Genomic DNA, 54,903 nt, shown 5'->3' with positions numbered 1-54,903 from the left:
GCAAAGCCCGCGCTCGCCCTCGCCGGTGACAAGCACGGCAGCGACCGCCGGATCGTTCTCGAATTCGGTCAGGGCCGCCGCGATTAACCGGATCATCGGCACGTTGAGGCTGTTCAGCGCGCGCGTGCGGTTCAACCGGATCCGGCCGACCACGCCCTGGCGCTCGACGATCACTTCCGGTGCTGGCGTCTGCATTTCCATGAGCGGTCTTTCCCGTTTCTGGCCTATTTCCGGCCGATAAGCGAACGCGCCACGATGAGGCGCATGATCTCGTTGGTGCCTTCCAGGATCTGGTGCACCCGAAGGTCCCTGACAATCTTCTCGACGCCATAATCGGCGAGATAACCATAGCCGCCATGAAGCTGCAGCGCGTCGTTGGCGACGGCGAAGCAGCGGTCGGTGACGAAGCGCTTGGCCATGGCGCAGAGCTTCGTCGCTTCCGGGTCGCCCGCATCGAGCGCCGAAGCGGCACGCCAAAGGAAAGTGCGGGCGATTTCGACATCGGTCGCCATGTCGGCGAGACGGAACTGTAGCGCCTGGAATTCGCCGATCGCCTTGCCAAAGGCGCGCCGCTCCTGAACGTAGGCCAGCGCCCTTTCGAAGGCCGATTGAGCACCGCCGAGCGACGCGGCGGCGATGTTCAAGCGACCGCCATCGAGCCCGCCCATGGCGATCTTGAAGCCGTCGCCTTCGCCGCCGAGGCGATTTTCAGCGGGTACGCGCACGCCATCGAGCATGACGGCGCGGGTCGGCTGCACGTGCCAGCCCATCTTCTTCTCGTTGGCGCCGAAGGTCAGGCCCGGCGCATCCTTCTCGACGATGAAGGTCGAGATCCCCTTGGGGCCGTCTTCGCCGGTGCGCGCCATGATCACATAGAGGCCGGATTCACCGGCGCCGGAGATGAACTGTTTCTGGCCGGTCAGCACATAGCTGTCGCCTTCCTTGACCGCCTTTGTCTTCAGTGCCGCCGCATCCGAACCGGAACCGGGCTCGGTCAGGCAGTAGCTCGCGAGCACGTCCATGGTCAAAAGCTTGGGCAGCAGCCGCTGGCGCTGCTCGTCGGTGCCATAACGGTCGATCATGCCGGCGCACATATTGTGGATCGACATGAAGGAGGCGACGGCGGGGCAGCCGGTCGCCAACGCCTCGATGATGATCGCAGCGTCTAGCCGGGTCAGGCCCGTGCCGCCGACATCGTCACGGACGTAGATGCCGGCCATGCCGAGTGCGGCGGCGCCGCGCAACGTGTCGACCGGAAAATGCTTCTGCTGATCCCAGTCGATCGCGTGAGGGGCAATCTCGTCGCGGGCGAAATCGAGCGCCATCTGACGAATGGCCTCCTGTTCCTCCGACAGGCGAAAATCCATATGCATGTCCTCCCTGACCGCATAGTCGAGCAATTAGGGCCTAGTTACACCAAACCTCCGGCAGGCCCATATGCAACTTCTCACAGGGTCTGTTCAAAAATGAACAGACAAGCCCAATCAGTTCTCACTTAGACGATACGGCAGAGCGCCGCGTAAGTCATGATCCACAATCAGGCGACGCTTCAATGGCGGTACGGCGCGGCTGGCGCATTTCGTGCGCTCGCAGATGCGACAGGAAATGCCGATCGGATCGAAGGCGGCGCGGTTGCCGAGATCCATGTCGTCGGCATAGACGAAAGCATCGGCGTAGGAGATCTCGCAGCCGAGTGCCAGCGCATAACGCGGCTGCGCGGCGCGAAAACCGCCGCCACCCTTGGTGATCTGGGTGGCGAGACAGAGGTAGCGCACGCCGTCAGGCGTTTCGGCGAGTTGCCGGATGATTCTGCCCGGAGTCTCGAAGGCCTGGTGCACGTTCCAAAGCGGACAGGCGGCACCGAAGCGGGCGAATTGCAGCTTCGCGGCGCTATGGCGCTTGGTGATGTTGCCGGCGCGATCGATGCGGGCAAAGAAGATCGGAATGCCCTTCTGCCCCGGCCGCTGCAGGGTCGAAAGGCGGTGACAGACCTGCTCCAATGACGCGCCGAAACGGGCGGCGAGCAGCTCGATATCGTGCCGCAAGTCGCGGGCGGCCTTTGAGAACGCCTGATAGGGCAAGATGAGCGCACCGGCGAAATAGTTCTGCAGGCCGATGCGACAGATCTCATAGGCCTCTTCCGTGCGGAAACCGGCGCTGCCGGCCACCCGGTCGATCTCCTCGCGGGCATGAAGCTGGGCGATCTGCAGGGCGATCTGAAAGTCGCGCGTCGCTGGCGGCGCGTAAGGATTGAGCGTCAGGATACGGGCACGCGGATCGAAGCGACGGATCGCCTCGTCGCCGGCAGCACCGCGCACAACACGGACGCCATGGCGCTGCTCCAGATAGCTTGCAAGCGCTGCATGATTGTCGCCTTCGCCGAGCCCGAGTTCGCTCGCCAGGCGCTCCGCGAGTATATCAATCTCGTGGATGTAGTTGTCGACGAAATGGAAGAAGTCGCGCACTTCCTCATAGGGCGTCGTTTCGACGAAGGGGCCGCCGCGGCCGATGGTGTCGTCGATGCTCGCAAGCTGTTCGCTGTTGCGGCGGTAGGCCTGGTGGCAGGTGATCAGCGCATGCGCCAGGCCTGGCGCGTTCTGGGCAACGAGCTTCAGCTCCTGCAGGCTCGCCGAATAGGTCTCGAACAGGGGGTCGCTGAGCGCTTCCGAGAGCGCCGAAAGCAGGCGATCGCCCTCCCCGGTCGAAAGCTCGGAGATGTCGATCTGGAATTTTTCGGCGAGCGCCAAAAGCACCGCCGCCGAAACCGGCCGCTGGTTGTTTTCGATCTGGTTGAGATAGCTGGTGGAAATACCGATGCGTTCAGCGAACTGACCTTGCGTCGCCTTGTTCGCTTCCCGCAGTTCCCTGACCTTGCGGCCGATGTAGAGCTTGCCGATCGCCATGTTTGCAACTTTGCAATTTATGTTTCACAAAATACTCTATTTCACATTTGCACATGAAGAGACGTTTTTCCATGCCGTCTTCGACGCTATTGCGAAGCTCGAAGCGCCTCTGCACAATCGTTGAAAAAGCCGGGCATCAAAAAATCGGGAGGGCACCATGCGCGCCATATTAGAACAGGTCGAAGCCCGCAGGGCGGAAGCAAGAGCCGGCGGCGGCCAGCGGCGGATCGACGCCCAGCACGGCAAAGGCAAGCTGACGGCGCGCGAACGCATCGAGGTGCTGCTCGATGAAGGCTCCTTCGAAGAATACGACATGTACGTCACGCACCGCTGCGTCGACTTCGGCATGGAAGGCCAGAAGGTCGCGGGCGACGGCGTCGTCACCGGCTGGGGCACAATCAATGGCCGCCAGGTCTATGTCTTCTCCCAGGACTTTACGGTGCTCGGCGGTTCGCTGTCGGAAACGCATGCGCAGAAGATCTGCAAGATCATGGATATGGCTGTTCGCAACGGCGCGCCGGTCATCGGCCTCAACGACTCGGGCGGCGCCCGCATCCAGGAAGGCGTGGCTTCCCTTGCCGGCTATGCCGAGGTCTTCCGCCGCAATGCCGAAGCCTCGGGCGTCATCCCGCAGATTTCGGTCATCATGGGGCCCTGCGCCGGCGGCGCCGTCTATTCGCCGGCCATGACCGACTTCATCTTCATGGTGCGTGACTCGTCCTACATGTTCGTGACCGGGCCCGACGTCGTAAAGACCGTGACCAACGAGATCGTCACGGCCGAAGAACTCGGCGGTGCGGGCACGCACACGAAAAAGTCCTCCGTCGCCGACGCAGCCTACGAGAACGACATCGAAACGCTTGAGCACGTGCGCCTGCTCTTCGATTTCCTGCCGCTCAACAACCGAGAGAAACCGCCGGTCCGTCCCTTCCACGACGACCCGGCGCGGCTCGAAATGCGTTTGGACAGCCTGATCCCCGATAGCGCCACCAGGCCCTACGACATGAAGGAACTGATCCTTGCGCTCGCCGACGAAGGTGATTTCTTCGAGCTGCAGCAGAGCTTTGCCCGCAACATCATCACCGGCTTCATCCGCATGGAGGGCCAGACAGTCGGCGTCGTCGCCAACCAGCCGATGGTGCTTGCCGGCTGCCTCGATATCGACAGCTCGCGCAAGGCCGCGCGTTTCGTACGCTTCTGCGACGCCTTCTCGATCCCGCTCCTGACGTTGGTCGACGTGCCCGGCTTCCTGCCTGGCACGGCGCAGGAGTATGGCGGCGTCATCAAGCACGGCGCCAAGCTGCTCTTCGCCTATAGCCAAGCGACCGTGCCAATGGTGACGCTGATCACCCGCAAGGCCTATGGGGGCGCCTACGACGTCATGGCCTCCAAGCACATCGGCGCCGACGTCAACTATGCCTGGCCGACCGCCGAGATCGCCGTGATGGGCGCCAAGGGCGCAACAGAGATCCTCTACCGCTCGGAACTCGGCGATGCCGAGAAGATTGCGGCGCGCACCAAAGAATACGAGGAGCGCTTCGCCAATCCGTTCGTGGCTGCCGAGCGTGGCTTCATCGACGAAGTGATCATGCCGCATTCGTCGCGTCGCCGCATCGCTCGTGCCTTCGCATCCTTGCGCAACAAGCAGGTCGATGTCCGCTGGCGCAAGCACGACACGATCCCGCTCTGATGGAGGCGACGATGGAACGGGAGCCGGAACGCGTAATGACACCGGAAGAGGCCCGACGCGACCACTGGCAGATGCTGCGCTACATGACCGTCAACGCGCTGATCGGCGTTGCGATCGGGGCCATAACGGCCGGCGTGCTGATCTGGCTCAATATCGGCGCGGTCGGCACGCACATCATACGCTCGACGAACCCGGTACTCGCAACCCTCATGGTCGTGGTGCCTTTCGCGTTGCTCTTTGGAGGTGCTGCCGCAGCATCCTCGATCGCGCTTCTGCCCTATCGCCGCAAGTTCAAACGCTGACGCGCAGTCCGGATTTGAAAGAGAAACAAGATGTTCAAGAAAATCCTCATCGCCAACCGTGGTGAAATCGCCTGCCGCGTCATAAAGACTGCGAAGAAGCTCGGCATCGCAACGGTCGCGGTCTATTCCGACGCCGATCGCGACGCGATGCATGTGCGCATGGCGGATGAGGCGGTGCATATCGGCGCCTCGCCCTCGGCGCAGTCCTATATCGTCATCGACAAAATTATCGATGCGATCCGCAAGACCGGCGCCGATGCCGTTCATCCGGGCTATGGCTTCCTTTCGGAAAATGCCGCCTTTGCGCAAGCCCTGGAAAAGGAAGGCGTTGCCTTCATCGGCCCGCCGGTTGGAGCCATCCAGGCGATGGGCGACAAGATCACCTCGAAGAAGCTCGCGGCCGAAGCGGGTGTCTCCACGGTTCCGGGCCATATGGGTCTGATCGAGGATGCCGACGAGGCGGTTCGGATCGCCGGTTCGATCGGTTATCCCGTCATGATCAAGGCTTCGGCCGGTGGCGGCGGCAAGGGCATGCGCATCGCCTGGAACGACCAGGAGGCACGCGAAGGCTTCCAGTCGTCGAAGAACGAAGCGAAGAACGCCTTTGGCGATGACCGCATCTTCATTGAGAAATTCGTGACCGAGCCACGCCATATCGAGATTCAGGTGCTCGGCGACAAACACGGCAATACGCTTTACCTGGGCGAACGCGAATGCTCGATCCAGCGACGCAACCAGAAGGTCATCGAAGAAGCCCCCTCGCCCTTCCTTGATGCCGAGACCCGCAAGGCCATGGGCGAACAGGCGGTCGCGCTCGCCAAGGCCGTCGGCTATCATTCGGCCGGTACCGTCGAGTTCATCGTCGACGGCAAGCGCAATTTCTACTTCCTCGAAATGAACACCCGCCTACAGGTGGAGCATCCGGTGACCGAGCTCATCACCGGGCTCGATCTCGTCGAGCAGATGATCCGTGTTGCGAGCGGCGAAAAACTAGCCTTCGGCCAGGACGACGTAAAGCTCAATGGCTGGGCTATCGAAAGCCGGCTCTATGCGGAAGACCCCTACCGCAATTTCCTGCCGTCGATCGGTCGGCTGACGCGCTATCGTCCCCCGGTCGAGGGCAGACGCGAAGATGGCACGGTGACACGCAACGATACCGGCGTCTTCGAGGGCGGCGAGATCTCGATGTATTACGACCCGATGATCGCCAAGCTCTGCACCTGGGGGCCGGATCGCAAGACGGCAGTCGATGCCATGGCCGATGCGCTCGATCAGTTCGAGGTGGAAGGCATCGGTCACAACCTGCCGTTCCTTGCAGCCGTCATGCAACAGCAGCGGTTCCGAGAGGGCCGGCTGACCACGGCCTATATCGCCGAGGAATTCGCCGACGGCTTCCACGGCGTTGCGGCCGACGAGCAGTCGCTTCGCAAGATCGCAGCCGTCGCCGTATCGATCAATCAGGTGCTGCAGGAGCGCGCCAGCCAGATCTCCGGCACGATCGGCAATCACCGTCGCATCGTCGGTCACGACTGGGTGGTCAGCCTCGGCGATCACAACTTCGCAGTCACCGCTGGCGCGTCTGCCGATGGTGCCTATGTCCGATTTGCCGACGGCGCCTCGGTTACGATCGCCGGTGACTGGGCTCCCGGCCGCACCCTTGCCACCTTCAACATCGACAATGAGCCCTTGAGCGTCAAAGTCGATCGGGTTGGAACCGCCATCCGGCTCCGCTGGCGCGGCATCGACACCATTGCCCACGTCAGAAGCCCGCGGGTTGCGGAGCTGGCGCGGCTGATGCCGAAAAAGGCGCCACCGGACACGTCGCGCATGCTGCTCTGCCCGATGCCGGGTGTCATCACCTCGGTCACGGTCAAGGCCGGCGACACCGTCGAGGCCGGGCAGGCTCTTGCCGTGGTCGAAGCGATGAAGATGGAAAACATTCTGCGCGCCGAAAAGAAGGCCGTGGTCAAGCGCGTGGCGGTCGCCGCCGGCGCCAGCCTCGCGGTCGACGAACTGATCATGGAATTCGAATGATGGCGACGGCTGTCGACGCCATCATCCAGGAGAACATCCGATGACCGAAAAGACCACCAAGGACTGGGAAACGCTCGCCGAGCGTGAACTGAAGGCAGCGCCGGAAAGCCTCACCTGGCAGACGCCCGAGGGCATTGCGGTGAAGCCGCTTTATACGGCCGGCGACCTCGACGGCATCGATCATTTGGATTCGCTGCCGGGCTTCGAGCCTTTCGTGCGTGGTCCGCGCGCGACCATGTATGCCGGGCGTCCCTGGACGATCCGCCAATATGCCGGATTCTCCACGGCCGAAGCTTCGAACGCCTTCTATCGGAAGAATCTCGCGGCCGGACAAAAGGGTCTTTCCGTCGCCTTCGACCTTGCGACCCATCGCGGCTACGACAGCGATCATCCGCGCGTCGAAGGCGATGTCGGCAAGGCAGGGGTTGCGATCGACTCGGTCGAGGACATGAAGATCCTGTTCGACGGCATTCCGCTCGACGAGATGTCGGTCTCGATGACCATGAACGGCGCGGTCATTCCGATCCTCGCCTCCTTCATCGTCGCCGGCGAGGAACAGGGCGTTTCGCGCGACAAGCTCTCGGGGACCATCCAGAACGATATCCTCAAGGAGTTCATGGTCCGCAACACCTACATCTACCCGCCGGAACCCTCGATGCGCATCGTCGCGGATATCATCGAGTATACGGCGAAGGAGATGCCGAAGTTCAATTCGATCTCGATCTCCGGCTACCACATGCAGGAAGCCGGCGCGACGCTGGTGCAGGAGCTTGCCTTCACGCTCGCCGACGGGCGCGAATATGTGCGGGCTGCCCTTGCCAAAGGGCTGAACGTCGACGAGTTCGCCGGGAGGCTTTCGTTCTTCTTCGCCATTGGCATGAATTTCTTTATGGAAGCGGCGAAGCTTCGGGCGGCGCGGCTGCTCTGGACCCGGATCATGAAGGAGTTCGAGCCGAAGAAGCCGTCTTCGCTGATGCTGCGCACCCATTGCCAGACCTCGGGCGTCTCGCTGCAGGAGCAGGATCCCTATAACAACATAATCCGCACCGCTTTCGAGGCGATGTCGGCCGCCCTTGGCGGCACGCAATCGCTGCACACCAACTCCTTCGACGAGGCGATCGCGCTGCCGACGGAGTTTTCAGCGCGCATCGCTCGCAACACGCAACTGATCCTGCAGCACGAGACCGGTGTCACCAAGGTCGTCGATCCGCTTGCCGGTTCCTACTATGTCGAGAGCCTGACCAATGAACTTGCAGAAAAGGCCTGGGCGCTGATCGAAGAGGTCGAGGCGATGGGCGGCATGACCCGTGCGGTCAACGCCGGCCTGCCGAAGCGACTGATCGAAGAGGCCGCGACGCGCCGCCAGGCCTCGGTCGACAAGGGCGAGGAAATCATCGTCGGCGTCAACAAGTACCGGCTCGACAACGAGGAGCCGATCGACATCCTGGAAATCGACAACAGCGCCGTGCGCGCCGCGCAGATCCGTCGCATCGAGGAAACGAAGCGGCGGCGCGACAGCGCAAAGGTGAAAGAGACCCTGGCCGCGGTTTCAAAGGTCGCCTCGACCGGCGAAGGCAACCTCTTGGCGGCCGCCGTCGAAGCGGCGCGGGCGCGTGCGACCGTCGGCGAAATCTCCGATGCGATGCGCGGCGCCTTTGGTGACCATGCCGCAACGCCCAAGGTCGTCAGCAAGATCTATGGCAAGGCCTATGAGGGCGAGCCTGAACTCGAGGTGCTCTCCGGCCGCCTCGACGAGGTTTCGGCAAAACTCGGCCGCAAGCCGAAAATCATGGTCGCCAAGCTCGGCCAGGACGGCCACGACCGCGGCGCCAAGGTGATCGCGTCGGCCTTTGGCGACATCGGCTTCGACGTGCTTGCCGGCCCGTTGTTCCAGACACCGGAGGAGGCGGCCGACATGGCGCTTGCGAGCAAGGTCAATGTCATTGGCGTCTCTTCGCTCGCAGCCGGCCACAAGACGCTGATGCCGCAATTGGCCGAAGCGCTGAAAAAGCGTGGCGGCGAGGATGTCATCGTCATCTGTGGGGGTGTCATCCCTCGCCAGGACTATGACTACCTGATGGAGAACGGCGTGTCGGCGGTCTTCGGCCCTGGCACCAACGTGCTCGATGCGGCACGCGCGGTGCTCGACCTGATCGAGGGCAAGCGCCGCAACATCTGACGCCGGGCGACGCGGAGGACATCCTCTCTCCGTTCGCCCCGAGCGGTTGTCGTAACCGGCCGACGCAACTATGGTGTCGGCATGACGTCGATCGCCGAAGTGTTCGGACCCTTTGCCCTGATGGCGCGCCTTCTCGCCCGCTTCTGGCCGCAGCTCCTGCTGCTCGGTGCCTGCGGCGCCATCGTGCACGATCTCCTGATGCGGGCAGCCGTCTGGATCGGGATGCAGCATCCGCTCGGCGGCATGGTCACGCTCTCCCTCGTCGTGCTGGCGAAGCTCGTCGTCATCGTGCTGATGTTCATGGTCCTTCGCCCGGGCTTGCCGGCGCTCGAAGCGCTCCGGCAGCAGCCGGCAGCGGCGCCTGTCGAGACCAAGGTGCCGAAGGCCGACCGCAGGCTGCTCGCCGTCACCGCCGCCGCCCTCCTGCCGTTCTTTGCCTACTACGCCGCCTGGGGGCTTCTCGGCGATACCGTGCGCGAATATTCGCGGTCAGCACTTGCTGCCGTCGCTTTCGGCGAAAAAGCCAACTTCTTCGATATTCTGGGGTCGCGCGGCGTTCTCGTGTCGATCGCGCTCTGCTGGCTTGTACGCTGGGGCGCAAAACGCATGAGCAAGCTGAGCGAAGCGCCCGTCTGGCGTCTTCTGATTGTAGCCGCAGATGCAAGCTGGATCTTCATCGGTCTCTACGGCCTGTCGGTCTGGAAGGACCAGGTGATCACCTGGCTTGGCGCCGGCAAGCTTCTGAGCATGAACGGCTTCGCCTTCGCCGGCATTGCGCATGCCGCCGAGACCTTCGTGCCGGTGGAATTGAGAAAACCTGACTGGGATAGCCAGGCCACAGGCCTGTTCTTCTATGCGCTCCTTCCGGTCGTCTGGCTGGTCATGGCGGCCATCATCAACGGCTACGAGCTTTCGAGCGCAACACCGCGCACCCGGCCGGCATCGCCAAAGCCGCGCCGCGCCCGCACGCTGCGCAAATGGGTCGCCGATTTTCTCGACCACTTCATCGGCGATTATCGCTCCCGCTATGCGCCGATCTGGACCTGCCTGAAGCTGACGCTCGGCTCGGGGCTGGCGGCACTTTTCGCCTTTATCATCGCCTACAATGCCATTGCCTGGCTCGGCGCCTGGACGTGGTACGCGGCAACACGGACGCTGGACGTGGGAGATCTTGCGAGCTGGCGGCTCGTTTTCGATGCCGTGAGCCTTTTCATCGGCAGCCCCAGCGATCTCAACGGCGGCATCGTGCTCGATGCACTGCGCATCACCCTGCTGGCGGCGATGCTCGAACACGCCGTTTCCCGTCAGGCCGATAAGGCCGAGATCAACTACGCGTCCACTTGAACACCAGCGTCTCGTCACTGGCGCCGGGAAATTCGATCCGCAGCGAAAGGTCCCGCGCCTCCGCCGGAACGATGAAGCTCTCGGCCATGCGGACGGGGCTGCCGGCCTTGGCATCCGTAAAGGCCAGGACACTGCAGCGCTGACGCTCGGCCACCTCCGGATACATCTCTCGCACGATCGGCTCGGTCAGGGTGACCGGTTCGAAGCGGCGCCCTTTGTCGTCGATCAGTCGAACGCGGCAGGCGCCCTTCGACAAAGCGGCGAGATCGGTCGGCGATGCCTCGAATTCGGTAAGAATGACGCGTGCGTCGTCGGTGCGCGGCAGGCGTCGCATATCCATAAGCTTCCATTGCCCGCCGGCGAAGGCCTGCGCCGCTCCATCCGCAACGACGACTTCCGGGCTACCGCCGGCGAGCCATTGGCTCTCACCAAGGCTTTCCCATGCGCGGGCGACGAAGGCGAGCGGCAGCGCGACGATCAACGCGAGCAGGCAGGTCCAGAAGGTGCGTTTCTCGCTCATGACTACCTCCCTCAGTGCGCGGCCAGTGTCCAGGGCGCGCCGCTGCCGCTGCGCGCAATGGTGACGGACGGCTTGATCTCGGCCGGCTTCTTGTCGCCGAGCGCAATCGACAGTTCCTCGGCGAGCGGCGACACACGACTGCGTGCGACGAGCAGCGTGCCCTGGTCAACGGCCGCCTCGGGAAGCTCGAAGGCAAGAAGCACCGGCCTTGGCAGGCCGGGTTCGAGCCGCTCCGTCGGCAGATAGCCCGGCACGGTCGAGAACCGCTGGCTCAACGCGTAGCGCAAACCATTGCTCGCCAGCCATTCCGCAGACATCAACGTCATCGTTTCCGTCTTGGCGACGGCCGCGCCCTCGATGACCAGCCAGATGCCGGATGTGGAGAAGTCCTTGACCCGTCCAAAACTTTCGACCTTGAGCTGTCGTGCCAGATGCACATTGGCTGCGCCGAAAGCGAAGTCGCGCGTCTCCACCCGCTCGCCGACAGCGCCGCGAATGGCGATCGGCGCGGTGATGTCGCCGTAGCCGGGGGTGCTGTTTCGCATCCCATAGAGCGCCGCGATTGCAAGGCCGCAAAGCAGCAGCGTACGGAAAGCCGACATCATTGCTCCCTCGTCTCCACAGCTTGCGTCACCGGCAACTCGACGACCGCGGCCTCGCCGTCATCGAACCAATTCGGCGCGCCGTAGAGATTGTCACGTGGCTTATAGATCTGTTTGCCGATCGCCAGCGAAAGCGTTTGCGGTTCCGGGCGGTCCGCCGGCCACTCCCAGGCCGCGACCAGGTCTTCCGGCATGTTCGGATTGATCGCGCTGGCGATCCACTTGTCCCTCGGCAGGTAATAGGTGGGCTTGGGCTGCAGCGGAGCGGCGTCATCCTTGATCGTGATCAGGTTCATGAAGACGTTGCTGCTGGCCACGGACCGGTTGTCGAGTTCGAGATTCACCAGCAGGAACCGCTTCGGCTCGAACGGTTTGGTGCCGGTCGGCGGCAGAGACGACATATGGGCGCCGTTTATGGTCACCCGCCACCGGCCCGTGTCGACGACCTGGTCTTTACCTATGACCGGAACAGGAACCGGATTGGCTGCATCATAAACCGCCGATGCAAAGGAAATCGCAGCCGCCGCCATGCCGCCGATACCGGTGACAAGCATGATCAGCAGGCGCTGCCTGATCTTCGACCGCCGCATGACCGGCATCTGTCCTCCATCCACCCTGCGGATACTGCAACCGGAAGATAGGAAAGTTTGCCGGGGAAATCAAAACACGCGTGTCGGAAACGGTTTCTTCGGCAGACACAGCCTCAGAACGAAGGTCGGGTGGGCTAAAAGCTGTGCATTGCCCAGCCACAACACGTTTGCCGCCCGCCAACCCACCCGTGATTGGCGCTTGCCTTCTGCCCGCGACGGGCGACAATTGCATGCGGTGGAAAGCGGTGCCAGGAGCCATTCGGCCCACATTCTCCGCCGAACCCGGGAGGCCGGCTATGCGCAAACTGCAATCGCAAGGCGTTCACCACATCACGCTTGTCGGGGCGGACCGTCAGACGTCGATCGATTTCTGGGAGGGGCTGCTCGGCATGCCCTTCATTTTCGAGCAACCGAACCTCGACCGGGCGAGCGAAAGCCACCTCTATTTCGATCCGGGCGACGGCCGCCTGATTACCGTCTTCACCGACGAGAACCGCACGCCGGATCCCGAGCGCACCCCGACCGACATGGGCTGTGTGCATCACATCGCCTTTGCTGTTTCGCGCGCGACATTCAACCAGGCGGTGGAGCGGCTCGAGGAGCGAAAGATCCGCCACAGTGGCGTCAAGGATCGCGGCTTCATGGATTCGATCTACTTCGAAGATCCGCTTGGGCTGCTGGTTGAACTTGCCTCCTATCGCTTCGAGCCGCCGGCCGGTCACAGCCATGCCGAAGTCCTGATGGAAGCGCATAGGATCAGGACTGAACGCGGCGACTATAACATCGCCGAGGTCCATCTCGCCGATGCGATCGAAGCCCTGAACGAACGCTCTCGGCCGACGCTGTCGCTCGATCGCCAACCGAAGAACCCATACGGACCGCGATAGGGTGGCGCTTGGCGAGATCTGCAGCCAAGTGGCGGTGTCTGCGGCGGGCGAGCCGGCACCAGTTCAACGACGATCAACCGGGAGGAATGCCATGTCCGCAATCCAGCTCAACGTGATCAAGCCCAGCGTCAACAACATGACCGCGCGCGTGTTCCTGCGCGCGGCCAAGCTCGATTTCAGTGAAAACGATGTCTACGGCCAGACGCGCTCGCCCGAATATCTGGCACGAGCGCCGTCGCATCTGACACCGATGATCGAGACCGCGGACCTGCCCAGGGGCGCGCTTTGGGAAAGCTGCGCGATCATGCAGTACCTTTGCAACAAACATGGGCTTGATGACTTCTACCCGAGGGAACCCGAAGCACGCGCGATGATCGACAGCGCCATGTTCTACCTGATCGGCACCTTCTATCCCTACCTTGCCCGCGCAACCTATCCGGCGCTGAACTTTCCGCTCTACGCGGGCGAAGTCGGCTGCAGCGATGCCGATGCCGCGACGAAGGAGATCGCCCGGAAGGCAGCGGTTGCAGCCCTTGCCGAACCGCTCGACGTATTCCGCGCTTTCTACATTGGCGACAAGCCGTTCATCGGTGGCGCCAAGCCCTCGATCGCCGATATCCGGCTCGCAGCAACGCTCGAGTTCCTGGCCGCGATCGACAATGACCTGCCGGACTGGGCAAAGACCTACATGGCAAGCATCGAAAGAACGCTCGGGGCCGCCTATGCCGAGCCCGCCGCCGATGTCCGCGGCTATATCGCTTATGTAAAATCGCAGCGGCAATAGCCTGGCGGCTGCGATGCAGATCATTGAATGAGGAGTGCGACGCCGGTTGCTCCGAGGGCGAGCGTCCAGAGGCGATCGAAATTGATCCAGGCGGAACGCAGGACCGCAAGGTCGAACCAGGTGAAGACGGCGAGCGCCAGCACCGCGGTCACCGTCAGCATTGCGATGCTATGCACTGCAACGGCGGCGAGCGAGACCGGCAGCGAACTTGCCATCGCCAGTTCGCCGGCGTGACCTGCAAGACAGAGACTGAGCACCGCCGGCACCAGCATCAGGCCGGCCCCATGGCTCGTCGCCATCAGGAATGACCAGACCGCAAGTCCCGCCATGCCGGTCCGCATTCCGATCCGGACGCGGTGGCGATGGCCATGAATGGCGGTGTAGCCGGCGGCCCCCAGAATGAGCACGGCGGCCGCGATCCTGAATGTGTTCGGATCCAGCACCGAGCCGAATGCTGCGACCACCGCCAGCACGGTCGCGACCGAGATCGCGTGACCAACCGCAATGGGTGCGAGGGACAGCCAGACGACCCGGCTGCTCTGGCGATGAAGTCCGAGCGCAACCGCAAACAACCAGCCCATTGCCGGGTTGAGGCCGTGAAAGGCACCGAGGCCGGCGAGCGAGAGCCATGGCCAGACCGTCGTCATTCGCCGTGACCCGGCTGCACCGCGGCTCCCTCCTCACGGATAACAATAGGAATCGGACGAGCAGTCGCCGCCTTCGAGACGAACCTGATGCGGTCGATGACCCTTTGGCCAGTCGACGAAGAAGTTTTCGTCGAAGGCGATCCCGCCACCATCGGCGACATCGAGCTTGACCATCCAACCGTCGATGCCTTCGGGATAGAACTGCGGGTCGATGGCGCCATAGAGCGAGTTGGTGAAATAGACCCGCTTGCCGTCGCGGCTGATTTCCACCATCTGCGGCCCACCGTTGAGCGCACCGTTCTTCGCCTTCGGATGGCTCGCACGCGAAACGATGCCGCCGATCCTGACCCGCCCCGTTTCCTTCGGTGCGAAGGGGTCGGACACGTCGTACTGGATCATGTCGCCGGTGCCCCAGCAGGAAACGTAAAGGAAGCGATCGTCCATCGACAGGTCGATGTCGGTGACGAGCGGCGCGACCGCACTGAAGCCTTTCAGCACCGGTGGCAACAGATCCGGATCGGCCGGTTCTGCCGGGATCTCGATCACCTTCTTCACGGCCCATCGGTCGCCGTCGCGATACCAGGTCCAGATCGACGCCGAGAGGTCCTTGAGGCTGATGACGCAGCCGACGAAACCGTAGGCCTTGGTCGGATCGTGCGCCGGGCGCAGTTCGAAAACGAGCTGGTGTTCCTCGCCGAAGTCGATCTCCTGCACGTGCTTGCGCTTGTGCAGGTCCCAGAAATGCAGGCGACGGCCGTATTTCGAGCCAAGCAGCACCTCCGGCACCAGCCCGTTCTCGAAAGTATCGGGCGTGCCCCATTCGCTGGTGATCATCGTGTCGTGGCCGAGGTGCCACCAGAAATCATAGGCGAGCTTCTGCGGCCCACGGTCCATTTCCCACTGTCCGAGCACATCGAAGCTCTGATGGTCGAGCAGGAAAATGCCGCCGGGCGCCTTGCCGTCTCGATCCGCAAGCGCGTTGACGTAAATGCCTTCAGGTCCGCAATGGGTTGTGTGCAACCGCGAATAATTCGCCTTCTCGGCGATTTCCGCGGGCTCGATCACCCGCACGATCTTCGGATTGCGGGGGTCCGGCTTGGTGTCGATGATATGGAGACGGGAGGAGCGCAGGCCCGGCACCACCAGGTAGCGACGCTCGACATGTGGATGCGGTGCGTTGGGACACAGGCACGAGGAGCACGCGTTCCAGCCGAAATGGTGCAACTCGTCCCCGACATTCGGCATCTCGACCTGCCCGACGATCTGCGAATAGCTTTGCGACGCCGGATCCACATCGACGACGGCGATCGCGTCCGGCCTTCTTCGGTCCGGATCGAAAGCCGCCACGTAGGCGAGCGTCTCCTTTGGAGCCTTGGCCGCCATGCGCGGTGATGGATAGAAGGAAGGATCGGGTCGCCACGTCGCCATTGCCATTCTCCCCCTTAGAGAATTCCCGAATGCGCGGTCCTGATGCAGGCTCCGGTCATGCGGCAAAAACGCGTCGGAAATACGGCCTTTGCCTTATTTCCTGACAGGGATCGGAACGCTTCTGGTTGAGCGAGACGTCATCGCGACCGGCAGAGGCGGCCTGACGGCCTCAAGTCTCGATCCGCAGCTTCATCCGGTCAGCGGCAAAGCGGCTACGGGAATATTCGATCGGCTTGCCGTCGAGATCGGCGTTGATCGACTGGGCTTCGAGCACGATTGCGCCCGGCGAGAGCTTCAGCATCGCAAGCTCGTCGGCGTCAGCGTGCCGGGCGACGATCTCCGTTGAGGCGCGTACATAATCATCCAGACCGTGGGCTGCGAAGGCCTTGGTGACGGAGTGCAGCTGTTCGAATTCTTCGGCCATGCGCGGGAAGCGATGCGCCGGATAGTAGCTCGAGGAAACCGAGAGCGGTCGACCATCGCCGCTGCTGACGGTTCTGAGTTCGATCACCGGATCACCGGGCCTGATGGCAAGCGCGCTCGCCACTTCGCCCCTTGCCGGCAATTCCGTGTGGCCGAGCAGCCGCGAGCCAATTTCCTTCACCTGGTGGCCAAGACCTTGCGAGAAGCGCGTGCGCTTTGAAATCGGATAACTCACCCGCTCCTTGCGCTCGATCATTGTGCCGCGCCCTTGGACGGGACGCACCAGCCCTTCTTCGGCCAGCGCCGCCAGCGCGCTTCTGACCGTGTGCCGGTTGACGCCGAACTCGCCCGCAAGCACCGTTTCCGGTGGCACCATGCCGGTCGCGTCATAGTCGCCATTGCTGATTGCCAGGCGGATCCGGTCGGCAATCTGCCGCCAGAGAGCGACGCCGGTCTGGCGCTCCACCACTTTTCGCGCTGCCGTGTCTTTTCGCATTGGCATGTCACAAGCCTGTCATTTGCCGACGTTATGAAAAAGTATAAGATGTATAGTTGTCTAGATCAATAGACATTTGAGGTGAAAATGATGGACGCGAAAGTGAAGCAGGAAAGCCCGCCGGACCCGGCGCGCAAGGAGGCCATGCGGTTGCTCGCCCAGGCAACGCTCGCCGAACTCAAGGACGCCTGGAAAGCGCTCGCAGATCAGCCCGAGGTTCACCCGGTCCGAGGCCCCGAGACCGGCCTCGTCATGGTGCGCGGCCGCATCGGCGGCGGCGGCGATCCCTTCAATCTCGGCGAGGCTACGGTGTCGCGCGCCACCGTCCGCCTTTCGACCGGCGAAATCGGCCACGGGCAGTTGCTCGGAACCGACAAGGAACGCGCCCGGCTTGCCGCCATCTTCGACGCCCTTGCCCAGCGTGACGGCGACAGGGCTAAGGTCGAGGCCCTGCTTGGCCGCGTGGCCGACCGGCTTGCCCAGGAAGAACGCCGCAAGGCGGAAGAAACCGCGGCCACCCGCGTGGACTTTTTCACCATGGTTCGGGGAGACGACTGATGGCCAGCCAATCGCAGATTTACGCCGGCGCCTTTGCCGATCCAGTCTTTGCCGCTCAGTCCGTCTTCCGCGACCTGATGGACGGCTTTGCCCGCCCGGGTACGATCAAGCGCCTCGAAGCGACGAGCACGCCTCCGGCTCCGCTCGCTACGGCCGCAGGAGCCGTAGCGCTGACTTTGTGCGACCATGACACGCCCGTCTGGCTGACGCCGGCACTTTCCAAATCGGCCGTTCCGCAGTGGATCGCCTTCCACACCGGTGCTCCGCTCACCACCAGCAAGACTGACGCGCGCTTCGCCTTCATCGAAAAGGGCGCGGCCTTCCCCGGCTTCGACCAGTTCTCGCTTGGCACGCAGGAATATCCGGATCGCTCGACGACACTCGTCATCGAAGTCGAAGCGCTGAGCGGCGGCCCTGCGCTGACCGCCAAAGGCCCCGGCATCAAGGACGTGACGGAGATTGCGGTGAAGGGGCTGCCGGACGTCTTCCTCGAATTCTGGACCGCCAATCGCGCGATCTTTCCGCGCGGCGTCGATCTCGTGCTGACGGCCGGCGACAAGCTCATCTGCCTGCCGCGCACCACCCGTCTTTCGCTCAAGGAGGCGTGAGCCATGTATGTAGCCGTCAAGGGCGGGGAAGCCGCCATTGCCAATGCCCACCGCCTTCTCGCCGATCGCCGCCGTGGCGACCGTAGCCTTCCCTCCATCACCATCGACCAGGTGGTCGAGCAGCTCGGCCTTGCGGTCGATAGAGTGATGGCGGAAGCCTCGCTCTATGACCGTGCGCTCGCAGCCCTTGCCGTCCGCCAGGCGCGCGGCGACATGATCGAGGCGATCTTCATCCTGCGCGCCTATCGCACGACGTTGCCGCGCTTCGGCTACTCCGAGCCGGTCGATACCGCCGACATGAAGGTCGAGCGCCGCGTGTCGGCGACCTACAAGGATCTGCCCGGCGGACAGCTTCTGGGCCCGACCTTCGATTACACCCACCGCCTGCTCGACCCATCACTGATCGCCGACGAAGCGGTCGAAGAACCGGCAGTCAAGGAGCCCGGTGAGCATGTGATGCGCGCCTCCGACATTCTCGACGGCGAAGGCCTGATCGAGGGAGATGGCCAGATGCCCGAGGGCCATGTCATGGGCGACCTTACCCGCGAGCCGATGGAGTTTCCGATGGCCCGGGACCTGCGACTGCAGGCGCTTGCCCGCGGCGACGAAGGCTTCCTCTTGGCGCTCGCCTACTCCACCCAGCGCGGCTACGGCCGCACCCACCCATTCGTCGGCGAAGTCCGCATCGGAGAAGTGGAAGTCGAACTCGATCTGCCGGAACTCGGCTTTGCCGTCTCACTCGGCGCGATCCGCGTCACTGAATGCCAGATGGTCAACCAGTTCATGGGCTCGGCCAAGCAGCCGCCGCAATTCACCCGCGGCTACGGCCTCGTCTTTGGCCAGAGTGAACGCAAAGCGATGTCGATGTCGCTGGTCGACCGGGCACTGCGCACTGACGAGTTCAGCGAGGACATCGTCGCACCCGCCCAGGATCAGGAATTTGTCATCTCGCATGCAGACAACGTTCAGGCTACCGGCTTCGTCGAGCACCTGAAGCTGCCGCACTATGTCGACTTCCAGGCCGAACTCGATCTCGTGCGCCGCATGCGCCGCGATTACGAGGCCGCGAATTCAGGTGAAACACCGAAGGAACAACGGGAGGCGGCCGAATGATTGGGCATACCGCCAGCCCTAGCGGTTCAATCGCCGCCGCCATCCCCGCCACCACAATCGCCGCCGTCACCGGCATAGACACCACTGGCGTCGCCACCTCCGTCGTTCTTACGCGCCCTGCTCTCCGGCCCGCGCTGCGGCCGGCGGGCAATGCCGAACAGGCCGGCAACCGCCGAACACAGCACGAAGATCCCAATCACCCAGACGAAAATCTCGCTCAAATCCTGGCCTCATCAGCGGTCGACACACTCAAGGGTAATCAGCGATGAACGACCTTGCTACCTATAATTTCGCCTATCTGGACGAACAAACCAAGCGCATGATCCGCCGCGCGATCCTGAAGGCGATCGCCATTCCCGGCTACCAGGTTCCATTTGCGTCGCGCGAAATGCCGATGCCCTACGGCTGGGGTACCGGCGGCGTGCAGGTCACCGCCTCGATCCTCGGTCCGCAGGACGTCTTGAAGGTCATCGACCAGGGCGCCGACGACACAACCAACGCGGTTTCCATCCGCGCCTTTTTCCAGAAGGTCGCCGACGTTGCCGTCACCACCCGGACGAAAGACGCGACGATCATCCAGACGCGCCACCGCATTCCGGAGGAAAAACTCTCGGAGGGACAGACGCTCGTCTACCAGGTGCCGATCCCGGAACCCTTGCGCTTCCTCGAGCCGCGCGAGACCGAGACGCGGAAGATGCATGCGCTCGAGGAATACGGGCTGATGCATGTGAAGCTCTATGAGGACATCGCCCGCAACGGCCATATCGCCACGACCTACGCCTATCCGGTCAAGGTCGAGGGACGTTACGTGATGGACCCGTCGCCGACGCCTAAGTTCGACAATCCGAAGATGCATATGTCGGAAGCGCTGCAGCTCTTCGGCGCCGGTCGCGAAAAGCGGATCTACGCTGTCCCGCCCTATACCGAAGTCGTCAGCCTCGATTTCGACGACCATCCCTTCGAGATCCAGAGCTTCGACAAGCCCTGCGCGCTCTGCGGCGCCGAGGACGTCTATCTCGACGAGGTGATCCTCGACGACAAGGGCGGACGCATGTTCGTCTGCTCCGATACCGATCATTGCGAAGACCGCCGCGCCTGCGGCCATGCAGGTCACATGCTTGCCCGAAAGGAAGCCGCAGAATGAGTACGCTCCCGCTTCTGAAAGTGAACGACGTCTCGAAGTTCTACGGAAGCCGCATCGGCTGCCGCAACGTTTCCTTCGAGCTCTATGCGGGCGAAGTGCTCGCCATCGTCGGCGAATCCGGCTCGGGCAAGACGACACTTCTGTCGTGCCTCTCGACCCGTCTGATGCCGACCTCCGGTATCGTCGAGTACCACATGCGCGACGGTCAGTACCGTGACCTCGCCCGCATGGGCGAAGCCGAGCGCCGCTTCCTGATGCGTACCGACTGGGGCTTCGTGCACCAGAACCCGGCCGACGGCCTGCGCATGACCGTGTCTGCCGGCGCCAATGTCGGCGAGCGGTTGATGGCCGTCGGCGATCGCCACTACGGCAACATCCGCGCCACCGCCAGCGACTGGCTGGAGCGGGTGGAAATCGGCATCGACCGCATCGACGACCAGCCGCGCGCCTTTTCGGGCGGCATGCGTCAGCGCCTCCAGATCGCCCGCAACCTCGTCACCTCCCCGCGCCTCGTCTTCATGGACGAGCCGACCGGCGGCCTCGACGTCTCGGTTCAGGCGCGCCTGCTCGATCTCGTGCGCGGCCTCGTGCATGACCTCGGGCTTGCCGCCATCATCGTCACCCACGATCTCGCCGTCGCCCGCCTTCTTTCACACCGCATGATGGTGATGAAGGATGGAGCGGTCATCGAACAGGGGCTGACCGACCGCGTGCTCGACGATCCGCGCGAGCCCTATACCCAGCTCCTCGTCTCCTCGATCCTGCAGGTGTAAACCATGGCCACGCCCCTTGTTGTTTCCGAAGTCGCAAAAAGCTTCACCATGCATCTGCGTGACGGTATCCGCCGGCCGGTCGTCGCCAACGTCTCCTTCTCGGTGAAGGCCGGCGAATGCGTCGTTCTCGGCGGCCCCTCCGGCGTCGGCAAGAGCTCGATCCTGAAAATGCTCTACGGCAATTACGGCGTCGACGAAGGCCAGATCCTGATGGATCACGACGGCAAGCTGGTCAATCTGGCAACGGCCGAGCCGCGCACGGTGCTCGAAGTCCGGCGCACGACGCTCGGCTATGTCAGCCAGTTCCTGCGGGTGGTGCCGCGCGTCTCCTCCCTCGACATCGTCGCCGAGCCGCTACAGGCCCGCGGCATGCCGCTCGAAGAGGCCCGCACCCATGCGGCCGAACTGTTGAACAAGCTGAACCTGCCGCGCGAACTCTGGAGCCTGCCACCGGCGACCTTCTCCGGCGGCGAACAGCAACGCGTCAACATCGCCCGCGGCTTCATCACCGACCACAAGATCCTGTTGCTCGACGAGCCGACCGCGTCGCTCGACGCGAAGAACCGGGCGGTTGTCGTCGAACTGATCGCCGAGAAAAAGGCCAAGGGCACCGCGCTGATCGGCATTTTCCACGACGAGGAAGTGCGCGACGCCGTTGCCGATCGCATTCTCGACGTCTCGGCCTTCTCGCCGCGAAAGGCTGCCGCATGAGCCAGAAGCTCGGGCTCGAGCCCTTTATCCACCCAACGGCGAGCGTCAACAATTCGACGCTCGGCCGCTACACCGAAGTGCAGGAGCGCTCAAGGCTCGACGAGGTCGAGTTCGGCGACTACTCCTACATCATGCAGGACGGCTCGATCTGGTGCGCAACGATCGGCAAGTTCGTCAACATCGCAGCCGCCGTGCGCATCAACGCCACCAACCACCCGACCTGGCGGGCGACGCTGCATCACTTCACCTATCGCGCGCCGAACTATTGGGACGATACCCAACTCGACCACGACCTTTTCGCCTGGCGGCGCTCGAACAGGGTGACGATCGGCCATGATGTGTGGATCGGCCACGGCGCCACCATCCTGCCGGGCGTCACTGTCGGCAACGGTGCTGTTATCGGCGCCGGCGCAGTCGTCTCGAAGGACGTCGAGCCCTACACCATCGTCGGCGGCGTGCCCGCCAAGCTCATCCGCGCCCGTTTCAACGAGGGCGTCGGCGAGCGGATGGACGCGCTCTCGTGGTGGGACTGGGACCACCAGCGCCTGCGCCGCGCGCTCGACGATTTCCGCGAGCTGACGGCCGAAGAGTTTTTGGTGCGTTATGCGTGAGTGATACGGCGCCGGGCAGAGGTTCGGCGCCTTTCCGAGCTGAGAACGAGGCGGTTACGGCCCGTTGACCAACTTCAGAATCAACTGGTGAATATTGCCGCCATCGGTCAACTCGACCTGGTCGAAGTCGCGGCTGCGCTGGCGCTGCGTCTGCGAGAGCGCGCCGAGGCGCTCGGTCATGACGGTCCTGATCTTGCGGCACTTCGGATCGTCGGGAACAGTGAGGCCCAGCGTCGCCTGCTCGATCGCGCGGACCATCTCCTTGATGAAATCGCCGTGCACGAGTTCGTGCTTGCGCACGCCGTCGATGAAGATGTCCCAGTTTTCGCGCGTGCCTGAAGGCAGCGGCCTTGCCGGTTTCGGCAGGGTGTAGGTGATGATCAGTTTCGGCTTTGCCACCGCCAGCACGCAGGCACCGCCTTGCTCTTCATATTTTCGCGTCCAGGTCAGCTTGAAGTTGGTGTGTGCGATCGCCCTGCCGATTCCGGCTTTCGGACCCCGTTCGCCGATCGAGGCGTAGAGCTCGGCACCCGTCTGCCCGGTGATTGTGTAGAGCGCTTCCTTTTCGACCGGCTGCCATTCGGCAGAGGCGAACCGCGGCTCAGACGCAAGGCAAAGGGCAACGACGCCCAGGCAAAGGCTTTTGTTCAATCCAACCCCTCGAAGTTCGCCCTGTCGGCGCACGATTCCTGGCCGCATTCCTTAAACGCGAATCGGCCAATGGCAACAGGCCAAAAAACAAAGGCACCGCGCGCCGTCTCCAGCGTGCGGTGCCTTTGCGTCTTACCCGGTCTTTCGACGCCCCGTTGTGGGAGGTGCAACGGGCCGCCCAAACGACGTTAGTTGACGGCCGTCAGCGTCATCGACGTGCCGGTGGCCGCGAGGTTCAGGCCGATCTGGCCGGTCACGCTGATCGTCTGCAGGTGGATCGAACCGGAGGTGCCGCCGACGAGGATGTTGGCACCGATACCGGCGCCGACGGTCGCTTCCGCCGTTGCACCCTGGTAGAGACCGCCGAGCGAACCGCGGTGGTAGCCGGCGGTCGGCGCGAACACGGCCCAAATCAGGCGGCTCTGCGTCGTGAAGCCGACATCGACGCCCATCTTGCGGATGGCGCCGGAATAGTGGTCGGAGGCTTCAGCACCCATGGTCGAGCGGAAGACGCAGTCGACTTCCTTGGCCGAGCCGAGCACATAGCCGACACCGCCAGCGATGTTGCAATCGAGGTAACCAATCTTGACGCCGTTGCTTGTGTCGGGCTCGGGCTGCGGTTGAACTGTCGCGAGATCGGCTGCGTTTGCGGCGATCGCGCCAGCGAGAACCAGAGACGCTGCGGACACCTTTACGGCAAAACTCTTTTTCATTCTTGTCTCCTTCTCGGAACGTCAGAAATGATTGTCATTTGACCGGCGGCACACGAACTTAAGCACATAGCGCACGCTGCAGGAAACCAAAGCCATAGCCCGCGATCGGGCAATTCCGTGGCAAGCTTTTAGCAGACGATAAAATTGGTCGGGTTTCCCCAACAATGACTGCAGATTGTGTTGAAAAAGCCACGGAAGGCCGTGCCTGGGCAGTCGGGGACGCTCATTGCGCGGCAGCGTGTGGCGGCGCCGATTGGCGCAGGGCAATTCAGCGGTTACACGGGGGGAGGTTCCGATCGGGCGACGGCGCCGCCCGATCGGAGGAGATAACGTTTCTTAGGCCTTTGCGGCCTGCGCCAGGACACCGGCGGCAACGCGTGCCGTCAGCGCCAGAGAAACGGCGCCGGCGTCCGGATGACCGATGCTTTTTTCCGCAAGCGGCCGTGCCCGGCCGAGCTTCGGCGTCAGGCTCGAAGTAGCTTCGGCCGCTTCGGTCGCAGCCTTTGCCGCCGCCTGCCATGCCTCGATCAACGGCTTTCCGGCGGCAAACTCGCGCTCCAGGGTCTCGACGAAAGGCACCAATGCATCGACAAGGGTCTTGTCGCCGACACGGGCGCGGCCGAGGCGGGTCACGCCATCGAGCGCACGGCGGGCACCGTCGACAATCGCGGCATCGGTCGGGGCTGCATCATCGTTGAAGGCATTGCTCCAGGCGCGCAACAGCAGGCCCCAAATCGCGCCCGACGTGCCGCCGGCCCGGTCCGCCCAGGCATCGCCCGCCACCGCCAGAACGCTGGCGGCGCCTGCACCCGCTGCAACCGCCGCCTTCGCGGCATCGTTGGCCGCGGCCGAACCGCGGCGCATGCCCTGTCCGTGGTCGCCGTCGCCGGCAAAGGCGTCGATGCGACCGAGTTCGTCTTCCGCCTGCTTCAGCGCCTCGGCCATTTCGCCGATCAGCCGCGCAATGCACGCGCCGCTCTGACGGGAGGTCTCGGAAGCCGCTGCGAAGGAAATGGCGTCCTCGTCATCCTTGAGCGTGTCCGTCGCGGGCTCGGTGGCGATGATCGCCCCCTTGCGCAGGGCCGGCGCATCGCAAGCCGCGCGCCAGTAGGTCTCGAGCTCGTCGTTCAGCCACATCAGCGTCAGCGAGCAGCCCTGCATGTCGAGGCTGGTGACGAATTCGCCGCATTCCGGATCGACGATCTCCAGGCCAGCCGCCTTCAGTTCCTTTTCGATCGCAACCCAAAGCACGAAGAGTTCTTCATACTTGGTCGAGCCGAGGCCGTTCAGAAGCGGTGCGACCTTGCGCACATCCGCCGGCCGCTCGGCGAGCAGTTTGCCGACGAGCAGCTTCGCGAACTCAGTTGCCGAAACCATCTTTTCTTCGCGGATACCCGGCTCGCCGTGGATGCCGAGACCAAGGGCCATCTCGCCCTTTGGAACGGTGAAGAGCGGACCCTTGGCGCCCGGAAGCGTGCAGCCGCCGAAAGCCACACCGAAGGAGACGGTGCGGTCGTTTGCAAGACGGGTGACGCGCTCAACTTCGTCGAGATTGAGGCCCGCTTCCGCTGCGGCTCCAGCAACCTTGAAGACCACGAGGTCGCCGGCGATGCCGCGGCGCTTGGCCGGGGTTTCGGCAGAGGCGCTCGCCACGTCGTCCGTCACCGGCACGATCCGCACGTCGATGCCTTCGGCGCGCAGCCGCTCGGCGGCAACGCCGAAGTTCAAGACGTCGCCGGCATAGTTGCCGAAGCCAAGCAGCACGCCGCCGCCCTGGTCAGCCACCCGGCAGACGCGGGCAACTGCCGCGGTCGAAGGTGAGGCGAAGACGTCACCGGCCACGGCCGCATCCGCCATGCCCGGGCCAACATAGCCGGCAAAGGCCGGGTAGTGGCCGGAGCCGCCGCCGACGACGACGGCGACCTTGCCCTTCGGCACTTTGGTCGAGCGCACGACGCCGCCCTTCACGAGACGGACGTTGCGCGCGTAAATCGAGCTGAATCCGGCAAGCGCGGTCGTCGCAAATTCTTCCGGTGCGTCAAAGATTGTGGTCATCGCGTCTCTTCCCTTAGTCGCGAGGCAGAATGCGCCTCAGATAGTCCCGGTTGGCGGCGCTGACGGAGAGCCCGTCGCCACCGTAATGCTCGCAGAGAAACGGGCTGTCGAAGCCATGCGCCAAGGCCATACGGATCGCCGCCCGATAGTTGATAACGCCGAATTCCAGCGGCGCCGGATGGGTGACCACCAGCCCCGAGGTCTCATCCTCGGTGCGGTAGTAATTCTTGACGTGCCAGTATTTGGCGAAGGGTGCAACCTTGGCCATCATCGGCTGCCAGTGCTCGACCGGGCGGTGAAGGCGCACGAGATTGCCGAGATCGGCATTGATGCCGACGTTCGGCAGGCCGACATCGGTAACGAAGCGCACGGCGCTGTCGGCCGAGCCGATATAGGTGTCCTCGTACATCTCGAGCGCCAGCTCGATGCCGAGTTCCTCGGCATGGCGACCAAGTTCGCGGATGCGCTGAACCGCTTGTCTCCAGACCGCGGGGTCTTCCGGGTTCTTGACGCCGTCGACGGTCCAGAACCAGAGCGCTTTCTTCTGCGCGTCGGTCAAAGGCCCGAAGAAGCCGAAGGAAACGGAGCCGGCGCCGATGGCCGCAGCCGTGTCGATGACCCGATGTCCGTAGGCGAGATATTCGTCGCCATGCTCCGGATCAATGACGCTACGCCGCGAAGTCGAGATCGCCGGCATGGAAAGGCCAAGGTCACGCGTCAGCTTGACGAAGTCATCGCGCCGCGCGGCCGGGAGGTCGGCGAGCCGGATCCAGCTGTCGGTCGGGTCGAGCTCGGTGAAGCCGGCGTCGACGACATCGGCGAGTGTCTCGGCCCATTGCTCGACCGACTGATCCTGCACGGAGCTGCCGTCTGCTAGCACGTTCGGATACTGGATCATCGCGGCCGCGATCGGCCAGGTTTCACGGGTCCATTTGCGCGATGGGTTCGCCATGGTTTTCCTCACTTATTTTGCGACGCAGTCTATAAGCAGACCGCGCCGCGCTTTTCCGATGCGCTTGTTTTGAGGTGCGGCGGCTCCGTCAAGCCGCCGCGCTGCCGTCGCCATGCGGCGTGGCCGCATCTTGCTTGCGCTTGCGGACCAGGCCGACCAGCCCGAAGACAAGCGGCGACAGCAGAAGGGCAAGAGCAAGCGCCATCAGAGAGGAAACCAGCGGGTTTGACCAGAAGATGTTCAGGGTACCGCCGGAAAGAAGCATCGACTGGCGGAAGGCGTCCTCAGCCTTGTCGCCGAGCACCATGGCCAGAACCAGCGGCGCAAGCGGGTAGTCGAGCTTCTTGAAGACGTAGCCGAGTACGCCAAAGCCGATGACCATGAAGATGTCGGAGACCGAGTTTGCCACCTGATAGGCGCCGGAGAAGATGACGGCGACGATGATCGGACCGATGATCGCAAAAGGCACGCGCAGGATCGAGGCGTAGAGCGGCACGGTGGCGATCACCAGGAAGACGGCGACGACGTTGCCGAGATACATGGACGCGATCAGGCCCCAGACGAAGTCCGGCCGCTCGGTAAAAAGCATCGGGCCGGGGGTCAGGCCCCAGATCATCAGGCCGCCCATCATGACGGCCGCCGTTGCCGAGCCGGGAACGCCGAGCGCCAGCATCGGCAGCAGCGCCGAGGTACCGGCCGAGTGGTCGGCGGTCTCGGGTGCGACGACGCCGCGCGGGTCGCCCTTGCCGAACTTCGACTTGTCACGGGCCGAGCGACGGGCAACGCCGTAGCTCATGAAGGAAGCCGCGGTCGGGCCGGCGGGCGTGATGCCCATCCAGATGCCGATGATCGTCGAGCGCAGGATCGTGAACCAGTAGCGCGGGATCTCGACCAGCGTGCGGCCGATCTCGACGAGCTTGACGCGCGCCTTAATGCCTTCGAAGCGCAGGCCCTCTTCCGTCGTCAGCAGCAGTTCGCCGATGCCGAAGAGACCCATGACCGCGATCAGGAAGCTGACGCCCTTGATCAGCGTCGGGATATCGAAGGTCAGGCGCAGGTCGCCGGAGATCGTGTCCATGCCGACGGAAGCAAGCGCGAAGCCGAGCATCATCGAGACGAGCGTCTTGAAGGGCGATTGCGCGCCCATCGAGATGAAACTTGCAAACGCAAGGAAGTAGACCGCGAAGTATTCCGGCGACGAGAAACGCAGTGCGAAGTTCGCGACCCAGCCGGAAAGCAGTGTGATCATCACGACGCCGGCCAGCGCGCCGATGCCGGCGGATACGAAGGCGAGCGTCAGCGCTCGGCTCGCCTGCCCGGCTTTCGCCATCGGATAGCCGTCGAACGTGGTCGCCACCGACGAGGGTTCGCCGGGAATGTTGAACAGGATCGATGTGGTCGATCCGCCGAAGAGCGCCCCCCAGTACATGCAGGAGAGCAGGATGATGGCGGAGATCGGGTCCATCGAGAAAGTCAGCGGCAAGAGCAGCGAAACGCCGTTCGGCGCGCCAAGGCCGGGCAGCACCCCGACCAGAATGCCGAGCGTGACGCCGATCATCATCAGCAGGATATGGTTCCAGCTGAGGATGTGGCCGAAGCCATCGATCAGAAGACCGATATTTTCCATGTCATTCCTCCCGGGGCTTAAAGCACGTCACGATCCTTGAGGCTCGCTCCCCGCGCTTTAAGTCTTTGACTTTTTTTTGCTTGTCGTTAGCGCAAGACCGCTGTGCGCGCTTACGCGACATGCCCTTGAGCGGTCGGAATCAATAGATCCCGAACCAGGCCTCGATCGGTCCCTTGAGCAGGGGAACCTTGAAACCGAACTCGAATACGATGAAGAAAAACAGCGAAACGGCGATGCCCGACGGCAGCGCGATCCACCATTTGTAGCGCCCCTGGAAGAGCATGGTTCCGGCGATATAGAGCGCCGTCCCGACATAAAGGCCGAGCCAGGCGGATACGCCGGCAAAGACAACCAGCGGCAGCAGGAACGATGCCACCACCTTGGCGCGGTGACCGTCGATGAAGATTTCACCGGACCCGCGATGTTTCACGAAGGCGTGGATCGCATTGGCGACGCTTCCGAGAAGGATCAGAAGCCCGACATAGAAGGGAAAATAGCCGGCTTCGGGACCGAATTCCGTCCAGCCCGCGCCGATATCGAGAGATCCGTAGCAGACCGCAGCACCGAAGGCGCCGGTCAGTGCGGCAACACCAAGCTCAACCGCGAAGCGGGAGACCCCATTCGCACCGTTCTCGCTCATGATCGTGACCTTTCAAAGCGAATGACGGGCGCCGGATGGCACCCGTCCCGATCGTCGCCTGTTAGTTGGCGAGCCAACCTTCGCGCTTCAGCACCTCGCCGACAGCAGCGCCATCCATTTCGATGGCGGCCTTGAAGTCGTCGCCAGCGATGTAGGCGGGCGACTGCGACGTGTCGGCCAGGTACTTCGCCCATTCCGGCGTTTCCGAAACCTTGCGCATCAGGTCCGCATAGAACTTGACCACATCCTGGTCAACGCCAGCCGGCAGCCAGACGGTGCGCGGCATGGAGTAGTTGTCGATGGCGATGCCCGATTCCTTGCAAGTGGGGATGTCGCTCCAGGCCTTGTCGCCGGCAACCTTGGTTTCGTTCGAAAGCTTGACGCTCTTGAAGACGCAAAGCGGCTTGACCATGCCGGCCTGCCACTGGCCAAGGTTTTCGCTCGGGTTGTTGACGTTGGCATCGAGGTGCTCGCCGGCGAGCTGAACGGCCGCTTCGCCGCCGCTCTTGAACGGGATGTAGTTGATCGTCGAGCCGGTCGTCTCGTTGATCATCGAGGTCAGGATCTGGTCGACGTCCTTCGACTGGCTGCCGCCGATCTTGAGGCCGCCTTCCTTCGCCTTGGCGGCAAAGTCGGCAGCGGTGTTGTAGGAGGCCTTGCCGTTGACCCAGAGAACGAACTCGTCGGAAGCAAGCGCCGCAACCGGCGTCAGGTCTTCAGCCTTGTAGGGAACCTTGGCGCGGACCGGCAGCAGGTAGGCGTTGTTGGTGCCGAATGCCAGCTTGTAGGCGTCGCCCTTGTTGGTCGCCGTGTAGACGAAGCCTTCGGCGCCGCCGGCGCTGCCCTTGTTGGTCACGACGACCGGAGCCTTCATCAGCTCGTACTTGCCGATGATCGCCTGGATCGTGCGGGCGAAGATGTCGGTGCCGCCGCCGGGGCCGGCGGTGACGACGAATTCAACTGGACGATCGGGCTCGAAAGCGGCGGCCGGAGCAGCAACGCCGAAAACGGCTGCCATGATGCATGCGATGGAGACGGTATTCTTCATGCGGGTCCTCCCGTTTTTGTGGTTCTGCGGCGCAAGACCTCCTCCTGCGCCGTTATTGCTTGAAAGCGTGCGAAATCAGGCAGCAGCCTTGAGAGCCGCCTTTTTCTTCGCCATGCGCACTGCCAGAAGCAGCGCTTCGCGGCTGGCGCCGACGTCGGCAATACCCTTGCCGGCGATGTCGTAGGCCGTGCCGTGGGCCGGCGTGCAGAGCGGGAACGGCAGGCCGCCCATCATCGTCACGCCCTTGTCGAAGCCGATCAGCTTCATCGCGATCTGTCCCTGGTCGTGGTACATGGTCATGACGGCGTTGTAGCCTTCCTTCAGGGCGCGGCCGAAGACTGTGTCAGCCGGGAACGGGCCGTCGACGTTGAAGCCGCGCGCCTTGGCCTTCTCGACGGCCGGCTCGATGATGTCGATCTCTTCCATGCCGAAGCTGCCGCCGTCGCCGGCGTGCGGGTTGAGACCGGCAACAGCAATCTTCGCCTCGCTGTAACCGGCTTCCTTGAGGCAGCTCTGGGTCAGCTCGAGCTCGGCAAGGATCGCCTCGACCGACAGGTTGTCGGCCACTTCCTTGATCGGAATGTGCGAGGTGACGCGGGCGTTCCAGACCTTCTCGAGAACGTTGAATTCCCGGACCTTGCCCGTGAAGTTGAGAACGTCGGAGACGAAACGGATCTCGTCGTCGTAGCCCGGATAGGCAAAGCGCATCGCCTTCTTGTTGAAGGGCGTGAAGCAGACTGCTTCTGCCTTGCCGGCATGCGCCAACTCGAGCGCTACGCGAAAGTTGCGGGTCGCAAAGGTGCCGCCCGCAAGCGTCGCCTCGCCGCGGACGACGTCGGCCGGATCGAGATGGCCAAGGTCGACGAACACGTGGCGCTCGGTCCCGACGGCGTCGAGGCCCTCCAGGGTCGAGGATGCAAGGTCGAGCGTGACGCCGGCAATGCGGGCGCCTTCATCGAGGATGCGACGATCGCCGATCGTGATGATGTGGGCAGCCTCACGAATATCGGAAAGCGCCAGCAGCTTTGCCGTGAGCTCCGGGCTGATGCCGGCCGGATCGCCCATAGCGAGCGCGATGACAGGACGCGCGCCGTTAGCGGCTACACCGTTGGTCGTCATGAGAGATGTCCTCCACTTCATTCTTTCAAGAGCCGTCATACGTTATTCAAAATTCTGCATCAAGTCTTTTGTATTCTGTATGCAGCATTTTCTGTTGACGATATTGGGGCCCGTCTCCATGCTTTAATGAGACAGCGCTGATTCAATTGGCGCGAACGGGAACAGACGGCCGACACTTCAGTCGCCAGATGCAGAAGCGAAACGATGAACGAAATTACCTCTCTGGAGAAACGCCCCGAGGGCGGCCCCGGCCCGATCCGACGCACTGCGCTGCACGACACGCTGGTCACGCATCTGCGCGACATGATCATCGAGGGTGATCTCTCGCCCGGCACGCGTCTGCATGAAGGTCAACTCGGCGAGCAGCTCGGCGTCTCGCGCACGCCGCTGCGCGAAGCCATCAAGTATCTGGCGAGCGAAGGACTGGTGGAGCTCGTTCCGAGCCGCGGCGCCGTCGTCAAGCGTTTCAGCGCCAAGGACGTGCGTGACATGCTGACGGTGTTGCAGACGCTGGAAGAGCTTGCCGGCAAGCTCGCCTGTGAAGCCGCCAGCGACGCCGGCATCGCCGAAGTGCGCGCGCTCCACGACGAAATGGTCTCGCGCTACAAGGCCGGTGACCGGCTGCAGTATTACAAGCTCAACCAGCAGATCCATTCGGCCATCGCCCAACTGGCGGCAAACGCCGCCTTGGCGGATATGCATGCGATCTTGCAGACGCGGCTGAAGCGCATTCGCTTCATCGGCCACGAGGGGCCTGAAAAATGGGCAGCGGCCGTTGCCGAGCATGAGGAAATGATCGTCGCGCTCGAAGCCCGCGACAAGGCAAGGCTTTCCGAAGTTCTCGGTCGGCACCTCATGAATGCCTGGGAACGGGTGCGCGCCGCGGTGTAGGCGACGCTCAAGCTTCGGCGCAAGTGAGCCCCGGCAGGCGCGCACCTTCTGTCAGAACTTCGAACAGGCGTTCGCAACGGCCTCGGCATCTCCCGCGGCCACCTGCTTTTTCCCCGCGCGAATTGCGTCGCGCGGCACCGGGGTTTGCGGTCAGCGCCTTTCCCGAGACATCCAGGCTCGAGAGCTTGGAGAGCAAGCCCTGCGTCCCCAGCAGACGCGCCAGCCACCGAGGGAAGCCGACGGCAGTTCGACGGCAGGTTCAGGGACGACACACTCGCGTGCAACAGTGAAGAATCCGTCCGCCACCAAGCAACGGCAGGCGATGGCAGCGTCGCTGTCCGCCTGGTGTTACAGATTTGCCTCCCGAACAATCTGCATTGCTTGGAAAGCAATTAAGGATATTCGAATTCAATTGACTTTAACCTGATCGAAATTCACTGAATCTACGTGGGGCGGAGACAGGAACGAAGATGGGGCGGCAACGGCTTCGGGGACTGCTTGCGACAGTGGCAATCCTCTGTCCAGGCGCAAGCATGGCAGAGCCGGTTCAAAGAACACCGCCCGTCGCCGGATCGGTGATTGCCCGCAAATCCGGTGAGGAAGTGCGCTTCGTCGACGTTTCGAGCTGGCGTTTCGTCGATCTCGCACAGGACCTTTTGTCCGGCGATATCCTGCGCACTAATGCGACCGGGGCGCTGGCGGTGCTTTTCTCCGACCACACCCAGATCCGGCTCGGCCGCAACACGGCGTTGCGCGTCAAACGCATGGGCACAGGCAGCGATACCAATCTCGAACTGCAGTCAGGCACGATCTGGGCACGGGCGGAGCGTGGCGGCCAGGGCCTGACGATCGACACGCCGGCGGCAACGGCTGCCATTCGTGGCACCGACTGGACACTGACGGTCGCCGGCGACACGACCTCGCTGACCGTGCTTGAAGGCGTGGTCGAACTCAGCAACGAACTTGGCAGCGTCACCGTGAAACAGGGCGAAGGCGCCGTTGCCGCCATCGGGAAAGCGCCGACCAAGATCGTGATCGTGACGCCGAAGGACCGCGAACAGATGCTCTTCCATCTGTCTTTACGCGACGCCTTCGCGCTCATGCCGTCAACCCCGCTTAAGGTGCGCGACATGCGCAATGAGCGCGAACGGATCGAAGCCCAGCCGGAAGCGTCGCGCTCGGCCGAAGACTGGCTGACACTCGCCGAAATCCAGCTGCGGTTCGACGGGCGAGCCCAGGCCACAGCCGCCCTTCAACAGGCCCGACGCCTCGGCCTCAATCGATCTCAAGCCGCGCGCGCCTATCTCGTCGAAGCGCTGATTGCCGGTTCTGAAAACCGCTACGGCGATGCGGCACAGCTGTTCGAAAAGGCAACCCCCGGGCTCGACGCCGACCGCCGCTCCGTCGCGGCCTTTGGCGGCTATTTCGCACGCGCTCTCGCCGACCCGGACCGGATCGAGCAGCCGCCGTCTCAGGCAACAGGTGCCTATGGCGCCTTCGCTGCGGCCTGGACCGCGGGCTTTCGCACCGATATCCGCGCAGCGATCGAAACGATCAAGAAGGCGGAAAGGCGATATCCGGACGATCCGTTCCTCCCAGCGGCCCGCGCGCAATTTGCAATGCTGCTCGACGATCGAGACGAAACGCGCGCCGGTATCGAAAAGGCGCTTGCGAACGATCCCAACGACCCGACCGCACTGGAATCGCGCGCCAAGTACCGCTTGCTCATTGAAAACGATCGAATAGGCGCGCTGGCGGATCTCGAGCGCGCTTTGGAAATCACGCCGGGCGACCCGTCGCTGTGGAACTGGGTGGGCCTGGCAAAAAGCGAGCGGGGCGACAATCGCGGCGCCGAGAGAGCATTCCAGAAGGCCGTGGAACTCGATCCGGCCGATCCGCTTTACCACGCCAACCTGGCCTATCAGTACCTCGATGAAATGCGGCTTGCGGAAGCAAAGCGCGAGATCGATACGGCACTCGCGATCGATCCTTCCTTCGACCTCGTGCTCGTCGCCCGCGGTCGGTACCATTTGCAGAACGGCAACCTGGACAAGGCGATCGACGACCTCTTGGCCGGTTCGACGGCCAACCCCGCCTATTCCAACGCGCAATTGCTGCTCTCGGCGGCGCATTATGAAAAGGGAGACCGCCTTCCGGCGGCACAGGCCCTCGACAATGCCGACCGGCTCGACCCGAACGACCCCGTCGTCGCGACCGTGCGGACCGCGATTGCGATCGACGAATACGATTCCGATGCGGCGATCCGCTATGCGCAGGAGCTTATGCGGCGGACGCGGGCGCGCGGCGGCGAAAGTGCTCCGCTCGGCGCCAACCAGGATGCCGGATCGACGCTCAACGACGCCTTCCGCCTGCAAGGCCTGAACGCCTGGGGGCAATATTACGGCGATGTGGTCTTTGATCCGTTCACGGGATCGAGCTATGTCGACCAGGCGATCCGCGGCAGCGTCAATCCGCTGTTCAACACCTATGATTTCGATGGCAGCCCCGTCGTCAACACCGCCAATCCGCAGAGCTTCTCCGCCTTCTTCCAGGGGCTGCTGATCGAGCCGCACATGCTGGCAAGCCGCGAGCGCACGGCCAATCTCGTCCAACGGCCGTTCTTCGAGGCCGCGGTCGCAGGCGGCATCATCGCCGACAGCGACCATGAGGGCGGGATCGGCGAAGCGGAACTGCGCGGGCTGACGTTCTCGCCCTTCCCGATCAGCGTCTACGGCAATCTGCATTGGGAAAAGCCGCGCGATACGATCGATATCGGCAATGGCCTGGCGATCGAGCGTGAAGCACGCCTGCTTGGCGGCAATGGCTATGTGACGGCCTCCCCGACGCCGGATGACAGGGTCGTGGCCTATGCCAACTACGGCGATCTTGATGATAGACGCAGTATTTTCGATATCCCGGATCCCCGCGCGGCCCCTCTGAAGCTCGACGGGCTGAGCGACGACGATTCCTCGCGGCTACTCTCGGGCGTGGCGTGGAGCCATACCTTCGGATACCGCAATATCGCCAATGCCGCGTTCTTCTTCTCCGATCAGAATACCACGGAAAACGAGCGGATCCGGCTCACGGACCCGCGCTTTCCGGACCTTGCCACCAGCCGGAGCGAGGACAAGCAGAGAACCTATATCGCCGCCATCAATCACCTTTACGGTGACGGCGATTTCACCTGGCGCTACGGCGTCGAAGGCGGCGTGGTAAAGTCATCGAGCGCGTTCGACATTTTTGACCCGCTGGGCGTCAGCACCGGCAGCAGCAATGCGCCCGTCATCGCGTCCGGTTCGACGTCCGCCACACAGACCGTCGCCAAGGCTTACATCGACACGATCTACGAAATCACGCCGGACCTGAAGACGGAAGGCGCCCTCTTTGCCCGCTATATCGAAGGCGTCAACGACGGCGATGTCAGGCTCGAACCGAAATTCGGCATCGCCTGGGCGCCGGCCGAAGGGCATTGGCTGCGGGCGGCAGCCATGCGCGATGGCCTCAACTTCGACGTCGCCACCCTTGCGCCGATCGGCATCGTCGGGCTGCAGCCGAACCAGCTGCGCTTCGGCGCCGAAGGCTATGCCGATACGCTGGCACTGCGTTGGGACGCGGAGTGGAACAGCTGGTTCTTCACCGCGCTCGACTACCAGCACCAGGAGGTGCGGCAACTCGCGCTCGACATTCCGCTTTCGACCACCAGCCTTGCGTATGCCAAGGTCGGGCTCGACCGGGTTGCGGCAACGGCGAACTTTGCCATCGGCCACGGCTTCGGCCTCTCCCTGACAGCGGCCCACACGGAAGCCGACGGTAAGGAACACACCGGCAGCCAGCCCGGCGAACTGCTGTTCGTGCCGGAAAACACCGGCCAAGCGGCGCTGACTTGGGTCAGCACGGCGAACGTCAAGACGACCGTTGCCGCCAACTATGTCGGTTCACGACCCGGCGGGTTAAAGACGCTCGACGACTTCTGGACGCTCGACGCCGCCTTGCAATGGGAACCGTTCGACAAGCAGATCGAGGTGGATCTGGCAGCCTTCAATCTGCTCGATGAAGATTTCGAGCTGGGCAATGGCCTGCCGGGTTGGGGACGAACGTTCAAAGGCACGATCAAAGTGCGGTTCTGATGGAGGAGCGCGTCGCCGTGCAGGCATCGAGCGGTCGGTCCGGACAATGGGACAGCCCCCGCTTCCTGCAACGGCGGTTGAAACTTCTTGCGCTTGCGGTTTTCGTCGCCATCGCGCTGTCGCTGGCGACCTTGACCAATGCCTGGCGGCTGAACGAGTTGCGCAGCTTCGACTACCTGTCGACCATCGACGGCCCGCCGCTGCCCGAGGACAGCCCGATCATCGTCGCGATCGACGAACCGTCGATGGCCGAAATCGGGCGCCAATGGCCCTGGCCGCGCGCCCTGCATGCGCGCCTCATCGAGGCGCTGCGCAAGGCCGGCGCACGCGCCATCGGCATCGACGTGATTTTCGCTGAACCTTCGGCCGATGCCGCCAACGACGAGGCGCTGGAAAAGGCGCTCGGCGCGGACGTGGTTCTTGCCGGAGACCAGACGCTGGTGGAGGCGCCGCAGGCCGACCAGTTCGTGCGCACCGAGCCGCTCGCCCGCTTCATCGCAAAGGGCGCCTGGACCGGGATCGCCTCCGTCAGCCTCAGCGGCGACGGAACGTTGCGCGCCGTTCCCGACTATCCGGACGGATTTGCCGCCGTGCTCGCGGCAATCGCCGGCGCAAAATCGCACGCACCGCCAAAGGACGCGCTGATCCAGGTCTTCGGACCGGCGCGGACCTATCCCACCGTCTCCTATTACCAGGCGCTCGATCCCGACAATTTCCTGCCAGAAGGCATGTTCGAGGACCGTGTCGTGCTCGTCGGTCTCAGCCTGCAAAATGCGCCATCGATCGCCGATGGCGGGGCCGATGCCTTCACGACATCGGATACCGTACATTCGAACAAGCTCGTTTCCGGCGTTGAGATGCAGGCTACCATCTACGACAATCTGGCCCATGAGCTTTTCATTCAGCGCGCTGCAAGACCGTATGTGGTTGCCGCCATTGCGCTGGCCGCGATGCTTGCGGCCTTTTCGGTGCTGCGGACGACCGGCTGGCGCACGCTTGCCTATGGCGCCGTCGCCATCGGCCTGATCATCGCCGCCAGCTATGCCGCGATGCGTCTTGGCCACGTCTTTCTGTCGCCGCTTGGGCCTGGGCTTGCGTTCCTTGCCGTGACTGCCGGCCAGGCCGGGCTCGACTATGCGGAAGAACGCAAGAAGCGCCGCGAAATCACCCGCGCCTTCCAGCAGTACCTCTCCCCTGCCCTTGTCGAGCGCCTGGCGAAAGACCCGTCACACCTGAGGCTCGGCGGCGAACGGCGCACGCTGTCGATCCTCTTTTGCGACATCCGGGGCTTTACCACCATCGCCGAGGAAATGAAGGAGGATCCGGAGCGTTTGACGGCACTGGTCAACCGGCTGCTGACGCCGCTTTCAGAAGCTGTTCTCGAACAGGGCGGTACCATCGACAAATATATCGGCGACTGCCTGATGGCCTTCTGGAACGCGCCGCTCGACGACCCCGACCATGCCGTGCATGCAGTCGGGGCGGCGCTCGACATGCTTGCGCGGCTTGAACGGGTGAACCGGGAACTCGAAAGCGAGGCGAAACGGGAACGCCGACCGGCCCAAACCTTGAGGATCGGCATCGGCATCAACACCGGCGAATGCGTCGTCGGCAACATGGGCTCGCACCAGCGGTTCGACTATTCGGCCCTTGGCGACGCCGTCAATCTGGCCTCGCGCCTCGAAGGCGCATCGAAGGACTACGGCATCTCCCTGCTCCTCGGCGAGGAGACCGCGCGTCTCGTCGAAAAGACCTTCCCGATCGCCGAACTCGATCGCATCACCGTCAAGGGCCGCACCGCCGTGTCGCCGGTCTTCACCGTCGCCGTCGGCGCCAGGAAGGACGCGATCGAACGCCACCAGGCCTTCGTACAGGCCAAATATGACGGCACGCTTCGAGCTCATGACGCGGTGTTCGACCAGTTGAGGAGCGCCCTGCCGCCACTCGCGCGCTACTACGAAAGGGAGCGTTCCCGTCTCGATACGTCGCGACGGGAACCGAAGTGAGCAGCCACAACCGACCGCGTGGTCAGTGGAGCCCGCCGACGCCGAGCAGCCGCTCGACGGTATCGTGATCTCCCGCCAGCGCTTCCGGCGTTCCGGTCCAGGCGATCCGGCCGCGTTCGAGCACGATCACCCGGTCGGCAAAGTCGAGCGCGCTCTGAATGCGCTGTTCGACCAAGACAATCGTCATGTCGCCGGTCTTTGCCAGTTCGGCAAACGCCTTCATCAGCTCTTCGCAGATAACGGGCGCCAGGCCCTCCAGCGGTTCGTCGAGCAACAGAATCGACGGACGGCCGAGGATGGAGCGTGCCGTCGACAGCATCTGCTGTTCGCCGCCTGAGAGCTGGCTGCCGAGATTGCGCCGACGCTCGAAGAGACGCGGGAACATGTCGTAGGCTTCCTGGATCGCGCTTTTCGGGCGATTCTTGAGGCCGACGAACAGGTTTTCCTCCACGGTCAGCGTCGGGAAGACGCAGCGCGCCTGCGGCACGAAGCCGAGCCCCTGCATGGCGCGGGCAGCGCTCGGCAACACGGTCACGTCCGTCCCGCCCATGCGGATGCGACCGTCGTAACGTCGCGTCTGGCCGGCAAGCGTTGCAAGCAGCGTCGTCTTGCCCATGCCGTTGCGACCGAGCACGGCAAGCCGGGCACCTGCCGGAACGGCAAAGGACACGCCTTCGAGCACCCGCGTCGGCCCATAGCCGGCGGACAGGTTTTCCACCTCAAGCGGCGTGGCTGGCATTGGCATAGCTCCCCAGATAGGCTTCCCGCACGCGCGGATCCTTCGTCACGTCAGACGGCAAACCGTCGAAGATGATCGCGCCGGCGGCCAGCACGACGACGCGCTTGGCAAAGCGGAAGACGAGATCCATGTCGTGCTCAATCATCAAGACGGCGAGATCGGCTGGCAGGTCGGCCAGTGCCTGCTCGATCCGGCCGGTGTCGCTCTGCGGCACGCCGGCGGCGGGCTCGTCGAGCAGCAGCACCCGCGGCTTCAGCGCCAGCGCAACGGCGATTTCCAGCAAGCGTTGCTGACCGTAGGCGATCTCGCTCACCTTGCGGTGCATCAGTTCCCGAAGCCCGAGCTTGCCGAGAAGGTCTGCCACCTCGGCCATGACGTCCGGCATGCCCAGAAAATTGCCGAACAGACGACCGGCGCGGCCAGTGCGTTGCAGGACAGCGAGCGCAACATGTTCGGAAGGTGTCATATCGGCAAAGAGCCGCGTCACCTGAAACGAGCGAACGAGCCCCCTTCGCACCCGACCGATGGCGTCGATACCGGTCACCACCTCGCCACCGATACGCACCTCGCCGGAATCCGGCTTGAGATTGCCGGTCACGAGATTGACGAACGTCGTCTTGCCGGCGCCGTTCGGCCCAATCAGCGCGACCCGGTCGCCCGGCGCCATGCTGAGGCTGACGTCATTGGTGACCGCGAGCCCGCCGAAGGCGCGCTTCAAGTTGCGGACTTCGAAGATCGGCTGCATCACTGTGCCTCCTTGCGGCGGGCAAAGAACGCAGCCGCGGTGCCATAGATGCCCTTCGGCGCGAAGAGCACGACGGCGATCAACAGCGCGCCCACCATCGTCAGCCAGTGGAAGGGATTGGCCGCCGAGACCACGTCCTCGAAAAACATGAAGACGACAGTGCCAGTCAGCGCACCGAACAACGAGCCCGTACCCCCGAGCACCAGCATGACAAGGCTTTCCGCCGACATCGTAAAGGAGAGGCTGTCGAGCCCGACGACCTGGGTGGAGATCGCATTCAGCGCGCCGCCGACGCCGGCAACGGCACCGGAGATGACATACATTTTCGTGAGCGCGAACTTCGGCGAAGCCCCCATCGAGCGGATGCGGACAGGGTCTTCCTTGATGCCGCGGCACAACATGCCGAAGGGCGAGCGCACGATCAGTCGCAGCACGACGAAGACGATGGCAAGCAGCGCCACGCCGAAGACATAGGCCGTGCGGCCCCAGAGATCGAACTCGTAGAGTCCGAGAAGTGCCGTCGGCGCAATGCCGGAGAGCCCATCGCTGCCACCGGTCCAGGAGGAGGCCTTGTTGGCAAACTCATGGAAGAGATGGATGAGCGCGATCGACAGCACCAGTTGCGGCAGCCCGTGCGCACGCAGAATGACGACCCCGCAGATAAGTCCCGCCACCGCCCCGGCAACTATGCCGAAGGCCAGCATCGCCAGCGGATCGTTGATGCCGTAATGCGCCGAGGCGATGCCCGCGGCATAGGCGCCGGCGCCGAAGAGGGCCGCATGCCCGAGCGTCGCGACACCGCAATAGCCGGTGACGAGATCGAGCGACAGCACCAACAGAGCGGCTGCGATGATCCGGGTCAGAAGAGCCAGATTGTTGGGAAAGAGGAAGTAGCCGACCACCGCGACCAGCAGGATAACGGCCAGACCTATGAGGTCCCCACCGCCAAACCGTCGGCGCACCGGAGCGGTCGCGATCAAGTCGTTCGTCGTCGTCATGGTCATCCCTTGGCCCTCCCGGCGAGCCCGCGCGGGAACACGCAGATGATCGCGATCACGGCCAGATAGAAGAAGAATTCACCGAATTCCGGCATGAGATAACGGCCGGTCGTATCGATCGCGCCGAGCAGCAGGCAGGCAACGAGCGCGCCCGGGATAGACCCGGCGCCGCCGACGGAGACGACGACCAGGAACGTCACCATGTAACGCAACGCGTAATAGGGTTCGACCGGAAGAAGTTCCGCCCCCACCACGCCGCCGAAGGCGGCAAGTCCGACGGCAACCGCAAAGCTCACCGCATAGACGATTTCCGTGCGCACACCGAGGGCGGCCGCCATTGCCGCGTTGTCAACCGAGGCCCGCAGCTTGACGCCGAAGGCGGTCTTTTCGATCGCGTACCAGAGACCGGCTGCAACCACGAGGCCGCAGACGATCGCAAAGATGCGATGGGTGGCGATTGCCCGGAAGCCGAGATCGACGGATCCCTGCAATTCGCCAGGCAGCGGCACCGTCTTCAGCGTCGGGCCGAAGACATAGTTGGCGATGCCGATGATGCAGAACGTGATACCAATGGTCATCAGCACCTGGGTCAGTTCCGGTGCGCCGTAGATCCGCCTATAGAGCAGCCGCTCGATCGGCACGGCGATGATGATGGTGCCGAAGATCGCGAGCAGCACGGCAAAGCCGTAGGCAAGACCCAAATCGCGCGCTGCATAGGAGGCGATGTAACCGCCGATCATGGCAAAGGCGCCATGCGCCAGGTTGACCACGCGCATCAGGCCCATGGTGACCGAAAGGCCGATGGAGATGACGAAGAGCACCATGCCATAGGCAAGGGCGTCGATCGCAATGCTGAGGACGGTTTGCATGGGGCTATCCGTTGCCCTTTCTTCCAAATTTGGCTGCGCCGGATTCGGTGCGCACTATGCGCGGAGCGGCAGTCAGGCGCCAGCATTCGCGGCGCCGCAGGCGCGCCGGTCGCTCAAAAGCAACCGGTCAACGCATCATCAGTGTCGGTGGGCGCTCAGCACCCGCCCAAGTCGGCTACTTCAGCGCAGCGAGACCGGGGTCGCCCTGCTTCTCGAAGGTCTGGATTTCCTTGTTGTAATAGGTGCCGTCATCGGCCTTGGCGACCTCGCGCAGATAGATGTTCTGGGTGATGTGACGCGATTCCGGATCGATCATCACCGGACCACGCGGGCTGACCCAAGAGAGGCCTTTCACGGCTTCCACGGCCTTGGCCGCATCCTGCTCGCCGCCGGTCGCCTCGATCATCTTGTAAATCACATGCATGCCGTCATAGGCTCCGACCGAGGGGAACGAGAGTTCCGCCGGGTTGCCGATCGCCTTGCTCGCCGCTTCGACAAAGGCCTTGTTCTCCGGCGAGTCGTGCGAGACGGCGTAGTGGAAGGTCGTCTGAATGCCGAGCGCCGCCTCACCGAGAGCAGGCAAATCGGATTCCTGCGTGAGGTCGCCGGGCGCAAAGAACTTGATGCCGCCGTCCTTCAGGCCGTTTTCCTTGAAGGCCTTGACGAAGCCGAGCGTCGTCGGGCCGGACGGCAGGAAGGCGAAGACGCCTTCCGCGCCCGAATCCTTGATGCGCTGCATGATTGGGGAAAAGTCGTTGGTCGCAAGCGGCATGCGGATCGCTTCGACCACCTGGCCGCCGGCCGCTTCGAAGCCCATCTTGAAGGCGTTCTCGGCGTCCACGCCCGGGCCGTAGTCGCTGACGACGGAGATCACCTTGGAAACACCCGCGTCCTTGGCAACCTTGGCGATCGGCGTCGAGGTCTGCCAGGTGGTGAACGAGGTGCGCACGACGAGCGGGCTTTTGGTGACGATCGCCGAGGTCGCCGCGTTCATGATGACGAGCGGCACATTCGCCTGGGTGAGCAGCGGCGTGACCGCCATGGCATCCGGGGTGAAGTAGAAGCCGGCGAGGTACTGCACGCCTTCCTTGACCACCAGTTCCTGGGCCAGCGCCTTTGACTGGGCGGGATCGGCCTGCGGCACGTCGCGGTAGATGATCTCGATATCGTCGTCGCCGACCTTGCTGCCGTTCAGCGCCATATAGGCGTCGATGCCAGCCTTGAAGTTCTTGCCCTGCAGCGCGAAGGGGCCGGAGAACGGTCCGACGACACCGATCTTGATCGTGTCGGCATAGGCAGCACTGCTCATTGCCAAAGCCGCAACCGCAGCCAGAATCATCCGCTTCATATTTCCTCCCTGAGATGCCGGCCACTCCCGAGCCCGCATCCTCGTCGCAAACGACTGTCGATTTGATGGTTGTCAGCTTGCCATGCCAAACGGTGATGTAAAAATGAAATATGGGGTGCCAATCATAATTTAGGGGTTATGTTTTGACACAGGCAGCGCGCCTCGGCCAGCCAAGTGCACCGAAATCCCCAGCCCATGACACGCACCTTCCGGTGCCCGCGCCAGCCCACTGCGATCAACAGGGGAGCAGCAAACGACACGGTGGCGGCGCAATCGCAGGTTCGGGGCGTATCGCCGCCGCAGACCTAGATCGGCGGCAGATTTTCCGGCTGCGCCATGTCGATGAAGACCTGAACGCGTTTGGCTCGCAGCTTGCCGGGCTTGTACTTCTTCAGCCACTCGCCAGTTTCATCGAGGAACAGACTGGCCGCGGCTCCCTCGGATGTCCCCACGCGCGCCGCCTTGTCCCGGTCGGACTTCTTCTTTGCTGTCGCCTCCCGGACAGAGCGGAAATAATAGTGGTTGAACAGCCGATTGAACTCCGTGAAGTAGATGTCGGCCGCGCGCCGATCGCCACGGATGAGCAGCATGTTCTCGTCGTTGTCGTTGGTCGACGCGTCCGAGAAGTTCGCCGAACCGGTGACGACCATTGGATCCGCGCCAAGGGGATCGGCGAGCAGAAACTTGGAATGCACATAGGCGACGTGATTGTTGAGCCCGAGCGCCCGCGCATTGGTTTCCCGCGCCCACTGATAGACCGGATCGCGCAGATAGGATCCCCAGGCCTGATAGACGTTCTGTCGCGCCGTCAGCGGAATGAACGGCTTCTTCGCCTTGGCCTTAGGCTGGTCGCGCTTTTCCAGGAGGAGGAAGAGCACCGGATGCACGCCGGACTGGGCACTATTGTCGAGAAACGCCTGCTTGAAGCGATCGTTGATCCCGAAGGCGAGCGTCACGCCGCCATAGGACCGCGCCTCGTCCAGCGCCCTCACATACATATCCAGAACGGCGCTTCCGGCACGCGGACTGAAGATCGAGGTCACGCCGCTTGAAACATCCGCGGGCGCATGCGGCACCTCGGCAAGGTCAGAGACCGCCTTGCGAAAGGCTTTTCGCTTTGACCTGCTCGCGGCAGGATTGTCGGTCTTTGCCGCACCAGGGTCGCCGGCAAGCAGTGTCCAGTATGTTTCAAATGCCTTGGCGAGATCGGCGTCGCGGACCCAATGCCCGACATTGGTCTGGCCATGCACGCCGCCCATCGACAGGTTCGTCGAGCCTGTCCAAACCTGCGGCTTTCGGCCCGGATCCTTGGGGAGCAGCACCATGAACTTGTTGTGCTGTATGTCGGCGGGATTGTTCTCCCGCCACCGCGCGATCGCCGCCTTCGGAAGCCCTACGGTGCGGACGATTTCCTTGTTCTCCTCGCGCGGAAAGCTCTCGTGGAACTTGCCCTTCTTGTCGGTATAGGCATTTTCCTTCGCGTCGAGCACGAGCCTCACGGCGACGCCGCGCTCGAACGCGGCCTTCAGCCTTTCCACGACGGGGCGATATCTGAATTCATAGAAGCAGCCGAGCAGCGTGTCCCCCGCTTCCGCCTCGTCGATGAAACGCAGCAGTGCTTCGTCAAGGTCCCGGCTCAGCCACTGCAGCGCCTCGAGCGTCTTTTCCGGCGTTTCCAGCTTGTCCGGCGGCTTGTTTCCGAAACGGCGTCGGTAGGCCTGGCTGCTCGCGACACCGCGGTTGAAGAAAACGTCGTGCGTCTCCTCACTGAAGAGCGGTTCGGTTTTGATACCGATTCTGATGGCAGGTGCTGACCGGTCGATGTTCTTCGCCATACCCGTCAGCGGATGGAAGTAATAGTCGTAACGCCGACCGGGTTTGGCCGTGAAGTCATCCCAGACGAAACTCTGAACGGGATGGTCGTAGGTCAGAACGACGGTATCCTCATTGGGATGGGAGATCACCGTTTCGAAGACCTTGAAGCCATACATGTAGTACCGCTCGCCTTCCGTTGGATCATGCCGCTCGACCGCAAAACCGAGAAGCCCCGCGGTGTCGGCGTTGCGATAGTCTATCGCGAACGAAACCGTATTGACCCCCGACACGGCGAAGACCTTGTACCCGCCAACCGCATCCGAAACGAAATGCATGCCGTCCTCCCGCGCGTGGTTGCGACAAGCATACTCGCTCAACTTCGAGGAATTACAACAGCGACAACTACAAAGGAGCTTGATCGGCAAACTCCCGCGCCGCTGCGCAGTGGCAGCGGCTCCGGCTCGAAAACACCGCCACACTTGTTACTCCCGCCGATCCTCTTGCGGTGTCAAGCTGCTCAGGACTGCAAGGCATCGGCCTTGCGTTGAGAAGTTTTGCTGAAACGAGGAGACACAGCACCATGACCCAGACGATCGAGAAACGCGAGAACGGACGCGCGGACGCCCAGTCGACGATGCAGAAGCCGCCGGTGGTTTCGGCACAGGCATGGGAAGCGGCCCGGCAGGAAATGCTGGTAAAGGAAAAGGCGCACACCCGCGCCCGCGATGCGTTGGCCGCCGAGCGTCGGCGGATGCCCTGGACGGCCGTGACCAAGAACTACGTGTTCGAGGGCTCCGACGGCAAGGCGAGCCTGCTTGACCTCTTTGCCGGCCGGCGCCAGTTGATCGTCTACCGCGCCTTCTACGAACCGGGCGTGCATGGCTGGCCCGATCACGGCTGCCGGGGCTGCTCGATGGTCGCCGATCAGGTTGCGCATCTGTCGCACCTTAACGCCCGTGACACGACCCTGGTCTTTGCCTCGCGCGCCCCGCAGGCGGATATTGCCAGGCTGAAGGCACGGATGGGCTGGACCATGCCCTGGTACACCATCACCGACAGCTTCGATGCTGATTTCGACGTGGGCGAGTGGCACGGCCACAATGTCTTCTTCCGCGACGGCGAAGAGCTGTTTCGCACCTACCTCGTCAACAGCCGCGGCGACGAACAGATGGGTAGCACCTGGAACTATCTCGACATCACCCCGCTCGGCCGACAGGAAGTGTGGGAGGATTCGCCGGCCGGATATCCGCAGACCCCGACCTACAAGTGGTGGAACTGGAACGACAGCTACGTCGAAGGCGCTGCCCCCGACAAAAGATGGGTCGAAGTATCGGATGCCGGCGAGGCCGCGATGCGCGCCTCCGACACGAGCGCGAAGCCATGAGCATCGGCGCCCGCTCCGGTGAGCGCGACGGGCGGGCGCCCTCCCTCGCCCGTTTGGTAGCTGCGGGGTTGGCGCTTGCCGCCGCCCCCACCTTCGCCCTGATGGCGGTTCTTTCCAACATGGGAACCGCCGGGGCCGATCCGATGCTGTGTAGCGGCGCCGGACAAACTGTGATCGGCGGGATGACCGCCATGTATCTGCTGATGGGCGCCTTTCACCTTCAGCCCTGGCTGAAACTGATCGACATCAGAAAGGGCTGAGGGATCGGCCTCGCCCCCGGCGCCTGTCAGTTGCGGGCGTCGGGAGCTGAAAAATCATCCGGCGACATGCTATTGTCGCACGGCACGCAAAAGATGTGGAAACGCCGATGGGCATATGTCCCTGAAATCGGCGAGTGGGCATGCTGTCGAGTCGGAGAAGCAAGTGACTTCTCAGCTTGAAGTACGGAACGGTTCCACTAGGTAGATTTGGCAAGATCTCCGGCCCTTGCATCGGCAGGAGAAATCAGTCGCTTTCCACCTATGGCCGGATCCGTTCGGAAAATACAGCGAATCAGGAAGTTGACCTTGAGTGTTGCCGCCTCTCAACCGAACCCGACACGTTTCAAGAGCCGCCCGTTGCCTTTGGCGGGCGCCCTGCTGCTTTTCGTTACAGCCGCTGCGGCATCGCTCTACTATTTGAGTGGAGCGAAAGAGCCTTCGTCGGAGATCGCAGCGATTGCCCCGGCTGTGACCGGCGCTGAAGTCGACGCCGCGATGATGCAGTCGCCGAATTTCCAGATCCTGTTCAGTGACGGCGATCGCGGGCTGATGGTCTACGAGGGTTACGTCTATGTCGTGCGACTCGGCGACAAATTGCCGAATGGCCGCCGCATGATCGGATTCCAAAAACGGGACGGAAACTGGGCTGCGGTGACGCTTTGACAGCTTTCACCGCCTCCGAATTGTGGATGTTAACGCTTTGTTAACGCTCGCTTGCAAGGCACGGGGAACCCCCATTTAGCCACGGTTGCTACCCAGGGCGAACTGGCGCAACTCTTTGTTAAAGAGTCGTGAATCAGTGCTTTGGATGGTGCAGAATGATTAACAAGAAGCTACAGGATGAGCTGGTCGAGCTCGACGAAAGCCCTGCGTTCGAAGGCCGTTCTGTCATGAGCGAGCGCGCAGTCCAGGGAATTCCTCTCGCGATCGAAGCGGTGATCGGGCGCGCCAAGCTGACGGTGTCGCAGATCTCGAAACTCCATCAGGACGACACGATCCATCTCGATCGCAACTTCGGCGAACCGGTGGAACTCAAGGTCAACGGCATGGTGATCGGCCGCGGCGAAATCGTGTTCGACGAAGCCACCAACGCCATCGGCATCAAGATCATCGAAATCTCCCCGATCGGCGCCCAATAGGCTCCGACGCGTAAGGCCGCCGTCGTCAGCGGAACTTGGCTTCCACAGCCAGCAAGGCTATGTCGATAGTTCAACGACACGATCCGGTACGGGAGGAGCCTCATATGCTGATCGATGGAAAAGTCTTTATCGTTACCGGTGGCGGTTCGGGTCTGGGTGCGGCCGTCGCGCGGCAGCTGCATGGCGAGGGTGCCCGCGTGGTTCTCGCCGACGTCAACGCCGCAGCCGGCCAGCAGATGGCCGAGGAGCTTGGCGGCAACGCGCTCTTCCAGAAGACGGATGTCACCAGTGAGGCCGATGGCGCCGCCGCAGTAGCAGCGGCTCTCGATCGCTTCGGACATCTGCACGGCCTGGTGAACTGCGCCGGCATCGCGCCGGGGGAAAAGGTGCTCGGGCGCGACGGTCCGCACCGGCTTGAAAGCTTTTCGCGCGCGGTCGCGATCAACCTCATCGGCACCTTCAACATGCTGCGGCTCGCCTCAGAGGCGATCCAGCGGGAAGAGCCCGGCGAGGATGGTGAGCGCGGGGTGATCGTCAATACCGCATCGGTCGCCGCCTTCGATGGCCAGATCGGCCAGGCGGCCTATGCCGCTTCCAAGGGCGGCGTCGTCTCGATGACCCTGCCGATTGCGCGCGAACTCGCGCGCCACGGCATTCGCGTCGTCGCCATTGCGCCGGGCATCTTCGAAACACCTATGATGGCCGGCATGCCGCAGGAAGTGCAGGATTCGCTCGGCAAGAGCGTGCCCTTCCCGCAGCGCCTTGGCAAACCGGACGAATTCGCGGCACTCGTGCAGCACATCTGCGAAAACCGCATGCTGAACGGCGAAGTCATCCGCCTCGACGGCGCCCTGCGCATGGGCGCGCGCTGACAGGATCGGAGCTGGTGGCGCCCGACGACCGGGCGCGTGCCAGAGCGTTCCTTTGGCACGATCAGGCGGCCCGGTCGGCCGACTTGACCACATAGGCACAACGTCGCGCGCCGGCCAGAATGTGCTCGGCGCGCTCGACCTCGACACCGGGGCCGAGCACCGCGCGGAACACGCTCAATTCTGCCCGGCAGAAGCCCTGGCAGTTGGTCGCGGCGGCACAGATCGGACAATGGTTCTCGACGAACAGCAGCGTTCCGTCGCCCGGATCCTCGCAGGCGGCCATATAGCCTTCCTGTGACCGCAATCGAACGAGCACGTCCACCCGTTCGCGCAGGCTCTCTTTCTCCACCATCGCCGCACGATAGTTCTGGCGCGTCTCGTCCTCACGCGCGGCGATCAGCCGGTCGATCGCGTCCTCGCCAAGCGTCTGCCGGATGGTGCGCAACAACTGGACGGTCAGCTCTGCATGCGTATCGGGAAACTCCGCGTGGCCGGCAGCCGTCAGCCCCCAGAACTGCGACGGACGACCGACGCCTTTTGCCTCGGACCACGACGTGGCCAGCCCCTCCTCGGCGAGACGCACCAACTGCTGGCGCACGGCCTCGCCGGTGATCGCCAGACGTTTGCCGAGCGCTGTCGCGGTCTGCGGTCCGTGTAGCTTGAGTGCAAGCATGATGCGCTCGCCCGGGGTGCGGCCGGCGCTTTGCTCTGGATTTAACAAGGGATCGCTTGACATATTCCCGCGCGCAGATTTACAAAGAATTGTCTTGCTAAATACACTCTCCTCCGTTCGCAGACAAGTGATCCGAGAGTGCCCAGCCCGCAAAGGATTTGACCATGGCCTTCGAACTTCCCGCCCTTCCCTACGCCGCCGCAGCACTTGCCGAAAACGGCATGAGCGCCGAGACGATCGAGTTTCACCACGGCAAGCATCACCAGGCCTATGTCACGGCGCTCAACGGCTTCGTCGAGAAGGACGCCTCGCTTGCAGGCCTGTCGCTGGAAGAGATCATTCGCCTCAGCCACGGCAAGGCGGAACTCGCCCCGGTCTTCAACAATGCCGGCCAGCACTGGAACCACATCCTGTTCTGGAACAACCTTTCGCCGAAGGGCGGTCAGATCCCCGGCGTGCTCGATAAGAAGATCACCGAAGATTTCGGCAGCGTCGCTGCCTTCAAGGATGCCTTCAAGGCAGCCGCCACCGGCCAGTTCGGTTCGGGCTGGGCCTGGCTGGTGCTCGGCCAGGACGGCAAGCTGAAGGTGACGAAGACCGCCAATGGCTCCAACCCGGTTGCCACCAATGAAGGCAAGGCGCTGCTCGGCCTCGATGTCTGGGAGCACGCCTATTACATCGACTACCGCAATCGTCGCCCGGACTACGCGTCGAACTTCCTCGACAAGCTTGCCAACTATGAGTTTGCCGAAGCGGAACTCAAGTCCGCCTGACCGACTGAAGGCGGTGCGGGCTGGAAAGAGTTCGCGAGCCGATCGGTCGAAGAGTTGCAGCAGCCGCTCGCCCCCGCCTGAGCTCAGGCTTCTGCAAATCCCGTGGCGTCTCCCCGCCGCCACGGGCTATTTCATCTCGGAACGAGCCCCATGCGCCAGACACCTCCGCCCTCCCTCGCCATCGACGCCCATGCCGACCTGGCCGTGTCGAAACCGGAGTTCGCCGACACCCTGTCGCATCTCGCCGCCACCGTCTGCGTGGCGAGCGCCGGCAATGGCCCCGACAGTCTCGGCCGGACGGTGACGGCGACCTTCTCGCTCTCTGCCAACCCGCCGTCGATCGTCATTTCGATCAAGGCGGACAGTCCGCTTGCCGCGCTGATCGCCGCCGAGCGAGGGTTTTCGCTCGCCATGCTGGCTGAGGGCCAGGAGCTGATCGCAGATGCCTTTGCCGGCAAGATCGAAGCGTCGAAGCGCTATCTCGTCGGCATATGGGCTGAGTGGCCGAGCGGACGGCCAAGGCTGCTCGGCGCGGCTGGCACGCTCGACTGCCTGCTCAGCGCTTCGATCGAGGTGGGCGACCATATGCTGTTCGTGGGAACAATTGTCGCAACCCAGACGTCTGCTCATGCCGACCCCTTGATCTGGGGCCGCCGCCGGTATCAGTCTCTCGACAGGACGAGATCGCTGACGCTGGCGAGCAATGGGCATGCGCCCCTTACCCCAAGCAAGCCTGCGGCCTGAACCGGCGATCGCGGAGGAGGAAGCCATGCGGCAAGTGCTCGAAAAGCTCTTACAGGACGGAAAGGACGACGCCCTTTTGCGGTTCACGCTCGGCAGCATCTGCCTCCAGGAGGCGGACTTCGATACCGCCTTGGCCCATGTGGAGCGGGCGATCGCCTTCGACCCGGACTATTCGGCAGCATGGAAACTGCGTGGCGCAATCCTCCTCAAGCTGGGCCGCCACCAGGAGGCAATTCAGGTCTGGCGCGAAGGCCGTACGGTCGCCGAGCGGAAGGGCGATCTGCAGGCAGCAAAGGAAATCGGCGTCTTCCTGAAACGCCTGGAGCGGCAGTGTCTCGCCGCCAACGGGAACGAGTAGCCAGCCCTGAAAAAGGCCGGGCCCGGCGGATATACCGAGCCCGGAGATATCGCGAACGATCAGTTCACTTGAAGACCGAAGGCAGCCACAGCGACAGCGCCGGTATGTAGGTGACCGCCATCAGCACTGCGATGCTGGCGCCGAAGAACGGCCAGATCGTGCGCATCGCCTCGCGGATGGATATCCCGCCGACGGCGCAGCCGACGAAGAGTACGGTTCCGACCGGCGGCGTGTTGAGGCCGATGCCGGCATTGAGGATCATCACCACACCGAAATGCACCGGATCGATGCCGAAGGCCTTGACCACGGGCAACAGCACTGGCGTGCAGATGATCACCATCGGCGCCATGTCCATGAAGGTGCCGAGGATCAAAAGGATGATGTTGATGACGAGCAGCACGATGATCGGGTTTTCCGAGATCGCGCCGATCGCACTGATCATCAATGCCTGCACCTGAAGGAACGCCATCAGCCAGCCGAAGGACGCCGCCATGCCGATGACGAGCAGCACCATGGCCGTCGTGCGCACCGCCCCCATCACCGCCTCGACGAAGCCCGTCCAATCCAGCTCGCGATAAACAAGCATGGCGACGAGGAAGGCATAGAGCACGGCAATGCACGAGCTTTCCGTGGCGGTGAAGACGCCGGAGCGCACGCCGCCGAAGATGATGCCGATCAGCACGATGCCGGGGAACGAGGCGAGCAGATAGTAGAAGACCTTGGCAAAGCCCGGAAACGGTTCGGACGGATAGCCCCGGCGCCTGGCAACGACATAGGCCGTCACCATCAGCGCAAGCGCGAGCAAGAGCCCCGGGATGATGCCGGCGGTAAAGAGATCGGCAACCGAAACATTACCGCCGGCGGCGATCGAATAGAGGATCATGTTGTGCGACGGCGGAACCATCAGCGCGATAATCGCCGCATTGACGGTGACGTTGACGGCATAGTCGCGGTCGTAGCCGCGCTTGGCCATCTGCGGGATCATCAGACCGCCGACCGCAGAGGCGTCAGCCACCGCCGAGCCGGAGATGCCTCCGAAGAGCGTCGAGGCGACGATATTGACCTGGCCGAGGCCGCCGCGCAGGTGGCCGACGAGGCCGGCGGCAAACTGGATCAGCCGGTTGGCGATGCCGCCGCGCACCATCAGGTCACCGGCAAAGATGAAGAACGGGATCGCCATCATGGCAAAGACGTTCATGCCCGAATTCAGCTGCTGGAACACCACCACCGGCGGCAGGCCGAGATAGAGCACGGTCGCGAACGAAGCGATGCCGAGGCAGAAGGCGATCGGCGTGCCGATGAGCATCAGGAGGGTGAAGACCCCAAAGAGGATAGTGTAAGCCATTCAGGCCATCTCCTGCACGACGACATCGGCTGCGAGTTCGACGCCGAGAAACTGGTCGATAAATCGCTCCGCGGCAAAAAGGGCGATCATGGCGCCACCGACGATCAGCGGGAAAAAGTCGACGCCGCCGGGCCATCCGAGAACCGGAATGGTCGCCGTCCAGGTGCCGGCCGAAAGGAGCAGGCCGTAATAGGCCATCGCTAAGCCGAACACGACGATCAGCCCGAGGCTCGCCAGATCCATGGCAAGCTGCACCGACGGCTTCATCACGTGTCGGACGACATCGAGGCCGAGATGCACGCTTTCGCGTACGCCGACGGCGGCGCCGAGCATGATGAACCAGGCCATGAGATGAAGAGCCAAGGGCTCCGACCAGCTCGGAGAGTCGTTGAGCACGTAGCGGGCAAAGACCTGCCAGCCGACGATCAGGGTCATGGCGACCATGCCGATGCCGGCGATGTAGAGCGAAGCGCGGCTCAGCGCGCCTAGAAGCGGACGTATCGTCCGCATGAAACGACGCATGTTTCTTCCTCCTCCGCAAAGGCGATCCGGTAAACAGTTGAAAAGGCCGGCCCCGATCCCGGAGCCGGCCTCACCGCTGTCACTTGACCGCCTTTACCCTTTCGAGAAGGTCCTTCAGCTTCGGGTCGCTGACGAACTGGTCGTAGACCGGCCCCATGGCGGCTGCGAACTCCTCCTTGTTGACCTTGATCACGTTCGCACCGGCAGCGCGGACCTTCTCCTCGGAAGCCTTTTCGCGCGCGCTCCAAAGCTCGCGCATCTTGCCGACGCTGTCCTTGGCCGCTTGGCGAAGCAGCGTCTGATCCTCAGGCGAGAGCTTGTCCCAGCTCGTCTTGGAAATGACGAGGATTTCCGGATTGAGCGAATGTTCGGTCAGAGAATAGTTCTTGGCCACCTCGAAATGGCGGGCAGATTCGTAGGACGGCCAGTTGTTCTCGGCACCATCGACGACGCCCGTCTCGAGCGAGGAGTAGACCTCGCCCATCGGCATCGGCGTCGGGTTGGCGCCGAAGGCCTGCATCATCGCGATCCAGAGATCGGATTGCTGCACGCGGATCTTCAGGCCTTTCAGGTCAGCCAGTTTCTCGATCGGCTTCTTGGTCGTGTAGAAGGAGCGCGCGCCGCTATCGTAGAAAGCAAGGCCAATCAGGCCGTGTGGCTCGAAGGCTGCGAGGATTTCGTCGCCGATCGGGCCGTCGACGGTGTTGTGCATGTGTTCCGTCGAGCGGAACAGGAAAGGCATGCCGAGGACCATCGTCTCCTTGACGAGGTTGTTGAAGGGTGCTGCGTTGACGCGGTTCATGTCGATGACGCCGAAGCGGGTCTGTTCGATCGTGTCCTTCTCGCCGCCGAGAACGCCGTTGTTCATGACCTCGATCTTGATTCGGCCGTTGGTGCGCTCGGAGAGCAATTGCCCCATGTATTTGACCGCATCGACCGTCGGGTAGCCATCCGGATGGATGTCTGCCGAACGCAGGGTGATTTCCTGCGCCTGCGCCGCTGTGCCGGCAAACGCCAGCCCCATGGCGACGCAAAGCATGCTTGCAATTTTCTTCATGTTTTCCTCCTCCTCTAGTCGTGCTTCGGCCTCTCCCAAGACCGGGTTGCTGCCCATCCGGGCCGGCATGCGAAATCTCCATGTTGTGGGTTCCACGGGCGCCTCCCAGCACCCGCGGCAACTACACCGCGGCGAAGGCCGGCAGCTTGAACAGGCGTTCCGGGTTCTCGACGAGAGCCAGATGTCTGGCCCGTTCGTCCGGAAGCCAGCCGAGCACGAGGTCTGCCAGCCGTGCATCGTCGGGATAGTCTTCTGTCTTGCGGATCATGTTGTGCGGCCAGTTCGAACCCCATACGATGCGCTCTGGCGCATGCGCGGCGATCTTCCTGGAGACGGCTGCGACATCCCCATAGGGCCACCCGTCGCGCGAACTCTCGTAGACGCCGGCGAACTTGAACCAGACATTGTCGCGATCGATCAGCTTCAAGAGAGCCGCGATCTCCGGTCCATCCGGATCGACGCCGGCAAAGAACTTGCCGTGGTGATCGAGCACCCAGCGTGACCGGATGCGCGCCAGCCGCGGCAGATGGTCGAGCAGCCGGTTGCCGTCGAACTGCACGGCTATCATCCAATCTGCCGCATGTGCCCGCGCATCGACCGCTTCCAACGCATCGAGCCCCACCGCCCCTCCAGGCAGATCCATGATACGGGCACCGACAACGCCCGCGTCGCTGAGCGCGCCGATGTCCGCATCGGACGTGGTTTCGTCGATGACGGCGACGCCGCGCGCGACATCGCCCATCTCGGCCAGGCAGGCGAGCAGATTGGCGTTATCCTTCTGATGGGCGTTGCCCTGGGTGATGATCACCCGGTCGATGCCGAGCCAGTCCATGACCTGGCGGTAGGCGGCAGCATCCGGCAACGGCTGAACCGGCAAAGGCGGGCCGCCGGGAAGCGATGGATAACCCGGCAGATACATGTGCATCTGCGCGTCGACCGTGCCCGTCGGCAGGCGCGGTTCAGGCGGGCGGCCGGTGAAGGTTCGCTCGATCATTGCGCCCTCTCGGGCATCTTGAACCTGGCGAGCGCGTCACGATCGATCTCGATGCCAAGGCCGGGCGCATCGGGGATGGCAACGACACCGTT

The 54,903-nt window shown here is 63.2% G+C and carries 54 protein-coding genes (1 of these 54 cut by a window edge); 25 read left to right on the top strand and 29 right to left on the bottom strand.

What is annotated here, in order from left to right; translation table 11 throughout:
• The 3 genes from ASE71_RS05440 to ASE71_RS05430 form a co-directional block, all read right to left on the bottom strand.
• Positions 1-201: the 5' end (the start) of an enoyl-CoA hydratase/isomerase family protein gene (locus tag ASE71_RS05440; RefSeq protein WP_060520533.1), read on the bottom strand. The gene continues 858 nt to the left of window position 1, outside the view; the window shows 201 of its 1,059 coding nt (coding positions 1-201); it begins with the start codon at positions 199-201; the stop codon falls past the left edge of the window.
• Between the two features lie 23 nt (positions 202-224).
• On the bottom strand, positions 225-1,367 hold the full coding sequence (locus tag ASE71_RS05435) for an isobutyryl-CoA dehydrogenase (protein ID WP_060520532.1): 1,143 nt from the start codon (positions 1,365-1,367) through the stop codon (positions 225-227).
• A 117-nt stretch (positions 1,368-1,484) separates the two neighbouring features.
• Positions 1,485-2,903 carry a helix-turn-helix domain-containing protein gene (locus ASE71_RS05430; protein ID WP_029742744.1) on the bottom strand — a complete coding sequence of 473 codons (1,419 nt, stop codon included), beginning with the start codon at positions 2,901-2,903 and terminating at the stop codon, positions 1,485-1,487.
• Between the two features lie 157 nt (positions 2,904-3,060).
• Between ASE71_RS05430 and ASE71_RS05425 the strand changes: the two genes are divergently transcribed.
• From ASE71_RS05425 to ASE71_RS05405, 5 genes are all read left to right on the top strand, one after another.
• Complete coding sequence (locus ASE71_RS05425; RefSeq protein ID WP_060520531.1) at positions 3,061-4,593, top strand: acyl-CoA carboxylase subunit beta; 1,533 nt, start codon at positions 3,061-3,063, stop codon at positions 4,591-4,593.
• A gap of 35 nt (positions 4,594-4,628) precedes the next feature.
• Positions 4,629-4,895 carry a hypothetical protein gene (locus tag ASE71_RS05420; RefSeq protein ID WP_060520538.1) on the top strand — a complete coding sequence of 89 codons (267 nt, stop codon included), beginning with the start codon at positions 4,629-4,631 and terminating at the stop codon, positions 4,893-4,895.
• Positions 4,896-4,925: 30 nt separating this feature from the next.
• A complete protein-coding gene (locus ASE71_RS05415; protein WP_060520530.1) occupies positions 4,926-6,929 on the top strand; it encodes an acetyl/propionyl/methylcrotonyl-CoA carboxylase subunit alpha in 2,004 nt (667 codons plus the stop codon).
• 40 nt (positions 6,930-6,969) lie between these two features.
• Positions 6,970-9,108 (top strand): methylmalonyl-CoA mutase, encoded by a 2,139-nt coding sequence (scpA, locus tag ASE71_RS05410; RefSeq protein WP_060520529.1) that lies wholly within the window; start codon positions 6,970-6,972, stop codon positions 9,106-9,108.
• Positions 9,109-9,189: 81 nt separating this feature from the next.
• Positions 9,190-10,452, top strand: a complete 1,263-nt coding sequence (locus ASE71_RS05405) for a hypothetical protein (protein ID WP_060520528.1) — start codon at positions 9,190-9,192, stop codon at positions 10,450-10,452.
• Here ASE71_RS05405 and ASE71_RS05400 read toward each other — a convergent pair.
• Genes ASE71_RS05400 through ASE71_RS05390 form a run of 3 tightly spaced genes read right to left on the bottom strand, consistent with a single transcriptional unit; the run spans position 10,433 to position 12,173 of the window.
• Positions 10,433-10,972 (bottom strand): hypothetical protein, encoded by a 540-nt coding sequence (locus ASE71_RS05400; protein WP_060520527.1) that lies wholly within the window; start codon positions 10,970-10,972, stop codon positions 10,433-10,435. The two genes, ASE71_RS05405 and ASE71_RS05400, sit on opposite strands and share 20 nt — an antisense overlap.
• An 11-nt stretch (positions 10,973-10,983) precedes the next feature.
• A complete protein-coding gene (locus ASE71_RS05395; RefSeq protein ID WP_063891225.1) occupies positions 10,984-11,574 on the bottom strand; it encodes a hypothetical protein in 591 nt (196 codons plus the stop codon).
• A complete protein-coding gene (locus ASE71_RS05390; protein ID WP_060520525.1) occupies positions 11,574-12,173 on the bottom strand; it encodes a hypothetical protein in 600 nt (199 codons plus the stop codon). The genes ASE71_RS05395 and ASE71_RS05390 overlap by 1 nt, the downstream gene beginning before the upstream one ends.
• A gap of 287 nt (positions 12,174-12,460) precedes the next feature.
• Here ASE71_RS05390 and ASE71_RS05385 point away from each other — a divergent pair, with 287 nt between their 5' ends.
• Positions 12,461-13,051, top strand: a complete 591-nt coding sequence (locus ASE71_RS05385) for a VOC family protein (RefSeq protein WP_060520524.1) — start codon at positions 12,461-12,463, stop codon at positions 13,049-13,051.
• A gap of 91 nt (positions 13,052-13,142) precedes the next feature.
• The gene (locus ASE71_RS05380; protein ID WP_060520523.1) at positions 13,143-13,835 is read left to right on the top strand and encodes a glutathione S-transferase family protein; all 693 of its coding nucleotides are present in this window, start codon (positions 13,143-13,145) and stop codon (positions 13,833-13,835) included.
• Between the two features lie 20 nt (positions 13,836-13,855).
• Here the strand turns inward: ASE71_RS05380 and ASE71_RS05375 are convergent, their stop codons facing one another.
• From ASE71_RS05375 to phnF, 3 genes are all read right to left on the bottom strand, one after another.
• Positions 13,856-14,482, bottom strand: a complete 627-nt coding sequence (locus ASE71_RS05375; RefSeq protein WP_029742731.1) for a hypothetical protein — start codon at positions 14,480-14,482, stop codon at positions 13,856-13,858.
• A 33-nt stretch (positions 14,483-14,515) separates the two neighbouring features.
• A complete protein-coding gene (locus ASE71_RS05370) occupies positions 14,516-15,910 on the bottom strand; it encodes a selenium-binding family protein (RefSeq protein WP_034800094.1) in 1,395 nt (464 codons plus the stop codon).
• A 169-nt stretch (positions 15,911-16,079) separates the two neighbouring features.
• A complete protein-coding gene (phnF, locus tag ASE71_RS05365) occupies positions 16,080-16,829 on the bottom strand; it encodes a phosphonate metabolism transcriptional regulator PhnF (protein WP_029742729.1) in 750 nt (249 codons plus the stop codon).
• Positions 16,830-16,919: 90 nt separating this feature from the next.
• On the opposite strand from phnF, the gene phnG reads away from it, so the two are divergent.
• The 3 genes from phnG to ASE71_RS05350 are packed head-to-tail and all read left to right on the top strand — an operon-like array spanning position 16,920 to position 19,108.
• Positions 16,920-17,387: a phosphonate C-P lyase system protein PhnG gene (phnG, locus tag ASE71_RS05360; RefSeq protein ID WP_090301696.1), complete on the top strand. Its 468-nt coding sequence runs from the start codon at positions 16,920-16,922 to the stop codon at positions 17,385-17,387.
• Entirely contained in the window at positions 17,387-17,995 is a 609-nt protein-coding gene (gene phnH, locus ASE71_RS05355) for a phosphonate C-P lyase system protein PhnH (RefSeq protein ID WP_029742727.1), read from the top strand. Before phnG ends, phnH begins: the two co-directional genes overlap by 1 nt.
• 3 nt (positions 17,996-17,998) lie before the next feature.
• Positions 17,999-19,108: a carbon-phosphorus lyase complex subunit PhnI gene (locus ASE71_RS05350; protein WP_060520522.1), complete on the top strand. Its 1,110-nt coding sequence runs from the start codon at positions 17,999-18,001 to the stop codon at positions 19,106-19,108.
• Between the two features lie 26 nt (positions 19,109-19,134).
• Here the strand turns inward: ASE71_RS05350 and ASE71_RS05345 are convergent, their stop codons facing one another.
• The gene (locus ASE71_RS05345) at positions 19,135-19,329 is read right to left on the bottom strand and encodes a hypothetical protein (RefSeq protein ID WP_060520521.1); all 195 of its coding nucleotides are present in this window, start codon (positions 19,327-19,329) and stop codon (positions 19,135-19,137) included.
• Positions 19,330-19,373: 44 nt separating this feature from the next.
• Here ASE71_RS05345 and ASE71_RS05340 point away from each other — a divergent pair, with 44 nt between their 5' ends.
• Genes ASE71_RS05340 through ASE71_RS05325 form a run of 4 tightly spaced genes read left to right on the top strand, consistent with a single transcriptional unit; the run spans position 19,374 to position 22,347 of the window.
• Positions 19,374-20,252, top strand: a complete 879-nt coding sequence (locus tag ASE71_RS05340; RefSeq protein WP_034800089.1) for an alpha-D-ribose 1-methylphosphonate 5-phosphate C-P-lyase PhnJ — start codon at positions 19,374-19,376, stop codon at positions 20,250-20,252.
• Entirely contained in the window at positions 20,249-21,025 is a 777-nt protein-coding gene (gene phnK / locus ASE71_RS05335) for a phosphonate C-P lyase system protein PhnK (RefSeq protein ID WP_043623284.1), read from the top strand. Before ASE71_RS05340 ends, phnK begins: the two co-directional genes overlap by 4 nt.
• Before the next feature lie 3 nt (positions 21,026-21,028).
• Entirely contained in the window at positions 21,029-21,736 is a 708-nt protein-coding gene (phnL, locus tag ASE71_RS05330; RefSeq protein WP_034800087.1) for a phosphonate C-P lyase system protein PhnL, read from the top strand.
• Complete coding sequence (locus ASE71_RS05325; protein WP_034800086.1) at positions 21,733-22,347, top strand: DapH/DapD/GlmU-related protein; 615 nt, start codon at positions 21,733-21,735, stop codon at positions 22,345-22,347. Before phnL ends, ASE71_RS05325 begins: the two co-directional genes overlap by 4 nt.
• Before the next feature lie 54 nt (positions 22,348-22,401).
• Here the strand turns inward: ASE71_RS05325 and ASE71_RS05320 are convergent, their stop codons facing one another.
• The 8 genes from ASE71_RS05320 to ASE71_RS05285 form a co-directional block, all read right to left on the bottom strand.
• A complete protein-coding gene (locus tag ASE71_RS05320) occupies positions 22,402-23,046 on the bottom strand; it encodes a DUF922 domain-containing Zn-dependent protease (protein WP_060520520.1) in 645 nt (214 codons plus the stop codon).
• 140 nt (positions 23,047-23,186) lie between these two features.
• On the bottom strand, positions 23,187-23,711 hold the full coding sequence (locus tag ASE71_RS05315; RefSeq protein ID WP_034800084.1) for a DUF992 domain-containing protein: 525 nt from the start codon (positions 23,709-23,711) through the stop codon (positions 23,187-23,189).
• A 336-nt stretch (positions 23,712-24,047) separates the two neighbouring features.
• A complete protein-coding gene (locus tag ASE71_RS05310) occupies positions 24,048-25,766 on the bottom strand; it encodes a dihydroxyacetone kinase family protein (RefSeq protein ID WP_060520519.1) in 1,719 nt (572 codons plus the stop codon).
• Between the two features lie 13 nt (positions 25,767-25,779).
• Entirely contained in the window at positions 25,780-26,718 is a 939-nt protein-coding gene (locus ASE71_RS05305; protein WP_034800082.1) for a sugar phosphate isomerase/epimerase family protein, read from the bottom strand.
• An 88-nt stretch (positions 26,719-26,806) separates the two neighbouring features.
• Positions 26,807-28,345 carry a tripartite tricarboxylate transporter permease gene (locus ASE71_RS05300; RefSeq protein WP_034800081.1) on the bottom strand — a complete coding sequence of 513 codons (1,539 nt, stop codon included), beginning with the start codon at positions 28,343-28,345 and terminating at the stop codon, positions 26,807-26,809.
• Positions 28,346-28,484: 139 nt separating this feature from the next.
• Positions 28,485-28,985: a tripartite tricarboxylate transporter TctB family protein gene (locus ASE71_RS05295; RefSeq protein ID WP_034800080.1), complete on the bottom strand. Its 501-nt coding sequence runs from the start codon at positions 28,983-28,985 to the stop codon at positions 28,485-28,487.
• Between the two features lie 61 nt (positions 28,986-29,046).
• On the bottom strand, positions 29,047-30,033 hold the full coding sequence (locus ASE71_RS05290) for a Bug family tripartite tricarboxylate transporter substrate binding protein (RefSeq protein ID WP_060520518.1): 987 nt from the start codon (positions 30,031-30,033) through the stop codon (positions 29,047-29,049).
• A 75-nt stretch (positions 30,034-30,108) separates the two neighbouring features.
• Complete coding sequence (locus tag ASE71_RS05285; protein WP_060520517.1) at positions 30,109-31,152, bottom strand: 4-hydroxythreonine-4-phosphate dehydrogenase PdxA; 1,044 nt, start codon at positions 31,150-31,152, stop codon at positions 30,109-30,111.
• 204 nt (positions 31,153-31,356) lie between these two features.
• On the opposite strand from ASE71_RS05285, the gene ASE71_RS05280 reads away from it, so the two are divergent.
• From ASE71_RS05280 to ASE71_RS05270, 3 genes are all read left to right on the top strand, one after another.
• Positions 31,357-32,043, top strand: a complete 687-nt coding sequence (locus ASE71_RS05280; RefSeq protein ID WP_034800075.1) for a GntR family transcriptional regulator — start codon at positions 31,357-31,359, stop codon at positions 32,041-32,043.
• A gap of 470 nt (positions 32,044-32,513) precedes the next feature.
• A complete protein-coding gene (locus tag ASE71_RS05275) occupies positions 32,514-36,170 on the top strand; it encodes a FecR domain-containing protein (protein ID WP_060520516.1) in 3,657 nt (1,218 codons plus the stop codon).
• Positions 36,170-38,176 (top strand): CHASE2 domain-containing protein, encoded by a 2,007-nt coding sequence (locus ASE71_RS05270; RefSeq protein WP_082566452.1) that lies wholly within the window; start codon positions 36,170-36,172, stop codon positions 38,174-38,176. Before ASE71_RS05275 ends, ASE71_RS05270 begins: the two co-directional genes overlap by 1 nt.
• Before the next feature lie 22 nt (positions 38,177-38,198).
• Here the strand turns inward: ASE71_RS05270 and ASE71_RS05265 are convergent, their stop codons facing one another.
• From ASE71_RS05265 to ASE71_RS05240, 6 genes are all read right to left on the bottom strand, one after another.
• Positions 38,199-38,915 carry an ABC transporter ATP-binding protein gene (locus tag ASE71_RS05265; protein ID WP_060520536.1) on the bottom strand — a complete coding sequence of 239 codons (717 nt, stop codon included), beginning with the start codon at positions 38,913-38,915 and terminating at the stop codon, positions 38,199-38,201.
• Positions 38,896-39,660, bottom strand: a complete 765-nt coding sequence (locus tag ASE71_RS05260; protein WP_060520515.1) for an ABC transporter ATP-binding protein — start codon at positions 39,658-39,660, stop codon at positions 38,896-38,898. The genes ASE71_RS05265 and ASE71_RS05260 overlap by 20 nt, the downstream gene beginning before the upstream one ends.
• Positions 39,660-40,664 (bottom strand): branched-chain amino acid ABC transporter permease, encoded by a 1,005-nt coding sequence (locus ASE71_RS05255; protein WP_089046005.1) that lies wholly within the window; start codon positions 40,662-40,664, stop codon positions 39,660-39,662. Before ASE71_RS05255 ends, ASE71_RS05260 begins: the two co-directional genes overlap by 1 nt.
• The gene (locus ASE71_RS05250) at positions 40,661-41,527 is read right to left on the bottom strand and encodes a branched-chain amino acid ABC transporter permease (RefSeq protein ID WP_060520514.1); all 867 of its coding nucleotides are present in this window, start codon (positions 41,525-41,527) and stop codon (positions 40,661-40,663) included. Before ASE71_RS05250 ends, ASE71_RS05255 begins: the two co-directional genes overlap by 4 nt.
• A gap of 175 nt (positions 41,528-41,702) precedes the next feature.
• The gene (locus ASE71_RS05245; RefSeq protein ID WP_060520513.1) at positions 41,703-42,875 is read right to left on the bottom strand and encodes an ABC transporter substrate-binding protein; all 1,173 of its coding nucleotides are present in this window, start codon (positions 42,873-42,875) and stop codon (positions 41,703-41,705) included.
• Between the two features lie 305 nt (positions 42,876-43,180).
• Positions 43,181-45,025, bottom strand: coding sequence for a phospholipase D-like domain-containing protein (locus ASE71_RS05240; protein ID WP_060520512.1), 1,845 nt, complete (start codon positions 45,023-45,025; stop codon positions 43,181-43,183).
• Between the two features lie 245 nt (positions 45,026-45,270).
• Between ASE71_RS05240 and ASE71_RS05235 the strand changes: the two genes are divergently transcribed.
• The 5 genes from ASE71_RS05235 (at position 45,271) to ASE71_RS05215 (ending at position 48,345) form a co-directional block, all read left to right on the top strand.
• A complete protein-coding gene (locus ASE71_RS05235; protein ID WP_034800067.1) occupies positions 45,271-46,074 on the top strand; it encodes a DUF899 domain-containing protein in 804 nt (267 codons plus the stop codon).
• On the top strand, positions 46,071-46,334 hold the full coding sequence (locus ASE71_RS05230) for a hypothetical protein (protein WP_034800066.1): 264 nt from the start codon (positions 46,071-46,073) through the stop codon (positions 46,332-46,334). The genes ASE71_RS05235 and ASE71_RS05230 overlap by 4 nt, the downstream gene beginning before the upstream one ends.
• A 306-nt stretch (positions 46,335-46,640) precedes the next feature.
• Positions 46,641-46,997, top strand: a complete 357-nt coding sequence (locus ASE71_RS05225; protein WP_143034323.1) for a hypothetical protein — start codon at positions 46,641-46,643, stop codon at positions 46,995-46,997.
• 155 nt (positions 46,998-47,152) lie between these two features.
• Positions 47,153-47,473 carry a FliM/FliN family flagellar motor switch protein gene (locus ASE71_RS05220; RefSeq protein WP_051659531.1) on the top strand — a complete coding sequence of 107 codons (321 nt, stop codon included), beginning with the start codon at positions 47,153-47,155 and terminating at the stop codon, positions 47,471-47,473.
• Positions 47,474-47,577: 104 nt separating this feature from the next.
• On the top strand, positions 47,578-48,345 hold the full coding sequence (locus ASE71_RS05215; protein ID WP_034800064.1) for a 3-hydroxyacyl-CoA dehydrogenase: 768 nt from the start codon (positions 47,578-47,580) through the stop codon (positions 48,343-48,345).
• A 61-nt stretch (positions 48,346-48,406) separates the two neighbouring features.
• Here the strand turns inward: ASE71_RS05215 and ASE71_RS05210 are convergent, their stop codons facing one another.
• Positions 48,407-49,018 (bottom strand): helix-turn-helix transcriptional regulator, encoded by a 612-nt coding sequence (locus tag ASE71_RS05210; RefSeq protein ID WP_034800063.1) that lies wholly within the window; start codon positions 49,016-49,018, stop codon positions 48,407-48,409.
• Positions 49,019-49,182: 164 nt separating this feature from the next.
• On the opposite strand from ASE71_RS05210, the gene ASE71_RS05205 reads away from it, so the two are divergent.
• The 3 genes from ASE71_RS05205 (at position 49,183) to ASE71_RS05195 (ending at position 50,893) form a co-directional block, all read left to right on the top strand.
• Positions 49,183-49,791, top strand: coding sequence for a superoxide dismutase (locus tag ASE71_RS05205; protein ID WP_060520511.1), 609 nt, complete (start codon positions 49,183-49,185; stop codon positions 49,789-49,791).
• Between the two features lie 150 nt (positions 49,792-49,941).
• Entirely contained in the window at positions 49,942-50,535 is a 594-nt protein-coding gene (locus ASE71_RS05200) for a flavin reductase family protein (protein WP_063891223.1), read from the top strand.
• A gap of 25 nt (positions 50,536-50,560) precedes the next feature.
• Positions 50,561-50,893 carry a tetratricopeptide repeat protein gene (locus ASE71_RS05195; RefSeq protein ID WP_034800062.1) on the top strand — a complete coding sequence of 111 codons (333 nt, stop codon included), beginning with the start codon at positions 50,561-50,563 and terminating at the stop codon, positions 50,891-50,893.
• Positions 50,894-50,957: 64 nt separating this feature from the next.
• Here ASE71_RS05195 and ASE71_RS05190 read toward each other — a convergent pair whose 3' ends face one another.
• From ASE71_RS05190 to ASE71_RS05175, 4 genes are all read right to left on the bottom strand, one after another.
• Positions 50,958-52,238: a TRAP transporter large permease gene (locus ASE71_RS05190; protein ID WP_034800061.1), complete on the bottom strand. Its 1,281-nt coding sequence runs from the start codon at positions 52,236-52,238 to the stop codon at positions 50,958-50,960.
• Complete coding sequence (locus ASE71_RS05185; protein WP_060520510.1) at positions 52,239-52,760, bottom strand: TRAP transporter small permease; 522 nt, start codon at positions 52,758-52,760, stop codon at positions 52,239-52,241.
• A gap of 79 nt (positions 52,761-52,839) precedes the next feature.
• Positions 52,840-53,817, bottom strand: coding sequence for a TRAP transporter substrate-binding protein (locus tag ASE71_RS05180; protein WP_060520509.1), 978 nt, complete (start codon positions 53,815-53,817; stop codon positions 52,840-52,842).
• A gap of 121 nt (positions 53,818-53,938) precedes the next feature.
• Positions 53,939-54,811 carry an amidohydrolase family protein gene (locus tag ASE71_RS05175; RefSeq protein ID WP_226020770.1) on the bottom strand — a complete coding sequence of 291 codons (873 nt, stop codon included), beginning with the start codon at positions 54,809-54,811 and terminating at the stop codon, positions 53,939-53,941.
• Positions 54,812-54,903 lie beyond the last annotated feature (92 nt).

Source organism: Ensifer sp. Root954 (genome assembly GCF_001429005.1).
Taxonomy (GTDB): Bacteria; Pseudomonadota; Alphaproteobacteria; order Rhizobiales; family Rhizobiaceae; genus Ensifer; species Ensifer adhaerens.
This window is presented reverse-complemented; position numbering and strand designations above follow the sequence as displayed.

What these genes read in the sequence shown, in the direction of transcription:
- ASE71_RS05275 (WP_060520516.1), top strand. Translation starts at nt 32,514, where the DNA reads ATGGGGCGGCAACGGCTTCGGGGACTGCTTGCGACAGTGGCAATCCTC.
- ASE71_RS05350 (WP_060520522.1), top strand. Translation starts at nt 17,999, where the DNA reads ATGTATGTAGCCGTCAAGGGCGGGGAAGCCGCCATTGCCAATGCCCAC.
- ASE71_RS05310 (WP_060520519.1), bottom strand. Translation starts at nt 25,766, where the DNA reads ATGACCACAATCTTTGACGCACCGGAAGAATTTGCGACGACCGCGCTT.
- ASE71_RS05430 (WP_029742744.1), bottom strand. Translation starts at nt 2,903, where the DNA reads ATGGCGATCGGCAAGCTCTACATCGGCCGCAAGGTCAGGGAACTGCGG.
- ASE71_RS05235 (WP_034800067.1), top strand. Translation starts at nt 45,271, where the DNA reads ATGACCCAGACGATCGAGAAACGCGAGAACGGACGCGCGGACGCCCAG.
- ASE71_RS05380 (WP_060520523.1), top strand. Translation starts at nt 13,143, where the DNA reads ATGTCCGCAATCCAGCTCAACGTGATCAAGCCCAGCGTCAACAACATG.
- ASE71_RS05205 (WP_060520511.1), top strand. Translation starts at nt 49,183, where the DNA reads ATGGCCTTCGAACTTCCCGCCCTTCCCTACGCCGCCGCAGCACTTGCC.
- ASE71_RS05375 (WP_029742731.1), bottom strand. Translation starts at nt 14,482, where the DNA reads ATGACGACGGTCTGGCCATGGCTCTCGCTCGCCGGCCTCGGTGCCTTT.
- ASE71_RS05215 (WP_034800064.1), top strand. Translation starts at nt 47,578, where the DNA reads ATGCTGATCGATGGAAAAGTCTTTATCGTTACCGGTGGCGGTTCGGGT.
- ASE71_RS05175 (WP_226020770.1), bottom strand. Translation starts at nt 54,811, where the DNA reads ATGATCGAGCGAACCTTCACCGGCCGCCCGCCTGAACCGCGCCTGCCG.
- ASE71_RS05210 (WP_034800063.1), bottom strand. Translation starts at nt 49,018, where the DNA reads ATGCTTGCACTCAAGCTACACGGACCGCAGACCGCGACAGCGCTCGGC.
- ASE71_RS05240 (WP_060520512.1), bottom strand. Translation starts at nt 45,025, where the DNA reads ATGCATTTCGTTTCGGATGCGGTTGGCGGGTACAAGGTCTTCGCCGTG.
- ASE71_RS05290 (WP_060520518.1), bottom strand. Translation starts at nt 30,033, where the DNA reads ATGAAGAATACCGTCTCCATCGCATGCATCATGGCAGCCGTTTTCGGC.
- ASE71_RS05405 (WP_060520528.1), top strand. Translation starts at nt 9,190, where the DNA reads ATGACGTCGATCGCCGAAGTGTTCGGACCCTTTGCCCTGATGGCGCGC.
- ASE71_RS05420 (WP_060520538.1), top strand. Translation starts at nt 4,629, where the DNA reads ATGACACCGGAAGAGGCCCGACGCGACCACTGGCAGATGCTGCGCTAC.
- ASE71_RS05315 (WP_034800084.1), bottom strand. Translation starts at nt 23,711, where the DNA reads ATGAAAAAGAGTTTTGCCGTAAAGGTGTCCGCAGCGTCTCTGGTTCTC.
- scpA (WP_060520529.1), top strand. Translation starts at nt 6,970, where the DNA reads ATGACCGAAAAGACCACCAAGGACTGGGAAACGCTCGCCGAGCGTGAA.
- ASE71_RS05195 (WP_034800062.1), top strand. Translation starts at nt 50,561, where the DNA reads ATGCGGCAAGTGCTCGAAAAGCTCTTACAGGACGGAAAGGACGACGCC.
- ASE71_RS05300 (WP_034800081.1), bottom strand. Translation starts at nt 28,345, where the DNA reads ATGGAAAATATCGGTCTTCTGATCGATGGCTTCGGCCACATCCTCAGC.
- phnK (WP_043623284.1), top strand. Translation starts at nt 20,249, where the DNA reads ATGAGTACGCTCCCGCTTCTGAAAGTGAACGACGTCTCGAAGTTCTAC.
- ASE71_RS05200 (WP_063891223.1), top strand. Translation starts at nt 49,942, where the DNA reads ATGCGCCAGACACCTCCGCCCTCCCTCGCCATCGACGCCCATGCCGAC.
- phnH (WP_029742727.1), top strand. Translation starts at nt 17,387, where the DNA reads ATGGCCAGCCAATCGCAGATTTACGCCGGCGCCTTTGCCGATCCAGTC.
- ASE71_RS05320 (WP_060520520.1), bottom strand. Translation starts at nt 23,046, where the DNA reads ATGCGGCCAGGAATCGTGCGCCGACAGGGCGAACTTCGAGGGGTTGGA.
- ASE71_RS05370 (WP_034800094.1), bottom strand. Translation starts at nt 15,910, where the DNA reads ATGGCGACGTGGCGACCCGATCCTTCCTTCTATCCATCACCGCGCATG.
- phnG (WP_090301696.1), top strand. Translation starts at nt 16,920, where the DNA reads ATGGACGCGAAAGTGAAGCAGGAAAGCCCGCCGGACCCGGCGCGCAAG.
- ASE71_RS05390 (WP_060520525.1), bottom strand. Translation starts at nt 12,173, where the DNA reads ATGCCGGTCATGCGGCGGTCGAAGATCAGGCAGCGCCTGCTGATCATG.
- ASE71_RS05230 (WP_034800066.1), top strand. Translation starts at nt 46,071, where the DNA reads ATGAGCATCGGCGCCCGCTCCGGTGAGCGCGACGGGCGGGCGCCCTCC.
- ASE71_RS05285 (WP_060520517.1), bottom strand. Translation starts at nt 31,152, where the DNA reads ATGACGACCAACGGTGTAGCCGCTAACGGCGCGCGTCCTGTCATCGCG.
- ASE71_RS05265 (WP_060520536.1), bottom strand. Translation starts at nt 38,915, where the DNA reads ATGCCAGCCACGCCGCTTGAGGTGGAAAACCTGTCCGCCGGCTATGGG.
- ASE71_RS05185 (WP_060520510.1), bottom strand. Translation starts at nt 52,760, where the DNA reads ATGCGTCGTTTCATGCGGACGATACGTCCGCTTCTAGGCGCGCTGAGC.
- ASE71_RS05180 (WP_060520509.1), bottom strand. Translation starts at nt 53,817, where the DNA reads ATGAAGAAAATTGCAAGCATGCTTTGCGTCGCCATGGGGCTGGCGTTT.
- ASE71_RS05385 (WP_060520524.1), top strand. Translation starts at nt 12,461, where the DNA reads ATGCGCAAACTGCAATCGCAAGGCGTTCACCACATCACGCTTGTCGGG.
- ASE71_RS05435 (WP_060520532.1), bottom strand. Translation starts at nt 1,367, where the DNA reads ATGGATTTTCGCCTGTCGGAGGAACAGGAGGCCATTCGTCAGATGGCG.
- ASE71_RS05400 (WP_060520527.1), bottom strand. Translation starts at nt 10,972, where the DNA reads ATGAGCGAGAAACGCACCTTCTGGACCTGCCTGCTCGCGTTGATCGTC.
- ASE71_RS05250 (WP_060520514.1), bottom strand. Translation starts at nt 41,527, where the DNA reads ATGCAAACCGTCCTCAGCATTGCGATCGACGCCCTTGCCTATGGCATG.
- ASE71_RS05280 (WP_034800075.1), top strand. Translation starts at nt 31,357, where the DNA reads ATGAACGAAATTACCTCTCTGGAGAAACGCCCCGAGGGCGGCCCCGGC.
- phnL (WP_034800087.1), top strand. Translation starts at nt 21,029, where the DNA reads ATGGCCACGCCCCTTGTTGTTTCCGAAGTCGCAAAAAGCTTCACCATG.
- ASE71_RS05270 (WP_082566452.1), top strand. Translation starts at nt 36,170, where the DNA reads ATGGAGGAGCGCGTCGCCGTGCAGGCATCGAGCGGTCGGTCCGGACAA.
- ASE71_RS05260 (WP_060520515.1), bottom strand. Translation starts at nt 39,660, where the DNA reads ATGCAGCCGATCTTCGAAGTCCGCAACTTGAAGCGCGCCTTCGGCGGG.
- ASE71_RS05395 (WP_063891225.1), bottom strand. Translation starts at nt 11,574, where the DNA reads ATGTCGGCTTTCCGTACGCTGCTGCTTTGCGGCCTTGCAATCGCGGCG.
- ASE71_RS05425 (WP_060520531.1), top strand. Translation starts at nt 3,061, where the DNA reads ATGCGCGCCATATTAGAACAGGTCGAAGCCCGCAGGGCGGAAGCAAGA.
- ASE71_RS05415 (WP_060520530.1), top strand. Translation starts at nt 4,926, where the DNA reads ATGTTCAAGAAAATCCTCATCGCCAACCGTGGTGAAATCGCCTGCCGC.
- ASE71_RS05245 (WP_060520513.1), bottom strand. Translation starts at nt 42,875, where the DNA reads ATGAAGCGGATGATTCTGGCTGCGGTTGCGGCTTTGGCAATGAGCAGT.
- ASE71_RS05305 (WP_034800082.1), bottom strand. Translation starts at nt 26,718, where the DNA reads ATGGCGAACCCATCGCGCAAATGGACCCGTGAAACCTGGCCGATCGCG.
- ASE71_RS05220 (WP_051659531.1), top strand. Translation starts at nt 47,153, where the DNA reads ATGATTAACAAGAAGCTACAGGATGAGCTGGTCGAGCTCGACGAAAGC.
- ASE71_RS05325 (WP_034800086.1), top strand. Translation starts at nt 21,733, where the DNA reads ATGAGCCAGAAGCTCGGGCTCGAGCCCTTTATCCACCCAACGGCGAGC.
- ASE71_RS05340 (WP_034800089.1), top strand. Translation starts at nt 19,374, where the DNA reads ATGAACGACCTTGCTACCTATAATTTCGCCTATCTGGACGAACAAACC.
- ASE71_RS05295 (WP_034800080.1), bottom strand. Translation starts at nt 28,985, where the DNA reads ATGAGCGAGAACGGTGCGAATGGGGTCTCCCGCTTCGCGGTTGAGCTT.
- phnF (WP_029742729.1), bottom strand. Translation starts at nt 16,829, where the DNA reads ATGCGAAAAGACACGGCAGCGCGAAAAGTGGTGGAGCGCCAGACCGGC.
- ASE71_RS05190 (WP_034800061.1), bottom strand. Translation starts at nt 52,238, where the DNA reads ATGGCTTACACTATCCTCTTTGGGGTCTTCACCCTCCTGATGCTCATC.
- ASE71_RS05255 (WP_089046005.1), bottom strand. Translation starts at nt 40,664, where the DNA reads ATGACCATGACGACGACGAACGACTTGATCGCGACCGCTCCGGTGCGC.